This window comes from Streptomyces sp. NPDC054849 (genome assembly GCF_053610945.1).
On sequence record NZ_JBSGZI010000007.1, the window covers coordinates 79,619 to 122,956 of the forward strand.

A 43,338-nucleotide genomic window follows, 5' to 3' on the forward strand; every position below is an offset into this window, starting at 1 on the left:
CTTCACCCCCGGCCAGACGATCCCCAACCTGGTGGTCGTCCCGGTCGTGGACGGGAAGGTCAGCTTCTTCAACAACCAGGGCACCGTCGACCTGATAGCGGACATCACGGGCTACTTCTCCGACAGCGACGCGGGCGCCCTGCACGCGAACTTCGGTCCGCAGCGTCTGATGGACACCCGTGAGGGCCTCGGTGTCCGCAAGGGCCCGGTCACCGGGGGCGGCGTGGTCACGCTGCCCGTGGCGGGCGTCGGCGGCATCCCGGCGACCGGCGTCAAGGCCGTGGTGCTGAACGTGACGGCGACGAACCCGACCGAGGCGAGCTTCGTGTCGGTCTTCCCGAGCGGGACGACGCGCACGAGCGCGTCGAACCTGAACTTCACCGCCGGTCTCACGATCCCCAACCTGGTGGTCGTCCCGGTCGTGGACGGGAAGGTCAGCTTCTACAACAACTCGGGTTCCGTGGATCTCATCGCGGACATCACGGGGTACTTCAGCTAGTGGCGTGAACACGTCTTTCCGCAGGTGAGGGGCTCCGCACCAGAAGGTGCGGGGCCCCTCACGCATGTGGGGGCAGGGAACGGAAGACAGGGACATGGGGAAGAACGACGACGACAGACCGGGCGTCTCCGACGAGGAGTGGGCCCGGTTCCTGGAGCAGGCCGTCCAGGGGCCGGGGGACGCGCCGAAGGAGCCCTCCGCGCGGGCACGGATGGTGACCGAGCGGCTGCGTGCCACACAGGGCCAGGAGCCGCCGGGCTGGCGGACCGGCCCCGCCTGGCGGGAGCGCCGGCGCCCGGGGCGGCTCAAGGCCGTCCTGGCCGTCGTCCTCATCGCCGGGCTCGCGCTGATCGCCGTACGGCCCGAGCTGGTGATCGACCGGCTCACCGGCGAAACCGAGGCGCGGCAGGAGGCCGGGAAGGGTCCGCTGCCCGCAGAGTCCGAGCGCCCCACCACACCGCCGCCGTCGGCGCCGCCGGACCAGCCGACCCTGCAGGAACCCTTCCGCGGCTCCCCGGCCCTCCAGTGGGCCGACGGCGCCGCCGGTATCGAGCTGCCCGAGGCGACCGCGGTCAACGGGGTCAGCCGGGAGCTGGTCGCGCAGGGGCTTGAGCGGACGAAGCAGTTCCTGGTGCTGGCCAATCTGGACCCGGCGACGCTGCGCGGGGAGCGCCCCACCGCCGCACTGGAGATGATCGACCCCGGTCAGCGGCCGATGCTGGACCGGCTGGAGGGAGCCCTGGACCACCCGGGCCGCGAAGCGGACCCGCTGCAGGTGTTCACCCGTGCCAACCCCGCTCAGGTGCGCCTCGCGGGCGACGTGGTGAAGGTGCGCGGCCGGATGACGGTCGAGGCCGGCGAGAGCCCGGGTCAGGTCGACGTCCTGGTCGACTACACCTTCGTCTACCCGCTGGTCCAGGCGAAGAGCGGGGCCGAGGAGGTCAGCCGCACGATCGTGCGCAGGCAGATGGAGTTCACCTTCGCCGATCCCCGCAAATGGCGGGTCCAGGCGGGGATGATCCAGGTCGGGCCGTACCGGTACGACATCGCTAACTCGGAGTGCTTCGTCTACGACGGGTACGTGCACCCGGTGTTCCGGGACGCTCCGGCCGCCGACGGCCCTCCGCCGTCCGGGCCGCCCAGGGACCCGTACGACCGCAGCCAGGGCCTGGAACAGGCCGAGGAGGAGGGCTGCGGGACGGTCTCGCGGACCTGATGGGACGGGGGAGACGCCCCGCCGGGCGAAGTGCGTGCTCTGGTTTGACCACGGAGCGTGGCGGGGTATTCTCTTCGGCCCGATTAGCCAGGTACGTGCCTCGTATGGCAGACTACTCAAGTTGCTCGGCTGAGTGCCGATGCTGCGCGCCTCCCGCCGGGAGGACCGGAAGCGAGTCCCACAGTACTCGTCGTTCTTAATCTGCCTCTCGGGGCAGCAATGGGAACGGACGTACGGGAATCTTCTGGGAAGCGTCAGCACGGTGCCCACCAGGCACTCGGTGGGTGTTTCTCCCCCGAATCGCGGTCACAGGGACCGCACCCCCTTGGACGAGGGAATTTCCGTATGGGAATTTTCTGTAGAGGGAGTGCGACACGCCCGACCGCGTGGGTCGGAGGAGAGGCAGCGGGATCCGTTCCGCAGCCGACCGGGAGCCAGAGCGTTTCCACATACAGACAGGACTACGGAGTAGCCATGGCGGGACAGAAGATCCGCATCCGGCTCAAGGCCTACGACCACGAGGTCATCGATTCCTCGGCGAAGAAGATCGTCGAGACGGTGACGCGCACTGGTGCGTCGGTCGCGGGCCCGGTGCCGCTGCCCACTGAGAAGAACGTGTACTGCGTCATCAAGTCGCCGCACAAGTACAAGGACTCGCGCGAGCACTTCGAGATGCGCACGCACAAGCGCCTGATCGACATCCTCGACCCGACCCCCAAGACCGTTGACTCGCTGATGCGCCTGGACCTTCCGGCCGGCGTTGACATCGAGATCAAGCTCTGAGAGGCGTCGAGAAGATGGCAAAGCAGATCAAGGGCGTCCTGGGCGAGAAGCTCGGCATGACCCAGGTCTGGGACGAGAACAACCGTGTCGTCCCGGTGACCGTGGTCAAGGCCGGACCCTGCGTCGTTACCCAGGTCCGTACGAACGACATCGACGGCTACGAGTCGGTCCAGATCGCCTTCGGCGAGATCGACCCGCGCAAGGTGAACAAGCCCCTCAAGGGCCACTTCGCCAAGGCCGACGTGACCCCGCGCCGCCACCTGGTGGAGCTCCGCACCTCCGACGCCAGCGAGTACACGCTCGGCCAGGAGATCACTGCTGAGGTGTTCGAGTCCGGCGTCAAGGTCGACGTCACGGGCAACAGCAAGGGCAAGGGCTTCGCCGGTGTCATGAAGCGGCACAACTTCCGGGGCCTCGGCGCCGGTCACGGTGTGCAGCGCAAGCACCGCTCCCCCGGTTCGATCGGTGGCTGCGCCACCCCTGGGCGTGTCTTCAAGGGCATGCGCATGGCTGGTCGTATGGGCAACGAGCGTGTCACCACCCAGAACCTGACCATCCACGCGGTTGACGCGGAGAAGGGTCTGCTCCTCATCAAGGGTGCGGTCCCCGGTCCGAACGGCGGCCTCGTCCTGGTCCGTACCGCGGCCAAGGGGGCTTGAGGTAATGAGCACCATTGACATCCTTTCGCCGGCAGGCGACAAGGCCGGTACCGTCGAGCTCCCCGCGGAGATCTTCGACGCGAAGACCAGCGTTCCGCTGATCCACCAGGTCGTTGTCGCTCAGCTGGCTGCTGCCCGTCAGGGCACGCACAAGACCAAGCGTCGTGGCGAAGTCCGTGGTGGTGGCCGCAAGCCGTACCGCCAGAAGGGCACCGGCCGCGCGCGCCAGGGTTCGACCCGTGCGCCGCAGTTCGTCGGCGGTGGCGTTGTCCACGGCCCGCAGCCGCGTGACTACTCCCAGCGGACCCCCAAGAAGATGAAGGCCGCCGCCCTCCGCGGTGCCCTCTCGGACCGTGCGCGTCACTCCCGCATCCACGTCGTCACCGGCGTGGTCGAGGGTTCCGCCTCCACGAAGGCCGCCAAGACGCTGTTCGGCAAGATCTCGGAGCGCAAGAACCTGCTCCTGGTCGTCGAGCGCGCCGACGAGGCCGCGTGGCTGTCCGCCCGCAACCTGCCCCAGGTTCACATCCTGGAGCCGGGCCAGCTGAACACGTACGACGTGATCGTCTCTGACGACGTGGTCTTCACTCAGGCCGCTTTCGAGTCCTTCGTGTCTGGCCCCAAGGCCGATGAGACCGAAGGGAGCGACGCCTGATGTCTGAGGCGACCGTTACCAGCAAGACCTTCACTGACCCGCGCGACCTGCTGATCAAGCCGGTTGTCTCGGAGAAGAGCTACGCGCTGCTGGACGAGAACAAGTACACGTTCATCGTCGCGCCCGGCGCCAACAAGACCCAGATCAAGCAGGCCGTGGAAGCGGTCTTCTCGGTCAAGGTCACCGGGGTCAACACGATCAACCGTCAGGGTAAGCGCAAGCGCACCAAGACCGGTTTCGGCAAGCGTGCCAACACCAAGCGCGCCATCGTGACCCTTGCCGAGGGCAACCGTATCGACATCTTCGGCGGCCAGGCCTCCTAACGGAGGTCTAGTCGTCCGGAATCGGACGAGGACTGAGAAATGGGTATCCGCAAGTACAAGCCGACGACCCCGGGCCGTCGTGGCTCCAGCGTCGCCGACTTTGTCGAGATCACGCGGTCCACGCCGGAGAAGTCGCTGGTTCGCCCTCTGCACAGCAAGGGCGGCCGTAACAACACCGGCCGGATCACCGTTCGCCACCAGGGTGGTGGACACAAGCGCGCCTACCGTGTGATCGACTTCCGTCGTCACGACAAGGACGGCGTGCCGGCCAAGGTCGCGCACATCGAGTACGACCCCAACCGCACCGCGCGCATCGCGCTGCTGCACTACGCCGACGGCGAGAAGCGCTACATCATCGCGCCGAAGGCTCTCAAGCAGGGTGACCGGATTGAGAACGGCCCCACGGCCGACATCAAGCCCGGCAACAACCTCGCGCTCCGCAACATCCCGGTCGGTACCACGATCCACGCGATCGAGCTCCGTCCCGGTGGCGGCGCGAAGTTCGCCCGCTCCGCTGGTGCCTCCGTGCAGCTGCTGGCGAAGGAGGGCACGATGGCCCACCTTCGTATGCCGTCCGGTGAGATCCGTCTCGTCGACGCGCGCTGCCGCGCCACGGTCGGCGAGGTCGGCAACGCCGAGCAGTCGAACATCAACTGGGGCAAGGCCGGCCGCATGCGCTGGAAGGGCGTTCGCCCGTCCGTCCGCGGTGTCGCGATGAACCCGGTTGACCACCCGCACGGTGGTGGTGAGGGCAAGACCAGTGGTGGTCGCCACCCGGTCTCCCCGTGGGGTCAGAAGGAGGGTCGTACTCGCTCGCCGAAGAAGGCTTCGAGCAAGTACATCGTCCGCCGCCGCAAGACGAACAAGAAGCGCTAGGAGCGGGTTTAGATGCCGCGCAGTCTCAAGAAGGGGCCCTTCGTCGACGACCACCTCGTAAAGAAGGTGGACGTCCAGAACGAAGCCGGCACCAAGAACGTCATCAAGACCTGGTCCCGTCGCTCGATGATCATCCCCAGCATGCTGGGTCACACCATCGCGGTGCACAACGGCAAGACCCACGTCCCGGTGTTCGTCACCGAGTCGATGGTCGGCCACAAGCTCGGCGAGTTCTCGCCGACTCGCACCTTCCGCGGCCACGTCAAGGACGACCGGAAGTCGAAGCGCCGCTAAAGGCGGGGTGGTTACGACTATGACTTACACCGAAGGGACAACCATGGAAGCCAGGGCCCAGGCGCGGTACATCCGCGTCACGCCCATGAAGGCCCGCCGAGTGGTGGACCTTATCCGTGGCATGGATGCCACGGAGGCTCAGGCGGTCCTGCGTTTCGCCCCGCAGGCCGCGAGCGTGCCGGTTGGCAAGGTGCTTGACAGCGCCATCGCCAACGCCGCACACAACTACAACCACCCGGACGCCACTTCGCTGTTCATCAGCGAGGCGTTCGTGGACGAGGGCCCGACCCTGAAGCGGTTCCGTCCGCGTGCGCAGGGCCGTGCCTACCGGATCCGCAAGCGGACCAGCCACATCACCGTGGTCGTCAGCAGCAAGGAAGGTTCCCGGTAATGGGCCAGAAGGTAAACCCGCACGGGTTCCGGCTCGGCATCACCACCGACTTCAAGTCGCGTTGGTACGCCGACAAGCTGTACAAGGACTACGTCAAGGAAGACGTCGCCATCCGTCGGATGATGACGTCCGGCATGGAGCGCGCCGGCATCTCGAAGGTTGAGATCGAGCGCACCCGTGACCGCGTGCGTGTGGACATCCACACCGCACGTCCGGGCATCGTCATCGGCCGCCGTGGCGCCGAGGCCGACCGCATCCGCGGTGACCTCGAGAAGCTCACGGGCAAGCAGGTCCAGCTGAACATCCTCGAGGTCAAGAACCCCGAGCTTGACGCTCAGCTGGTTGCCCAGGCCGTTGCCGAGCAGCTCTCCTCCCGCGTCTCCTTCCGTCGCGCCATGCGTAAGAGCATGCAGGGCACGATGAAGGCCGGCGCCAAGGGCATCAAGATCCAGTGTGGCGGCCGTCTCGGCGGCGCCGAGATGTCCCGCTCCGAGTTCTACCGCGAGGGTCGTGTGCCGCTGCACACGCTGCGCGCGAACGTGGACTACGGCTTCTTCGAGGCCAAGACCACCTTCGGCCGTATCGGTGTGAAGGTCTGGATCTACAAGGGCGACGTCAAGAACATCGCCGAGGTTCGCGCCGAGAACGCTGCAGCCCGTGCGGGTAACCGCCCGGCCCGCGGCGCGCAGGGCGCTGGCGACCGTCCCGCCGGCCGTGGTGGCCGTGGTGGCGAGCGCGGCGGCCGTGGTGGCCGCAAGCCGCAGCAGGCTGCTGGTGCCGAGGCCCCCAAGGCCGACGCTCCCGCCGCCGCTCCGGCCGAGAGCACCGGAACGGAGGCCTGACCGACATGCTGATCCCTCGTAGGGTCAAGCACCGCAAGCAGCACCACCCCAAGCGCAGTGGTATGGCGAAGGGCGGTACTGAGGTCACGTTCGGCGAGTACGGCATCCAGGCGCTGACCCCGGCGTACGTGACGAACCGCCAGATCGAGGCGGCTCGTATTGCGATGACCCGCCACATCAAGCGTGGCGGCAAGGTCTGGATCAACATCTACCCGGACCGCCCGCTGACGAAGAAGCCTGCTGAGACCCGCATGGGTTCCGGTAAGGGTTCTCCCGAGTGGTGGATCGCCAACGTGCACCCGGGCCGGGTCATGTTCGAGCTGTCCTACCCGAACGAGAAGATTGCTCGTGAGGCGCTCACCCGCGCTGCTCACAAGCTTCCGATGAAGTGCCGGATTGTTCGGCGCGAGGCAGGTGAGTCGTGATGGCGACGGGAACCAAGGCGTCCGAGCTGCGTGAGCTCGGCAACGAGGAGCTCGTTGGCAAGCTGCGCGAGGCCAAGGAGGAGCTGTTCAAGCTCCGCTTCCAGGCGGCCACGGGTCAGCTGGAGAACAACGGCCGGCTCAAGTCCGTCCGTAAGGACATCGCTCGCATCTACACCCTGATGCACGAGCGTGAGCTCGGTATCGAGACGGTGGAGAGCGCCTGATGAGCGAGAACAACGTGACTGAGAAGACCGAGCGCGGTTTCCGCAAGACCCGTGAGGGTCTGGTCGTCAGCGACAAGATGGACAAGACCGTCGTCGTCGCCGTCGAGGACCGCGTGAAGCACGCCCTGTACGGCAAGGTCATCCGCCGTACGAACAAGCTCAAGGCGCACGACGAGCAGAACGCTGCCGGCGTCGGCGACCGCGTCCTCATCATGGAGACGCGTCCGCTGTCGGCGAGCAAGCGCTGGCGCATCGTCGAGATCCTCGAGAAGGCCAAGTAAGCACCTGAGGGGTTTCCCTCAGGTTCGTTCCGCCAGGCTCGGTGGGGGCTCCGCTCCAGTAGCGAAGCCCCCGCCGGGAACCGGCAGACAAACAGGAGATACACGTGATCCAGCAGGAGTCGCGACTGCGTATCGCCGACAACACTGGTGCAAAGGAGATCCTTTGCATCCGTGTTCTCGGTGGTTCCGGTCGCCGCTACGCGGGCATCGGTGACGTCATCGTCGCCACCGTCAAGGACGCGATCCCCGGTGGCAACGTGAAGAAGGGTGACGTCGTCAAGGCGGTCATCGTTCGCACCGTGAAGGAGCGCCGCCGCCAGGACGGCTCGTACATCCGCTTTGACGAGAACGCCGCCGTCATTCTGAAGAACGACGGCGACCCTCGCGGCACCCGTATCTTCGGCCCGGTGGGCCGTGAGCTGCGCGAGAAGAAGTTCATGAAGATCATCTCGCTCGCGCCGGAGGTGCTGTAAGCATGAAGATCAAGAAGGGCGACCTGGTTCAGGTCATCACCGGTAAGGACAAGGGCAAGCAGGGCAAGGTCATCGTCGCCTTCCCCGCTGAGAACCGCGTCCTCGTCGAGGGTGTCAACCGGGTCAAGAAGCACACCAAGGCCGGCCAGACCGCTGGTGGCTCGCAGACCGGTGGCATCGTGATCACCGAGGCGCCGATCCACGTCAGCAACGTTCAGCTGGTTGTGGAGAAGGACGGCCAGAAGGTCGTTACCCGCGTCGGTTTCCGCTTCGACGACGAGGGCAACAAGATCCGCGTTGCCAAGCGGACGGGTGAGGACATCTGATGGCTACCACTCCGCGTCTCAAGACGAAGTACCGCGAGGACATCGCGGGCAAGCTGCGTGAGGAGTTCTCCTACGAGAACGTCATGCAGATCCCCGGCCTCGTGAAGATCGTGGTCAACATGGGTGTGGGCGACGCCGCCCGCGACTCCAAGCTGATCGACGGCGCCATCAAGGACCTGACGACGATCACCGGTCAGAAGCCGGCCGTCACGAAGGCCCGGAAGTCCATCGCGCAGTTCAAGCTGCGCGAGGGTCAGCCGATCGGCTGCCACGTCACCCTCCGTGGTGACCGCATGTGGGAGTTCCTGGACCGTACGCTGTCGCTCGCGCTGCCGCGTATCCGTGACTTCCGTGGTCTGTCGCCGAAGCAGTTCGACGGCCGTGGCAACTACACCTTCGGTCTCACGGAGCAGGTCATGTTCCACGAGATCGACCAGGACAAGATCGACCGTACCCGGGGTATGGACATCACCGTGGTCACCACGGCGACCAACGACGACGAGGGCCGTGCCCTCCTTCGTCACCTCGGCTTCCCCTTCAAGGAGGCGTAAGCGAGATGGCGAAGAAGGCTCTCATCGCGAAGGCTGCCCGCAAGCCCAAGTTCGGTGTGCGTGCGTACACCCGCTGCCAGCGCTGCGGTCGCCCCCACTCCGTGTACCGCAAGTTCGGCCTGTGCCGCGTCTGCCTTCGTGAGATGGCTCACCGTGGCGAGCTGCCGGGCGTGACCAAGAGCTCCTGGTAATTCCCTTCCGTCCGTAAGGACTTGGGAAGTACCAGAGACTCTCGGTAAGCATCTGGACGGTGGGTGCCCGGCCGCACATGCCTTAGGCTTGTGTGGTTGGGCGTCCGCCGCCCATAACGACTTACTACGCCGTAGGTCCCCGCACCGCACCCGTCCCGCCACTGAGTGGGGAGAGGGATGGCGCATACAGGAAACCCCGGCGAGAGAGGCCGAAGGCCACTTCATGACCATGACTGACCCGATCGCAGACATGCTCACGCGTCTGCGTAACGCTAACTCGGCGTACCACGACACCGTCGTGATGCCGCACAGCAAGATCAAGTCGCACATCGCAGAGATCCTCAAGCAGGAGGGTTTCATCACCGGCTGGAAGGTCGAGGACGCCGAGGTCGGCAAGAACCTCGTCCTCGAGCTGAAGTTCGGGCCGAACCGTGAGCGCTCCATCGCGGGCATCAAGCGGATCTCGAAGCCCGGTCTGCGCGTGTACGCGAAGTCCACCAACCTGCCGAAGGTCCTCGGCGGCCTGGGCGTGGCGATCATCTCCACGTCCCACGGTCTCCTGACCGGTCAGCAGGCAGGCAAGAAGGGCGTAGGTGGGGAAGTCCTCGCCTACGTCTGGTAGTCGGGAACGGAGGAAAAGCAATGTCGCGAATCGGCAAGCTCCCCATCCAGGTTCCCGCCGGTGTGGACGTCACCATCGATGGCAGCACGGTCGCGGTGAAGGGCCCCAAGGGTTCCCTCTCGCACACCGTGAAGGCTCCCATCGCGGTCGTTAAGGGTGAGGACGGCGTTCTGAACGTCACCCGCCCCAACGACGAGCGTCAGAACAAGGCCCTGCACGGCCTGTCCCGCACGCTGGTGGCGAACATGATCACCGGTGTGACCACGGGATACGTCAAGGCTCTCGAGATCAGCGGTGTCGGTTACCGTGTCCTGGCGAAGGGCTCCGACCTGGAGTTCCAGCTGGGTTACAGCCACCCGATCCTGGTGGAGGCGCCCGAGGGCATCTCCTTCAAGGTCGAGTCGCCGACCAAGTTCACCGTCGAGGGCATCGACAAGCAGAAGGTCGGCGAGGTCGCCGCCAACATCCGCAAGCTGCGGAAGCCCGACCCGTACAAGGCCAAGGGTGTCAAGTACGCCGGCGAAGTCATCCGCCGCAAGGTCGGAAAGGCTGGTAAGTAGCCATGGCATACGGTGTGAAGATCGCCAAGGGCGACGCGTACAAGCGCGCTGCCAAGGCTCGCCGCCACATCCGCATCCGCAAGAACGTCTCGGGTACGGCGGAGCGTCCGCGCCTCGTCGTGACGCGTTCCAACCGCAACATCGTTGCTCAGGTCATCGACGACCTCCAGGGTCACACCCTGGCGTCGGCGTCGACCCTGGACGCTTCGATCCGCGGTGGCGAAGGCGACAAGAGCTCGCAGGCCCAGGCTGTCGGCGCGCTCGTCGCCGAGCGTGCCAAGGCTGCGGGTGTCGAGACCGTCGTGTTCGACCGCGGTGGCAACCGATACGCCGGGCGCATTGCCGCTCTGGCTGACGCCGCCCGCGAAGCCGGGCTGAAGTTCTAAGCCCCGGTTCCGGGACTCACGGACGTAACAGAGAGAGGTAATCCAATGGCTGGACCCCAGCGCCGCGGAAGCGGTGCCGGTGGCGGCGAGCGGCGGGACCGGAAGGGTCGCGACGGTGGCCCTGCCGCCGAGAAGACCGCTTACGTTGAGCGCGTTGTCGCGATCAACCGCGTCGCCAAGGTTGTCAAGGGTGGTCGCCGCTTCAGCTTCACCGCGCTGGTCGTGGTGGGCGACGGTGACGGCACTGTAGGTGTCGGTTACGGCAAGGCCAAGGAAGTTCCCGCGGCCATCGCCAAGGGTGTCGAGGAAGCGAAGAAGAACTTCTTCAAGGTTCCGCGCATCCAGGGCACCATCCCTCACCCGATCACGGGCGAGCGTGCCGCGGGCGTCGTGCTGCTGAAGCCGGCTTCCCCCGGTACCGGTGTTATCGCCGGTGGCCCGGTGCGCGCCGTTCTGGAGTGCGCCGGCGTTCACGACATCCTGTCGAAGTCGCTCGGTTCGTCGAACGCGATCAACATCGTGCACGCGACCGTGGCAGCGCTCAAGGGCCTGCAGCGTCCCGAGGAGATCGCGGCTCGCCGTGGTCTGCCCCTCGAGGACGTCGCCCCCGCGGCTCTGCTGCGTGCACGTGCCGGGGCGGGTGCTGCGTAATGGCTCGCCTCAAGATCACGCAGACGAAGTCGTACATCGGCAGCAAGCAGAACCACCGTGACACTCTGCGTTCGCTCGGGCTCAAGCGCCTGAACGACGTGGTCGTCAAGGAGGACCGCCCCGAGTTCCGCGGAATGGTGCAGACCGTCCGCCACCTCGTGACGGTTGAGGAGGTTGACTAACATGGCTGAGAACAGCCCGCTGAAGGCCCACAACCTCCGTCCCGCCCCCGGTGCCAAGACCGCGAAGACCCGTGTCGGTCGTGGTGAGGCGTCGAAGGGTAAGACGGCCGGTCGTGGTACGAAGGGCCAGAAGGCCCGTTACCAGATCCCGCAGCGCTTCGAGGGTGGGCAGATGCCCCTCCACATGCGTCTGCCGAAGCTCAAGGGCTTCAAGAACCCGTTCCGCACCGAGTTCCAGGTCGTGAACCTGGACAAGCTCGGCGCTCTCTACCCCGAGGGTGGAGAAGTCACGGTGGCCGACCTGGTCGCCAAGGGCGCGGTTCGCAAGAACAGCCTCGTCAAGGTCCTGGGCCAGGGCGAGCTCTCCGTGGCGCTGCAGGTTTCGGTTGACGCCGTCTCCGCCTCCGCCAAGGAGAAGATTGCCGCTGCCGGCGGCACTGTCACCGAGCTCGTCTAAGACGATTTCAGTGGCTGAATAGCTCGAAACCCGACCGGGGATGCCTCACATATGGGGCATCCCCGGTTGGTCGTTCCACGGAAGGCACACTCGCCGGTAAGGTGGCGTGCACCTTTGCTTTGTCGTATACGTCGATCCCTCAGACCGTCACCTCTGACGCAGTAGCGCGGGGGTCGCAGGAGGCACCGTGCTCACCGCGTTCGCCCGGGCGTTCAAGACGCCCGACCTGCGCAAGAAGCTGCTCTTCACGCTCGGCATCATCGTGCTGTTCCGGCTCGGGTCCCACATCCCGGTTCCCGGCGTGAGCTATAAGAACGTCCAGATCTGTGTTGAACAGGCAGGCAGCAGCAACGGGCTGTTCGGTCTCGTCAACATGTTCAGCGGCGGTGCGCTGCTGCAGATCACGATCTTTGCGCTCGGCATCATGCCGTACATCACGGCGAGCATCATTCTGCAGCTGCTGACCGTGGTCATCCCGAAGCTGGAGACCCTCAAAAAAGAGGGACAGTCCGGCACGGCGAAGATCACTCAGTACACGCGCTATCTGACGGTCGCGCTCGCGATCCTGCAGGGCACGGGCCTCGTCGCCACTGCCCGCACTGGTGCCCTGTTCCAGGGCTGCCAGGTCGCCAGCCAGATCGTCCCCGACCGGTCGATCTTCACCACGGTCGTCATGGTGATCACCATGACCGCCGGCACCTGCGTCGTCATGTGGCTCGGTGAGCTCATCACCGACCGCGGCATCGGCAACGGCATGTCGATCCTCATGTTCATCTCGATCGCCGCCGGCTTCATCGGCGCCCTCTGGGCCATCAAGGAGCAGGGCAAGATCGCGGACGGCTGGGTCGAGTTCGGCGTGGTCATGCTCGTCGGTCTCGCGATGGTCGGTCTGGTGGTCTTCGTCGAGCAGGCGCAGCGCCGGATCCCGGTCCAGTACGCGAAGCGCATGATCGGCCGCCGCGCCTACGGTGGTACCTCGACCTACATCCCGCTCAAGGTGAACCAGGCGGGCATCATCCCCGTCATCTTCGCCTCGTCGCTGCTCTACATCCCGGCGCTGGTCGTACAGTTCAGCGGTTCCACCGCGGGCTGGGCCACCTGGATCCAGAAGCACCTCGTCAAGGGCGACCACCCGTACTACATCGCGGTGTACTTCCTCCTGATCGTCTTCTTCGCGTTCTTCTACGTGGCGATCTCGTTCAACCCCGAGGAAGTTGCAGACAACATGAAGAAGTATGGTGGGTTCATCCCGGGTATCCGCGCCGGTCGACCCACCGCCGAGTACCTGAGCTACGTACTCAACCGGATCACCTGGCCGGGGTCGCTGTACCTGGGTCTCATCGCTCTTGTGCCGACGATGGCGTTGGCCGGCTTCGGAGCGAACCAGAACTTCCCGTTCGGCGGGACGAGCATCCTGATCATCGTGGGTGTGGGTCTGGAAACCGTGAAGCAGATCGAGAGCCAGCTCCAGCAGCGTAATTACGAAGGGTTCCTCCGCTGATGCGAATCGTCCTCGTCGGACCGCCCGGTGCGGGCAAGGGAACGCAGGCCGCGTTCCTTGCCAAGAACCTGTCGATCCCGCACATCTCCACGGGCGACCTGTTCCGGGCCAACATCAGCCAGGGCACCGAGCTGGGCAAGCAGGCGAAGGCGTACATGGACGCCGGCGACCTGGTCCCCGACGAGGTGACCATCGGCATGGCGAAGGACCGGATGGAGCAGCCCGACGCCGTGGGCGGCTTCCTGCTCGACGGGTTCCCGCGCAACGTCTCGCAGGCCGAGGCGCTCGACGTGATGCTCCAGGCCGAGGGCATGAAGCTCGACGCCGTCCTCGACCTGGAGGTCGAGGAGGACGAGGTCGTCAAGCGGATCGCCGGCCGCCGGATCTGCCGCAACGACTCCGCGCACGTCTTCCACGTGACGTACGCCCCGCCGAAGGCCCAGGGCGTGTGCGACACCTGCGGCGGCGAGCTGTACCAGCGCGGTGACGACTCCGAGGCCACGGTCCGCAACCGGCTGGAGGTCTACCACACTCAGACCGAGCCGATCATCGACTACTACAAGGCCCAGGGCCTGCTGGTGACCATCCCGGCCCTCGGTGAGGTCGCGGACGTCACCAAGCGTGCGATGGACGCCCTCAAGAAGTAGTCACCCCTTGGTGTGCAGGTACGGCCGCGGTGTCCCCTCGGGGCACCGCGGCCGTCTGTATGACGCGCCGCGGCACGACATCAGCCGATAATTGAGCAACCACAGCGGACAGCGACCACGTCCGCGAGAGCGGCGGCGGTTCAGCCGCAAAAAACGGAAGGCTGTTCCACATGGTCCAGATCAAGACCCCCGAGCAGATCGCGAAGATGCGCGAGGCGGGGCTGGTCGTCGCCGCGATCCATGCGGCGACCCGCGAGGCGGCCGTGCCGGGCGCCACGACGCGGGATCTGGACATGGTGGCCCGCAAGGTCATCGCGGACGCCGGGGCCAAGTCGAACTTCCTCGGCTACGGCGGCTTCCCCGCGACGATCTGCACCTCGGTGAACGAGGTCGTCGTCCACGGCATCCCGGACGACAAGACCGTCCTCAAGGACGGCGACATCATCTCGATCGACGCCGGCGCGATCGTGGACGGCTGGCACGGCGACGCCGCCTACACCGCCTTCGTGGGCACCGGCCACGCGCCTGAGCTCGTGGAGCTCTCCCGGGTGACCGAGGAGTCCATGTGGGCCGGCATCGCCGCCATGAAGCTCGGCAACCGTCTCGTGGACATCTCGAAGGCGATCGAGACGTACATCAAGCGCCAGCCCCGCCCCACCACCGGTGAGCACAGCCTCGGCAAGTTCGGGATCATCGAGGACTACGGCGGCCACGGCATCGGGTCCGAGATGCACATGGACCCCCACCTCCTGAACTACGTCTCGCGCAAGCGGGGCAAGGGCATCAAGCTGGTCCCGGGCGTCTGCCTGGCGATCGAGCCGATGGTCTCCCTGGGAACCGCCCAGACGGAGGTACTGGCGGACGACTGGACGGTCATCACGACGGACGGCACCTGGTCCTCGCACTGGGAGCACTCCATCGCACTGACCGAGGCCGGTCCGATCGTCCTGACCAGCCCGGACTGCGGTAAGGCGAAGCTGGCGGAGTACGGGGTCACCACGGCCCCGGACCCCCTCGGTTAATGATCTAGACTCATGGGCAAACTTTCCGGATTCGTCTTTCTGGGTGCCCTGACGTAGACTGACTCGTCGGCTCTCGTGCACTTCCATGCCTGCATGGCGCGCGAGGCCGATCAAGGTAGCCGATTCGAAAGGCGAAGCGTGGCCAAGAAGCAAGGTGCCATCGAAATCGAGGGCACCGTGATCGAGTCCCTCCCGAACGCGATGTTCAAGGTGGAACTCCAGAACGGTCACAAAGTCCTCGCGCACATCAGCGGCAAGATGCGCATGCACTACATCCGCATCCTCCCTGATGACCGGGTCGTCGTGGAGCTGTCTCCGTACGACCTGACGCGTGGCCGGATCGTCTACCGATACAAGTAGATCTTGTCTTCACTCCCGCCTGGGCGTCTTGTCCCGGCGCGGGTGGTGGCACTGACCCGGAGAACCTCACCAACATGAAGGTCAAGCCGAGCGTCAAGAAGATCTGCGACAAGTGCAAGGTGATCCGCCGTCACGGTCGGGTCATGGTCATCTGCGACAACCTGCGCCACAAGCAGCGCCAGGGCTGACGCACGCCGACCGACCTGCCTTCCGCAGTTCTTCGCGCGACGTAAGAAAACGTACATACGCAGAACCCGCCCAGCCCTGTACGGGGCCGGCGGTACCTCCGGCGGGGGCCGGGGACCCGGACGTACCATCACCCACTTCGGGGTGGTCGGCGGTCGGGGTCGGTTCTGCGGAAGACCCCCGAACACACAGGAGCCATTGAATGGCACGCGTTTCCGGTGTTGACATCCCGCGCGAAAAGCGTGTGGAGATCGCACTCACCTACGTCTTCGGTATCGGGCGCACCCGGTCCAAGGAGATCCTCGCCTCCACCGGCGTGAACCCGAACACCCGCGTTCGTGACCTGGCCGAAGAGGACCTGGTCAAGATCCGCGAGTACGTGGACGCCAACCTCCGTACCGAGGGTGACCTCCGCCGCGAGATCCAGGCCGACATCCGTCGCAAGGTCGAGATCCAGTGCTACCAGGGTATTCGCCACCGTCGTGGCCTCCCGGTGCACGGTCAGCGCACCAGCACGAACGCGCGTACCCGCAAGGGCCCGCGTCGCGCGATCGCCGGTAAGAAGAAGCCGGGCAAGAAGTAGTCCTGTTCAGCGGTCTTGCGCTGTAGGACCGACCACCTCCCGTAGGAGATTTAGATGCCCCCCAAGGGTCGTCAGGGCGCTGCCAAGAAGGTGCGCCGCAAGGAAAAGAAGAACGTCGCTCACGGGCACGCCCACATCAAGAGCACGTTCAACAACACCATCGTTTCGATCACCGACCCCTCGGGCAACGTGATCTCCTGGGCCTCCGCCGGTCACGTCGGCTTCAAGGGCTCGCGCAAGTCCACCCCCTTCGCCGCGCAGATGGCCGCCGAGTCGGCCGCCCGCCGCGCGCAGGAGCACGGCATGCGCAAGGTTGACGTCTTCGTGAAGGGTCCGGGCTCCGGCCGCGAGACCGCGATCCGCTCCCTGCAGGCCACCGGCCTCGAGGTCGGCTCGATCCAGGACGTCACCCCCACCCCGCACAACGGCTGCCGCCCGCCGAAGCGCCGCCGCGTCTGACGCAGCGGACGCACCCGTGCGTTCTTGAAGTGTCCGGGCGGTACGAACCCCTCGCGGGGGACGTGCCGCCCGTACCCTTGTAGTCCGCAGCTCCCCGCTGCACACCGTCGGGCGTCAAATAGTGGGCGTCCACGAATGAAGGAACACAGACATGCTTATCGCTCAGCGTCCTTCGCTGACCGAAGAGGTCGTCGACGAGTACCGCTCGCGGTTCGTGATCGAGCCGCTCGAGCCGGGCTTCGGTTACACCCTCGGCAACTCCCTGCGCCGTACGCTTCTCTCCTCGATCCCGGGTGCCGCTGTCACCAGCATCCGCGTCGACGGCGTCCTGCACGAGTTCACCACCGTGCCGGGCGTCAAGGAAGACGTCACGGACATCATCCTCAACATCAAGCAGCTGGTCGTCTCCTCGGAGCACGACGAGCCGGTCGTGATGTACCTGCGCAAGCAGGGTCCCGGCCTGGTCACCGCTGCCGACATCGCGCCCCCGGCCGGTGTCGAGGTGCACAACCCGGACCTGGTCCTCGCCACGCTCAACGGCAAGGGCAAGCTGGAGATGGAGCTGACCGTCGAGCGCGGTCGCGGCTACGTCTCCGCCGTCCAGAACAAGCAGCTGGGCCAGGAGATCGGTCGCATCCCGATCGACTCCATCTACAGCCCGGTCCTCAAGGTCACCTACAAGGTCGAGGCGACCCGTGTCGAGCAGCGCACCGACTTCGACAAGCTGATCGTCGACGTCGAGACCAAGCAGGCCATGCGCCCGCGCGACGCCATGGCGTCCGCCGGCAAGACCCTGGTCGAGCTGTTCGGTCTGGCGCGCGAGCTCAACATCGACGCCGAGGGCATCGACATGGGCCCGTCCCCGACGGACGCCGCCCTGGCCGCCGACCTGGCGCTGCCGATCGAGGAGCTCGAGCTCACCGTTCGGTCGTACAACTGCCTCAAGCGCGAGGGCATCCACTCCGTGGGTGAGCTCGTCGCCCGCTCCGAGGCGGACCTGCTCGACATCCGCAACTTCGGTGCGAAGTCGATCGACGAGGTCAAGGCGAAGCTGGCCGGCATGGGCCTGGCCCTCAAGGACAGCCCGCCCGGATTCGACCCGACCGCCGCCGCCGACGCCTTCGGCGCCGACGACGACGCGGACGCCGGTTTCGTCGAGACCGAGCAGTACTGATTCTCCCCGCCGCCGGCGGCTGAGGCCCTGGGCCGAGGTCGCCGGCCGGGTTTGATGTGCCAGGGCCCGGCAGGGCCCTGATGGAACTTTCCCGCGGCATCCGCCTCGGGGGAACTGACACCGGTACCTGACACGGCCGGTGCAGATATGAAGGAGTATCACCATGCCGCGTCCCGCAAAGGGTGCCCGTCTGGGCGGCAGCGCCGCGCACGAGAAGCACCTCCTCGCGAACCTCGCGAAGGCGCTCTTCGAGCACGGCCGCATCACCACCACCGAGGCCAAGGCCCGTCGCCTGCGTCCCTACGCCGAGCGTCTGGTCACCAAGGCCAAGAAGGGCGACATCCACAACCGTCGCCTGGTGCTGCAGACGATCACGGACAAGAGCATCGTGCACACGCTGTTCACCGAGATCGCCCCGCGCTACGAGAACCGCCCCGGTGGTTACACGCGCATCACCAAGATCGGCAACCGTCGTGGCGACAACGCCCCGATGGCCGTGATCGAGCTGGTCGAGGCCCTCACGGTCGCCCAGCAGGCCACTGGTGAGGCCGAGGCCGCCACCAAGCGCGCGGTGAAGGAGGCGGAGGCCAAGGCCGAGGCCACCGAGACCCCCGCCGAGGAGACCAAGGAGGCCTGATCCCCCGGGATCACGCTTGCTTGATCGGCTCTGAACGGGCCCGCCCCCTTCCCGGGGCGGGCCCGTTCTGCATTTCGGTGACTCTGAGAGGATCTGTCACGTGAGTGACGAGGTGGACCCCGGGCACGTCCGGGTGCGGCTGGACCTGAGCTACGACGGCAAGGACTTCTCCGGCTGGGCGAAGCAGCGCGTGCTGCGGACCGTGCAGGGCGAGCTGGAGTCGGCCCTGCAGACCGTGATGCGGCTGTCCGAGCCGGTGGAGCTGACCGTGGCGGGACGCACCGACGCGGGCGTACACGCCCGTGGGCAGGTCGCGCAGTTCGACCTCGCCGAGGAGGTGTGGGCCGAGCACCACGACAAGCTGCTGCGCCGTCTCGCGGGCCGGCTGCCGCACGATGTACGGGTGTGGAAGGTGGCCGAGGCCCCCGTGGGCTTCAACGCGCGCTTCTCGGCCATCTGGCGGCGCTACGCCTACCGCGTGGGCGACCACCAGGGCGGAGTCGACCCGCTGCGCCGCGGGCACGTGCTGTGGCACCAGTGGCCGCTCGACGTGGACGCCATGAACGAGGCCGCCGCCCCGCTGCTCGGCGAGCACGACTTCGCGGCGTACTGCAAGAAGCGCGAGGGCGCGACGACCATCCGTACGCTGCAGCAGCTCAGCTGGGAGCGCGCCGAGGACGGGATCGTCACCGCGACCGTCCGGGCCGACGCGTTCTGCCACAACATGGTCCGCTCGCTGGTGGGCGCCCTTCTGCACGTCGGGGACGGGCACCGGCCCGTCGACTGGCCGGGCAAGGTGCTCGCCGCCGGTGTGCGGGACTCCTCGGTGCACGTGGTCAAGCCGCACGGGCTGACCCTGGAGGAGGTCGGCTACCCGGCGGACGAGCTGCTGGCCGCCCGCAGCAGGGAAGCGCGGAACGTGCGGACCCTGCCGGGCGCCGGCTGCTGCTAGGCCGTCCCTTCCGGATCTTGCGGGTCAGGCGAGATCCGTAAGAGACGGCCTCATCCGTTTGGGCGGATCCGGGCCGGGCCTGGACAATGCGCGGCATGGGACATCTCGAAGCCAGCCACCTGGAGTACTACCTTCCCGACGGGCGGGTCCTGCTCCCCGACGTCTCCTTCCGGGTGGGGGAGGGGTCGGTGGTCGCCCTGGTGGGAGCGAACGGGGCCGGCAAGACCACCCTGCTCAAGCTGATCTCCGGCGACCTCCAGCCGCACGGCGGCGGGGTCGTCGTGAGCGGCGGGCTCGGGGTGATGTCACAGTTCGTGGGCTCCGTACGGGACGAGACGACCGTCCGGGACCTGCTGGTCTCGGTGGCGCAGCCGCGCATCCGGGAGGCCGCGAAGGCGGTGGACCGGGCCGAGGAGCTGATCCTCACCGTCGACGACGAGGCCGCTCAGATGGCGTACGCGCAGGCGCTCAGCGACTGGGCCGACGTGCAGGGCTACGAGGCGGAGACCCTCTGGGACGTCTGCACGACGGCGGCGCTGGCGATCCCGTACGACACGGCACAGTTCCGCGAGGTGCGCACGCTCTCCGGCGGTGAGCAGAAGCGGCTGGTGCTGGAGGCGCTGCTGCGCGGGCCGGACGAGGTGCTGCTCCTCGACGAGCCGGACAACTACCTCGACGTCCCCGGCAAGCGGTGGCTGGAGGAGCAGCTGAAGGCCACGCGCAAGACGGTGCTGTTCGTGAGCCACGACCGGGAGCTGCTCACCCAGGCAGCGGAGAAGATCATCAGCCTGGAGGCGAGCCCCCTGGGCTCGGACGTCTGGGTGCACGGCGCCGGTTTCGGCACCTACCACGAGGCCCGCAAGGAGCGCTTCGCGCGCTTCGAGGAGCTCAAGCGGCGCTGGGACGAGGAGCACGCCCGGCTGAGGGCCCTGGTGCTGCGGCTGCGCAACCAGGCCGCGAGCAGCCCCGACATGGCCTCGCGCTACCGGGCGATGCAGACCCGATTCCAGAAGTTCGAGGAGGCCGGCCCGCCGCCGGAGCCGCCGCGCGAGCAGGACATCCGGATGCGGCTCAAGGGCGGGCGCACCGGCGTGCGTGCGCTGACCGTGGAGAACCTGGAGCTGACCGGGCTGATGAAGCCCTTCTCCCTGGAGGTCTTCTACGGGGAACGGGTCGCGGTGCTCGGTTCCAACGGCTCCGGGAAGTCGCACTTCCTGCGCCTGCTGGCGGGCGAGGACGTCAAGCACACCGGCACGTGGAAGCTGGGCGCGCGGGTGGTTCCCGGCCATTTCGCGCAGACCCACGCGCACCCGGAGCTGTTCGGCCGTACCCTCGTCGACATCTTGTGGACGGAGGCGGCCAAGCCACTCGGTGCGGCGATGGGCGCCCTGCGCCGCTACGAGCTGGAGCGGCAGGGTGACCAGCCCTTCGAGAAGCTCTCGGGCGGCCAGCAGGCGCGTTTCCAGATCCTGCTGCTGGAGCTGGCGGGTACGACGGCGCTGCTGCTGGACGAGCCGACCGACAACCTGGACCTGGAGTCGGCGGAGGCCCTCCAGGACGGCCTGGAGGCCTACGACGGCACTGTGCTGTGCGTCACGCACGACCGCTGGTTCGCGCGGACATTTGACCGTTACCTGGTCTTCGGTTCGGACGGTGTTGTGCGGGAGACTCAGGAACCCGTCTGGGACGAACGTAGAGTCGAACGCAAGCGCTAGGGGGAGAACCGTCACCCCCTCGGTCGAGTGAGGGGCAGGCGTCGTGGGGCTGCGGCCTAGCATCTGGCTGATGAAGTGGGAGAACCCGAGCACGGGGGACGAGAGCGCCGGGGGCGGGACCTCCGGAAACCAGGCCGTGGGGAGCGGGGCCGCAGGGGGCCGACGTCCCGGAGGCCCGGCTTCCGGCAGCCGGCTCGTCGACTGGCTGCTGCGGCCCGCGTCCCGCTCCTGGCAGGTCGTCTCCCTCGCGGTGCTCCTCGGGATCGCCGTCTCCACGAGCCTGCGGGCGAACTGGGGCTCGGACAACGCCTTCGTCGTCAAGGCCGCCGAGACGCTGCTGGCGGGCGGGTCCCCTTACGAGGACAAGCGCTTCCTCTACCTCCCGAGCGCCGTGCTCATGGCGATTCCCGAGGCGCTGCTGCCGCGGGAGGTCCTGCGGTGGGTCCTGCCCGTCGGGATGTCGGGACTGCTGGGCGCCGGCTGGCTGGCGGCGCTGCGGATGTTCTCGGTGCCGCTGCGCTCGCGATTCGCGGTCGGCGGTTTCGCGGTGTTCGCCCTCGCCTACAAGCCGTACGTGAACCTCGTGCTGATCGGCAACTGGACCGCCATCTCGGCGGCCGCGCTGCCGCTGGCGCTGCTGCTCGCGCACCGGCGGTCGTGGGGGTCGGCCGGGCTGGTGGTCGGGCTGGCGATCGCGTGCAAGCCGATGCTGGTGCCGATCGGGCTGCTCTTCCTGATCGCCCGGCGCTGGCGGGGGCTGGCCGCGGCCGTGTTGGTGCCGCTGGGGCTCTCACTGGCCGGCGCGCTGGCGATGCCGAGCCCGACGCTGTTCTTCACCAAGACCCTGCCGTTCCTGCTCCAGGGGCAGGATGCGTACGCCCTGCCGTGGGACGCCTCGCCGATCGCGGTGCTGCCGCGGCTGGGGGTGCCGGAGCCGCTGGCGGTGCTGGTCGCCTTCGCGGGGGCCGGGGCCGGTCTGTGGGCGGCCTGGGTGCGGTGGCGGCGTACGGACGATGCCGACGGGGGCGAGCTGCGGCTGGTGGAGACCGCCTGCATGGTGATGCTCGCCGCATTCCTGGTGTCGCGGCCGTCCTTCGACCACTACCTGCTGGTGGTGCTGCCCCTGCTGCTGGCCTCGGCGGTGCGCCCGGGCTCGATGCCCCGCTCGCCCTGGTTCTGGGCGGCCCTGGGGCCCCAGGTGGCGGGCATTCCGTGGCCCTCCGAGCTGGAGGCCAAGCGGCGGGCCTTCAAGGACTGCGCCACGCTGTGCGGGCTCGCGATCCTGCTGGGGCGTCGTGCACTGCGCTCCGGTCGGGTTACTCTGGAGCCCGTAACAACTGCGGGGTCCCCACCCAGGACCGAACCGGAGTGCGCCGCGACGCCAGCAGAATCGGCATCGCGGACCGCGTTTTGACCCATACGGGTCTGCTTGGGTACTCTGCTGGTTTGTTATGCGTATTGGCTTGCTCATTCTCACGTGAAAGGGCCTTACGCCGGTCCACCGGGCCGATGACCAGCGGTTCACACGGGTTGCGTCCCCGATGTGGACGAGGGCTGTCGTGATCGTCCGTGGTGACCCTGTCAGGACCTTCCCGTGGGGCTTGCGCCCCTGGGATACCACCACTGAAGAAGCGAAGGCATACGCGTGCGTACGTTCAGCCCCAAGCCCGGCGACATCTCGCGCCAGTGGCTCGTCATCGACGCCCAGGACGTAGTCCTCGGCCGTCTGGCGACCCAGGCCGCTGCCCTCCTGCGGGGCAAGCACAAGCCGACTTACGCCCCCCACATGGACATGGGCGACTTCGTCATCATCGTCAACGCCGACAAGGTTCACCTGTCCGGCAACAAGGCGTCGCAGAAGATGGCGTACCGCCACTCCGGCTACCCGGGCGGTCTCCGTTCGGTGCGCTACGACGACCTCCTGGCGAACAACCCGGAGAAGGCCGTCGAGAAGGCCGTCAAGGGCATGCTCCCCAAGAACACCCTGGGCCGTCAGATGCTCTCGAAGCTGAAGGTCTACTCGGGCGACCAGCACCCCCACGCTGCGCAGCAGCCGGTGCCGTTCGAGATCACCCAGGTCGCGCAGTAGTTCCGGCCACCCCCTAAGACGTAGAAAATTCTGAGGAGCATCGTGGCCGAGACCACCGCCGAGACGACCCCCGTCGACGAGTTCGAGGGCAACGTCGAGGAGTACACCAGCGAGTCCGAGGCCGTAGTCGAGGGCGACTACACCTCCGAGTCCCTTGCCGGTCGCTTCGGCGACCCCCAGCCGGCCGCCGGCCTGGGCCGTCGCAAGAACGCCATCGCCCGCGTCCGGATCGTTCCGGGCACCGGCAAGTGGAAGATCAACGGTCGCACCCTTGAGGACTACTTCCCCAACAAGGTGCACCAGCAGGAAGTCAACGAGCCGTTCAAGCTCCTCGAGCTGGACAACCGCTACGACGTCATCGCCCGCATCGCGGGTGGCGGCGTCTCCGGCCAGGCCGGCGCCCTGCGCCTCGGTGTGGCCCGTGCGCTGAACGAGGCGGACGTGGACAACAACCGCCCGGCGCTGAAGAAGGCCGGCTTCCTCTCCCGCGACGACCGTGCGGTCGAGCGCAAGAAGGCCGGTCTCAAGAAGGCCCGTAAGGCTCCGCAGTACAGCAAGCGTTAATCTGCGCCTGCTGTTCTGCAACGAAACCGCCCCGGCAGCACTCTCTGTGCTGCCGGGGCGGTTCGTTTACCGCCACAAGCGGCAAATACCTGTCACAAGCGGTCAAACGCGAAGTGCAAACTCGGGAGGACAACAGTGGGACGACTCTTCGGGACGGACGGTGTACGCGGCGTCGCCAACGCGGATCTGACGGCGGAGCTCGCGCTCGGCCTCTCCGTGGCGGCTGCCCACGTACTGGCCGAGGCGGGCACCTTCGCCGGTCACCGGGCAACCGCCGTGGTCGGCCGGGATCCCCGGGCCTCCGGTGAATTCCTCGAGGCCGCGGTCGTGGCCGGCCTCGCGAGCGCGGGCGTGGACGTCCTGCGCGTCGGTGTGCTGCCCACCCCGGCGGTGGCGTATCTCACCGGTGCGCTGGGTGCCGACCTCGGCGTGATGCTCTCCGCCAGCCACAACGCCATGCCCGACAACGGCATCAAGTTCTTCGCGCGCGGCGGCCACAAGCTCGCCGACGAGCTGGAGGACCGCATCGAGTCCGTCTACGAGGAGCACCGCACCGGCGCTCCCTGGGACCGGCCCACCGGTTCCGGCGTCGGCCGCGTCTCCGACTACAACGAGGGCTTCGAGAAGTACGTCGCCCACCTCATCGGGGTCCTTCCCAACCGCCTCGACGGCCTGAAGGTCGTCCTGGACGAGGCGCACGGCGCTGCCGCCTTCGTCTCGCCCGAGGCGTTCGCCCGGGCCGGCGCGGAGATCGTCACGATCGGCGCCGAGCCGGACGGCCTCAACATCAACGACGGCTGCGGCTCCACCCACCTCGGCCTGCTCAAGGCGGCCGTGGTCGAGCACGGCGCCGACTTCGGCATTGCGCACGACGGTGACGCCGACCGATGCCTGGCCGTGGACGGCACCGGCGCGGAGGTCGACGGCGACCAGATCCTCGCGGTGCTGGCGCTGGCCATGCGCGAGGCCGGCCAGCTGCGCGGGAACACGGTCGTCGGCACCGTGATGTCCAACCTCGGCTTCAAGCTGGCCATGGAGGGCGAGGGCATCCAGGTCGTGCAGACCGGGGTCGGCGACCGGTACGTGCTGGAGTCGATGAAGGAGCACGGTTACGCGCTCGGCGGCGAGCAGTCCGGCCACGTGATCATCCTCGACCATGCGACGACCGGCGACGGCACGCTGACCGGCCTGCTGCTGGCGGCGCGGGTCGCGGCGACCGGCAAGTCCCTCGCCGAGCTGGCGGGCGTCATGCAGCGGCTGCCGCAGGTACTGATCAACGTTCCCGACGTGGACAAGTCCCGCGTCACCACGTCGGCCGAGCTGGCCGCGGCGGTGACCGACGCCGAGCGCGAGCTGGGCACCACCGGGCGGGTGCTGCTCCGCTCGTCGGGTACGGAGCCGCTCGTGCGGGTGATGGTCGAGGCCGCCGACATCGAGCACGCCCGCGCGGTCGCCGGCCGGCTCGCGGACGTCGTGAAGTCGGCGCTGGGCTAGGTCATGTCGCCCCCGGTCCGCTAAAGCGGCCCGCCCGGCCTGCGTGGCGCACCCGGCATCCGGATCATCCGGCTCTGCTGTGTGCGCCACAGCAGTTTCGAGCAGATGAGGGTGAGCGTCCCGGCGAGGATGATGCCGCCGAGGTTCAGCGCCAGCTGCACGGCCGAGCCCCACATCTGGGCGAAGTCCCCGTAACCGAGGGCCACAGCGGCATTGGCGCCCGCCGGGACGGTGGTGACGGAGATCGCCACGCCGACCAGCGCACCGGCCTTCGCGGACGTCAGCGACAGCATGCCGGCCACGCCGGCGAGCAGCGCCACGACGAACGAGAACGGGTCGGGCTGCCAGATGAAGCTGGTGTTCGGACGGGGGTCGTCGAGCATGTCCTCGTGGAACAGGCCGAGCGCGTCCATCACCAGACTGAAGACCGTCGTCGCGATGATCGCCGCCGCGAAGCCGATCACCAGGGCGGAGAGCGAGCGCCCGGCGAGCCTGTAGCGGCGCTGCACCAGGCCCGTGCAGACACCGGCGAGCGGGCCGAACTCGGGGCCGACCGCCATGGCGCCCACGATCAGGACCGCGTTGTCCAGGACCACACCGCAGGCCGCGATCATCGTCGCCACGATTATGAAGACGGCGTAGGTGACCGTGAGGGTGGAGTCCTCGTGCGTCGACTCGGTGAGCTGTTCCCAGACCACCGCGTCGGCGGCCTCGCCCGGCGCCTCCTGCTCCGCTTCGTCGGCGCGCCGGGAGATCGACAGGTCGATGTTCTCGACGGCGATCGACCCGGTCCTGTCGACGCCGAGGGCGCGCATCTCCTGCAGCAGCTCGTCGGCCGACTCACGGGCGACGTCGCAGAGCACGAGGTCGCCCTCGGGGTCGCGGGCGGCGCCGGCCAGAACGACCAGGTGGGCGGTTCCGACCGTCCGGTCGATCAGTGTCACCACCTGCTCGGTGAGGTGGTGCGGGGTGATCATCCGTAGATGCAGCATCTCCGCACCCTAGCCAGAGGGCCCTCTAGAGCTTGCGGAGGCTCAGCTTCGCCACCTTGTGGTCAGGGCCCTTGCGCACGACCAGGGTGGCCCGGCCGCGGGTGGGCGCCACGTTCTCCAGCAGGTTGGGCTTGTTGATCGTCCGCCACATGGTCTGCGCGTACTCCATGGCCTCCGCCTCGGAGACCTGGGTGTACTTGCGGAAGTACGAGAAGGGATTCTGGAAGGCGGTCTCGCGCAGCTTCCGGAAGCGGCCCAGGTACCAGCGCTCGATGTCCTCGGGGCGCGCGTCCACGTACACGCTGAAGTCGAAGTAGTCGGCGAGGGCGACACGGGTGCGGCCGTCCGTGCCGGGGAGCGCCGGCTGGAGCACGTTGAGACCCTCGACGATCAGGATGTCCGGGCGGCGCACGACGAGCTCCTCGCCCGGCACGATGTCGTAGATCAGGTGCGAGTAGACCGGGGCCCTGACCTCGTCCTTGCCGGCCTTGATGTCGGCGACGAAGCGGGTGAGCGCGCGGCGGTCGTAGGACTCCGGGAAGCCCTTGCGGGAGGTGAGCCCGCGGCGCTGCAGCTCCTTCATCGGGTACAGGAACCCGTCGGTGGTGACCAGCTCCACGCGCGGGTGCTCCGGCCAGCGGGCGAGCAGCGCCTGGAGCAGGCGCGCCACGGTGGACTTGCCGACGGCGACCGAACCGGCGACGCCTATGACGAAGGGGGTGCCCTGCTGGGCGCCGTGGCCGTTGCCCGCGTCGCCCAGGAAGGTGTTGAGGGTGCCGCGGAGGTTGCTGGTGGCGCCGACGTAGAGGTTGAGGAGGCGGGAGAGCGGCAGGTAGACGTCGCGGACCTCGTCCAGGTCGATGACGTCGCCGAGGCCGCGCAGCCGCTCCACCTCGTCGGCGGTCAGCGGCAGGGGGGTCCGCTCGCGCAGGGCGCTCCACTCGGCACGGGTGAGGTCGACGTAGGGCGAGGCCTCGGGACTCCTGCGGTGGGCGGGGCGCGTGGGGTGCCCCTCCCGGCCGGCGCGCACCGTTGCGTCGTCCGGCGTGTTGCTTCGTGGCGGCGAAGTGATCACACCGCCATTGTCGGGGCTCCGGGGCGCTTGTGGGTGGTGTGGTCGGTCACGTGTGCGGCGGTCCGGGTGGGGGGCACGGCCGGTCCGGGACGGTTGCAGGGGCGACGGTTTCGATTGGAAGTGCATGGGGTCTCGCCCTGGTCACGGATCGGCGCCGGGCGGGGAAATCCCCGGTCGGAACATCGATCAGCCCGTACATTGTCGATCATCGCAGCTCCGAGGAACTCTTCGCGCTGCCCTGAATCCGTCGTGTTCCCTGGGGGAGATCCTTCGTGCGTACCGCTCTTGTCCGTCGTACCGTCCTGACCGCCTCCGCGGTGTCCCTGGCCCTCCTGGCCACCGCCTGCGGTGGCGAGAAGGCCGACAAGGCGGCCGACAAGCCGTCCACCGGCGCCCCGGCGACCTCGGCCGCGCCCGCCGCGAAGGCGAAGACGGACGCCGAGCTGGGCGGCGTGATCCTGGTCCAGGCGGACCTGCCCGACCACGTGGTCAAGGCGGCCACTCCGGCCGAGATCGCGGCGGCCGGCGCCGCCTCCAGCGACAAGCCCGAATGCCTGCCGCTGGTCAAGGCCCAGTCCATGACTCCGGTCGGCACCGCCGGCGGCACCGCCCGCACCAAGGCCGTCGCCAAGGGCAAGGCCGGCGCGGACGGCAGCCCCGAGGCCGCCCTGGGTGCCGCCCTGGGCGCCACCGCCACCGCCGTCACCCTGGCCTCGTACGAGGGCAAGGGCGCCGAGGAGGCCTTCACCACCCTCAAGGGCGCGGGTACGGCCTGCGCCGGCGGTTACACGGGCAGCCAGGCGGGCGACTCGCTCAAGATCACCAAGGTGGTTCCGGGCGCCTCCGTCACCGCCGGCGACGAGGCCCTCGCCTACACCGTCGTGGGCGACGCGGACGGCCAGCAGCTCAGCATGGAGCTCGTGATCGTGCGCAAGGGGAACACCCTGGCCACCTTCTCCGCCCTGAGCCTGGCCGGCACCGCCGAGCAGCCGAAGGCCGTCATCGACGCGCAGGTCAAGAAGCTCGGCTGAGCCGGCGCGAAATCGAACGGCAACCCCGTTCCGGCGTATTCGCCGGGGCGGGGTTTTCGTCTTGTTCAGGTGCGGGGCAGACGGCCAACTACGGCGTACGCTGCGGCCTATGTGCGGAATTGTGGGTTACGTGGGAGCGCAGTCGGCGCTCGATGTGGTCATCGCCGGACTCAAGCGCCTGGAGTACCGCGGATACGACTCGGCCGGGGTCGCGGTACTCGCCGACGGGAGCCTGGCCTCCGTCAAGAAGGCCGGGAAGCTGGTCAACCTGGAGAAGGAGCTGGTCGGGCACCCGCTCCCGTCCGGTTCCACAGGACTCGGGCACACCCGGTGGGCGACCCACGGCGGGCCCACCGACGTCAACGCCCACCCCCACCTCGACAATTCGGGGCGGGTCGCGGTCGTGCACAACGGCATCATCGAGAACTTCGCCGCGCTCCGCACCGAACTGGCCGAGCGCGGACACCGGCTGGAGTCCGAGACGGACACCGAGGTCGTGGCCCACCTGCTGGCGGAGCAGTTCTCGGCCACCGGCGACCTCGCGGAGTCCATGCGGCAGGTGTGCCGGCGCCTGCAGGGGGCGTTCACGCTGGTCGCGGTGCACGCCGACGAACCGGACGTGGTGGTCGGCGCCCGCCGGAACTCGCCCCTGGTGGTGGGCGTCGGAGAGGGCGAGAACTTCCTCGCCTCGGACGTGGCCGCCTTCATCGCCCACACCCGGTCCGCGATCGAGCTGGGGCAGGACCAGGTCGTCGAACTCCGGCGCGAGGGCGTCTCGGTGACCAACTTCGACGGCTCGGACGCGACCGTGCGGGCCTACCGCGTCGACTGGGACGCCTCGGCGGCCGAGAAGGGGGGGTACGACTACTTCATGCTCAAGGAGATCGCCGAACAGCCGAAGGCCGTCGCCGACACCCTCCTGGGCCGGATCGACGCGAACGGCTCGCTGACCCTGGACGAGGTGCGCATCCCCGTCTCGGTGCTCCGGGAAGTCGACAAGGTCGTCATCGTGGCGTGCGGTACGGCCTACCACGCGGGCATGATCGCCAAGCTGGCCATCGAGCACTGGACCCGCATCCCGTGCGAGACGGAGCTGGCGAGCGAGTTCCGCTACCGCGACCCGATCCTGGACCAGCGGACGCTGGTGGTCGCGATCTCGCAGTCCGGCGAGACCATGGACACCCTGATGGCCCTGCGGCACGCGCGCGAGCAGGGCGCCAGGGTGCTGGCCGTCTGCAACACCAACGGGTCGACGATCCCGCGCGAATCGGACGCCGTGCTCTACACGCACGCCGGTCCGGAGGTGGCCGTCGCCTCCACCAAGGCGTTCCTGACGCAGCTGGTCGCCTGCTACCTCGTCGCGCTGTACCTCGGGCAGGTGCGCGGTACGAAGTGGGGCGACGAGATCGAGGCCGTGATCCGCGAGCTGTCCGACATCGCCGCGGCGGTCGACACCGTCCTGGAGACGATGGAGCCCGTACGGGAACTCGCACGGTCCCTCGCCGACAAGAACACCGTGCTGTTCCTGGGACGGCACGTCGGGTACCCGGTGGCTCTGGAGGGCGCGCTCAAGCTCAAGGAGCTGGCGTACATGCACGCCGAGGGCTTCGCGGCGGGCGAACTCAAGCACGGGCCCATCGCGCTGATCGAGAAGGACCTGCCGGTGGTGGTCGTCGTCCCGTCACCCCGAGGCCGGTCGGTGCTCCACGACAAGATCGTGTCGAACATCCAGGAGATCCGGGCCCGCGGGGCGCGGACCATCGTGATCGCGGAGGAGGGCGACGAGGCGGTCGTCCCGTACGCCGACCACCTGATCCGGATCCCGGCGACGCCGACGCTGCTCCAGCCGCTGGTGGCGACGGTGCCGCTGCAGGTGTTCGCGTGCGAACTGGCGACCGCGCGGGGGAACGAGGTGGACCAGCCGCGTAACCTCGCCAAGTCGGTCACCGTGGAGTGAGCGGAGCGAGCGGGCAGGTCATGGGGGTGTCGTTGTGATTATCGGCGTCGGAATCGACGTAGCGGAGATCGAGCGGTTCGACGCGGCGCTGGAGCGCACGCCGGGCATGGCCCAACGGCTCTTCGTCGCGACCGAGTTGACGCTGCCCAGCGGTGAGCGGCGCGGGATCGCCTCGCTCGCCGCACGGTTCGCCGCGAAGGAGGCGCTGGCCAAGGCCCTCGGCGCGCCCGGCGGTCTGCTGTGGACCGACGCCGAGGTGTACGTGGAGGACAGCGGGCAGCCGCGGCTGCGGGTGTCCGGCACGGTGGAGGCGCGGGCGCTGGAGCTGGGCGTGAAGTCCTGGCACATCTCGCTGAGCCACGACGCCGGCGTCGCCTCCGCCGTGGTGATCGCCGAGGGTTAGGCCGTCTCTTCGGTCAGGCCGGGCTCCGGCCTGACCGACGGCACCCTGTAGGTGTGTTGTTCGGGCAGGCTGGTGCCATGCGTACTGCTTACAGCGTGGAGACCGTACGGGCCGCCGAGCGGGAGCTGATGGCCCGCCTGCCCGAAGGCGCCCTGATGCAGCGGGCGGCGGCCGGGCTGGCCGCCGTGTGTGCGAGGTTGCTGGCGCGGCGCCGGCGGGTCTACGGCTCCCGGGTGGTGCTGCTCGTCGGCCCGGGGGACAACGGTGGCGACGCGCTGTACGCGGGCGCGCGGCTGGCACGGCGCGGGGCGGCGGTGACGGCGGTGCCGATGGACCCCGAGCGGATGCACCCGGGGGGCCTGGCCGCCCTGCGAGCCGCCGGGGGCCGGCTGTCGGGGGCCGTCCCCGAGCGGGCGGACCTCGTCCTGGACGGCCTCCTCGGGATCGGGGGGCGAGGCGGGCTGCGGCCCGCGGCGGCCGCGCTCGTGGAGCGGATCCCGCCGGGCGTCCCGGTCGTCGCCGTGGACCTCCCGAGCGGGGTGGACGCAGACACCGGGGAGGTGGCGGGACCGGCGGTCACGGCCGAGGTCACGGTGACCTTCGGCGCGTACAAGCCCGGTCTGCTGATCGACCCCGGGGCCTCCCGGGCGGGCGCGGTGCACCTCGTGGACATCGGGCTGCGGCTGCCGGCGCCGGAGGCGGAGGCGCTGCAGCACGCCGACGTGGCGGGGCTGCTGCCGGAGCCGACGGCGGCGAGCGACAAGTACCGGCGGGGCGTGGTCGGTATCGTCGCCGGGTCCGCGCAGTACCCGGGGGCGGCGGTGCTGGCCGTGGCGGGAGCCCTGCGGGGCGGAGCGGGCGCGGTGCGGTACGTGGGGCCCGCGGCGGAGGCCGTGCTCGCGCGCTACCCCGAGACGCTGATCGGGCGCGGCCGGGTACAGGCGTGGGTGGTCGGCCCCGGGCTGGGCGAGGGGCGCGGCGGGGAGGTCGCGGACCTGCTGGCGCAGGACGCGGCGGTACTGATCGACGCGGACGGGCTGCGCGGACTGGACCCGGACGTGCTGCGGGCCCGGACGGCCCCGACCCTGCTGACCCCGCACGCGGGGGAGGCGGCGGCGCTGCTGGGGGTGTCGCGGGAAGCGGTGGAGGCGGGGCGGCTGGGCGCCGTGCGGCGGCTGGCGCAGCGGTACGGGGCGGCGGTGCTGCTGAAGGGCTCGACGACGCTGGTCGCCTCCGGCGCTGGCGCCGTTCGGGTGAATCCGACGGGCACCGCGTGGCTGGCCACCGCGGGGAGCGGGGACGTGCTGTCCGGGCTGGCCGGGTCCCTGCTCGCGGGTGGGCTGTCAGGAGCGGATGCGGGGGCGGTGGGGGCCTACCTCCACGGCCTGGCGGCCAGGCGCACCGGGGGCCCGCTGCTGGCCCACCAACTGGCGGAGGCACTCCCGGCCGCATGGCAGGACGTCCGCCACCCCTGACCCGGCGGGGCCGAGAGAGCGGGGCTTCGCCCCGGACCGCGCGCCTCGAACGCCGACGGGGCCGAAGTGCCCGGCGGGGAGGAGGCGCCCGGCGGGGAGGAGGCTCCGCGCAGTGGCGACCCGCGCCCCTCGGGGGACCCCCGGCCCTGTCCCCGTAGGGCCGGGCCGGGATTCTGAGAGACTGGGGGCGATGAACGAGACACCGACGCGCGTGTACGCCGAGATCGATCTTGACGCCGTACGCGAGAACGTGCGCGCACTGCGCGAGCGGGCACCCCGGGCCGAGTTGATGGCCGTGGTCAAGGCGGATGCCTACGGGCACGGAGCCCTGGCCTGCGCCAAGGCCGCCCAGGAGGCCGGCGCCACCTGGCTCGGCACCGCCACGCCCGACGAGGCCCTCGCCCTGCGCGCCGCCGGGCTCGAAGGCCGGATCCTGTGCTGGCTCTGGACGCCCGGCGGGCCCTGGCGGGAGGCCGTCGAGGCCGATGTGGACGTCTCCGTCAGCGGACTGTGGGCCCTCGACGAGGTCCGCAAGGCCGCCCGCGAGGCCGGGCGGACCGCCCGCGTCCAGCTCAAGGCGGACACCGGCCTCGGCCGCAACGGCTGCCAGCCCGCCGACTGGGAGGCCCTGGTCGGCGCGGCCGTCGCGGCCCAGGCCGAGGGGACCGTCCAGGTCACCGGCGTCTGGTCGCACTTCGCCTGCGCCGACGAGCCCGGGCACCCGTCCATCCAGCTCCAGCTCACCGCCTTCCGCGAGATGCTCGCGTACGCGGAGAAGGAGGGCGTCGAGCCCGAGGTCCGGCACATGGCCAACTCGCCGGCCACCCTCACCCTCCCCGAGTCCCACTTCGACCTGGTGCGCCCCGGGCTGGCCCTCTACGGTGTCTCACCGGCGCCCGAACTGGGGACCCCGGCCGAGCTGGGCCTGCGGCCCGCCATGACTCTGAAGGCCTCCCTCGCGCTGGTCAAGACCGTTCCCGCCGGGCACGGGGTGAGCTACGGCCACCACTACGTCACCGACGCCGAGACGACCCTCGCGCTGATTCCGGCCGGCTACGCCGACGGCATCCCGCGGCATGCGTCCGGGCGCGGGCCGGTGCTCGTCGGCGGCAGGGTCCGCCACGTCGCCGGGCGCGTCGCCATGGACCAGTTCGTGGTCGACTTGGACGCAGACCACGCCCGCGTCGGCGACGAAGCCGTCATCTTCGGGGACGCGGAACGCGGTGAACCCACCGCCGAGGACTGGGCCCGAGCGGCGGACACGATCGCGTATGAGATCGTCACCCGTATCGGTGCACGTGTACCCCGGGTGTACCTCGGCGGCTGAACGGAGTGAGGGCGGCGGCGTGAGCGAGAACTGGCGCAAGGCCGGCTGGGCGGGCGCCGCCATCGGCGTGATAGCCGCGGGCGCGGCGGCCGGTGTCGCGGTCGAACGGATCACCGTCGGGCGCGGCATGCGGCGAAAGGCCCGCCTGGCCCTCGACGCGACCGGGGACTACGGGTCCCTGCGCGGGACCGAGGGGACCTGCCGGGCCGAGGACGCCACCGAGCTCTACTACGAGGTCGACGAGCTGCCCGAGGACGGCAAGCGGCGGCGGCTGCGGCGCAAGGCCGAGGCCCCGGCGACCGTCGTCTTCTGCCACGGCTACTGCCTCGGCCAGGACTCCTGGCACTTTCAGCGCGCCGCGCTGCGCGGAGTGGTCCGCGCGGTCTACTGGGACCACCGCAGCCACGGCCGCAGCGCGCGCGGACTCGCCCACGCGGACGGGGAGGCGCTGAGCATCGAGCAGCTCGGCCGCGACCTGAAGACCGTCGTCGACGCCACCGCGCCCGAGGGCCCGCTGATCCTGGTGGGTCACTCGATGGGCGGTATGACCATCATGGCGTTCGCCGAGCAGTTCCCCGACCTCGTGCGCGACCGCGTGGTCGGCGTGGCCCTGGTCGGTACCTCCAGCGGCCGCCTCGACGAGGTGACGTACGGACTGCCCTCCGTCGGCGTGGGCGCCGTGCGGCGCATCCTGCCCGGCGTGCTGAAGGCGCTCGGTTCCCAGGTGGAGCTGGTGGAGAAGGGCCGCCGCGCCACCGCGGACCTGTTCGCCGGCATGATCAAGATGTACTCGTTCGGCTCCCGGGACGTGGATCCGGCCGTCGCGCGCTTCGCGGAGCGGCTCATCGAGGCCACCCCGATCGACGTGGTCGCCGAGTTCTACCCGGCCTTCCAGATCCACGACAAGACCTCCGCGCTCCAGCTGTTCGCGGACATCCCGGTCACCGTCATCGCCGGGGACAGGGACATGATCACCCCGCCCGCGCACAGTGTGGCCATCAAGGAGGCGCTGCCCGGCGCCGACCTCGTCGTCCTGGAGTCCACCGGACACCTGATGATGCTGGAGCGCCCAGAGGCCGTGACCGGACTGCTCACCGAGCTGCTGGCACGCACCGGCGCGGTGCCGGTCCCCGCAGCGACTAACGTTGGCGTGCATGGAAGAAGTACCGCTGGAAGCACAGCGCAGCCAGGCACCGGCACCTGAGGCCGAAGCCGGCGCGGAGACCCGGATCACCATCGATTCCCCGCACGCGATGCAGGAGTTGGGACGCAGGATCGCGGGTCTGCTGCGCCCCGGCGACCTCGTCCTGCTGACCGGCGAGCTGGGTGCGGGTAAGACCACCCTGACGCGCGGCCTGGGCGAGGGCCTGGGCGTGCGCGGGGCCGTGACCTCGCCGACCTTCGTGATCGCCCGTGTCCACCCCTCGCTGACCGGCGGGCCGGCGCTGGTGCACGTGGACGCGTACCGGCTGGGCGGCGGGCTGGACGAGATGGAGGACCTGGACCTCGACGTCTCGCTGCCCGAGTCCGTGGTCGTCGTGGAGTGGGGCGACGGCAAGGTGGAGGAGCTCTCCGACGACCGGCTGCACGTGGTGATCGCGCGGGCGGTCGGCCACGAGGAGGTCCTGGACGACGTCCGTGAGGTGTCCGTGCGCGGAGTCGGTGCGCGCTGGTCCGCCGGGGCCGGGCTGGACGCCCTCGCCGGCGCGCTCTCGGAGTAAACGTCCCGACAACTCGTCGGCAAGATATTGCGCTGGTGGCGGCGCTCGTGGTGACATGGTACCGAGAGTTTCTTAGGTATGCCTAAGTTCGGTGTCCCGGGGTCCAGGAGGCAGCCATGTCGGCACCAGCAGGAGCACAGCGCGAGCCCCGCCCGTCCGTCGTCTCCATGCGGACGCTGCTCGCCGCGGGTGCGGCCGCCACCGCCGTCTCGACGCCGCCCGCGCGGGAGCACGCAGCGGGCACGGACGAGCCCCAGGACGACGGGAACGGCCGGCGCGGCGGACGGGACGGGCGGGACGGACGCGACGGACGAGAAGAGGCCGCTCCGGAATCCGAAGCGGCCTAGCGTTCTCTGTCTCTCCGTCTGTCTGTCTCTCGGTCTGTCCGTCCATCCGTCCGTGCGTGGCGTCGGCCCGGGCCGACGGGACGGCCGCCGGTCGCACGTTCGGGTGAAGGACGGGCGCTTTCGTCAGGGAACGACGACGACCTTCGCGCTGATCGTCGCGAAGGCCCACATCGCGTCGCCGTCGGCGCGCGACATGCGGATGCCGCCGGTCTTCTTGTTCGGGTCGGGCTCCGGGGTGGCGCCGTCCAGCCGGGCGCTGAAGCCGACGACCACACCCTCCGCGCTGGCGAACCGTACGACATGCTCGACCGGCACCCCGTCCGAGCCGGTGACCGATCCCGAGCGCGAGGTGACCGAGTAGCTTCCCGGCTTCGGGTGCACCGTGCTCGGCATGACCGGGAACGACTTCGGCGCCTGCGCACCGTCGCCGACCAGCCAGACCCGCTTCTGGCCCACCGAGTACACGACGCGCACGCCCGTGCCGGAACCCTCGGGCACGGGCACCGGCTTCGCCGGGTCGTGCTGGGCCGCGCTCGGGGCGGGGGCCGGGTCCTGCGCGACCGCCTTCGGGGGAAGAGCGGGCGCCGTGGCGGAGGCCTGGTAGCCGAGGAAGCCGATGGCGACGAGTGCCGCGGCGGTGAGCCCGGCCACGATTCCCGAGCTGCTGCGTGCCACCTTGCTCCACCTCTCCCCGCTGACTGGATACCTCGGTCGAAAGGTAGCAGCCACCCCGCTCCGCGACCGGCCGCAAGGGGCGCGGCCGCCGGAGTCGTAGGCTGTTCGCGTGCTCTTGCTCGCTGTAGATACCGCCACGCCCGCCGTCACCGTCGCCCTGCACGACGGCGAGTCCGTCGTCGCCGAGTCGAACCAGGTCGACGCCCGCCGCCACGGGGAGCTCCTGCTGCCCTCCGTGGACCAGGTCCTCGCCGAGGCCGGGCTGAAGCTCGAAGCCGTCACCGGCATCGTCGTAGGGGTCGGCCCCGGCCCCTACACCGGGCTGCGCGTCGGGCTCGTCACCGCCTCCGCCTTCGCCGCCGTGCTGGGCGTGCCCGTGCACGGCCTGTGCACCCTCGACGGCCTCGCGTACGCCGCGGGGGCCGCCGGGATCGAGGGCCCGTTCACCGTCGCCACCGACGCCCGGCGCAAGGAGGTCTACTGGGCGCGCTACGAGGACCCGCGCACGCGCGTCGGCGAGCCCGCCGTGGACCGCCCCGCCGACATCGCCGAGCAGGTCGCGGGGCTGCCCGCGGTGGGCCAGGGCGCGCTCCTGTACCCCGAGGTGTTCCGGGACGCCCGGGGCCCCGAGCACCAGTCCGCCGCCGCGCTGGCCTCGCTGGCCGTGGAACGACTGGCGGCGGGCCTGGCGTTTGAAAACAGTGGGGGCCTGCCTCCGACCCCGCTCTACCTGCGCCGGCCCGACGCGCAGGTACCCAAGAACTACAAGGTGGTCACTCCGCAGTGACACCCCACACGCTGCGCGAGATGCGCTGGTGGGACATCGAGCCCGTGCTGGAACTGGAGCACGAGCTGTTCCCCGAGGACGCCTGGTCCGCCGGGATGTTCTGGTCCGAACTCGCCCACGCCCGCGGTCCGCAGGCCACGCGCCGCTACATCGTGGCCGAGGACGCGTCGGGCCGGCTGGTGGGCTACGCCGGGCTGGCCGCCGCCGGCGACCTGGCCGACGTACAGACCATCGCGGCCGCCCGCGACCAGTGGGGGACCGGGCTCGGGGCCCGGCTCCTGACCGACCTGCTGCGCGCCGCCACCGCGTTCGAATGCGCCGAGGTGCTGCTGGAGGTGCGGGTGGACAACGCCCGCGCCCAGAAGCTCTACGAGCGCTTCGGCTTCGAGCCCATCGGCTTCCGCCGCGGCTACTACCAGCCCGGCAACGTCGACGCGGTCGTGATGCGACTGACCGACCCCGCACAAGCACGAACTGAGAGCAGTGAGAGCAATGGCTGACGAACCGCTCGTCCTCGGAATCGAGACCTCCTGCGACGAGACCGGCGTCGGAGTCGTCCGCGGCACCACCCTCCTCGCGGACGCCATCGCGTCGAGCGTCGACGAGCACGCCCGCTTCGGCGGCGTCGTGCCCGAGGTGGCCTCGCGGGCCCACCTGGAGGCGATGGTCCCCACCATCGACCGCGCCCTGAAGGAGGCCGGGGTCAGCGCCCGCGACCTCGACGGCATCGCGGTCACGGCCGGACCCGGCCTCGCGGGGGCGCTGCTGGTCGGCGTCTCGGCGGCCAAGGCGTACGCGTACGCGCTGGGCAAGCCGCTGTACGGCGTGAACCACCTCGCGTCGCACATCTGCGTGGACCAGCTGGAGCACGGGCCGCTGCCGGAGCCGACGATGGCACTGCTGGTCTCCGGGGGGCACTCCTCGCTGCTCCTGGCCCCGGACATCACCTCCGACGTACGGCCGCTCGGCGCGACCATCGACGACGCGGCGGGCGAGGCCTTCGACAAGATCGCGCGCGTGCTCCAGCTGGGCTTCCCCGGCGGACCGGTCATCGACCGGCTCGCGCGTGAGGGCGACCCGAAGGCGATCCACTTCCCGCGCGGGCTGACGGGGCCGCGCGACGCCGCGTACGACTTCTCCTTCTCCGGGCTGAAGACGGCCGTCGCCCGCTGGATCGAGGCGAAGCGGAACGCCGGCGAGGACGTGCCGGTGCGCGATGTGGCGGCGTCCTTCCAGGAGGCCGTGGTGGACGTGCTGACCCGCAAGGCGATCCGGGCGTGCAAGGACGAGGGCGTCGACCACCTGATGATCGGCGGCGGTGTGGCCGCCAATTCACGGCTGCGCTCGCTGGCGCAGGAGCGGTGTGACGACGCGGGGATCATCCTGCGGGTGCCGCGGCCGAAGCTGTGCACCGACAACGGCGCGATGGTGGCGGCGCTGGGCGCCGAGATGGTCAAGCGGAACCGGCCGGCCTCGGACTGGGACCTGTCGGCGGACTCCTCGCTGCCGGTGACGGACCCGCACGTGCCGGGCGTCCAGGGTCACGGCCACGGGGATGGCCACGGCCACGGGGACGGACACGGGCACGGGGACGGCCGCGGGCACGCCCACGACCATGATCACGTGCACGAGCTGAGCAAGGACAACCTGTACTCATGAGCACCGTCGCGCTGATGTGGGAGGCCCGGGCCGCCGACGGCCGGGGCAACGAACTGCTGGAGTGGGCCCGTTCCCAGGTCCTCGCCCGGGAGCCGGTGCGCCGTGAGGTGTTCCGGGCTCCGCAGGACCGGGTGCTCGTCATCACCTGGTGGGAGGCGGCCGAGGGGGTGGCGGCGGACCTTCCCGAACTGCCCGAGCCCGCGGCCGACTTGATCACCCGGGCGGTACACCGCTGGCGGTTCGAGTCGGTGGAGGTCGACGGCGGCTGACGGGTTCGCGCCCGGGGCCGGGACGTTCCGAGCTGCGGCTATGGTCATGTGCATGCCTCGCCCTGACCTGCCGCCCCCACCACCGCCCGCGCACCTGCGCGCCTGGCTGGACGAGAGCGCCGTACGGGCCGACCGCGCGCGCTTCCTGCGGGACCTGGGCCGACGCAGCCTGGGCATCGGGAGGTTGCTGCTGCTCTGGGCCGTCTCGGCGGTCTTCGCCCTCGGCTGGTCCTTCGTCGGCATGGCCCTGGTGGCCTTCGAGGCGGCCGACCCGGTCTCGTTCGTCCTCGGCGGCGTCTTCCTCGTCCTGGGCGCCGGTGTGCTGGTCCCGGCCGGGTTCTGGTTCGCCTGGGGCGCCCGGCGGGACCGCGAGGTGCGGAGGCTGCTGCACGCGTGGGCCGACGCAGGCCGGGACCCGGCCGCCGACGCCCGGGTGCGCGCTCCCGGACGGAGCCTGACCTGGCTGCTGTCCTCCTTCGCGCTGGGCGCGGCCGGACTGGGTGTGACCTTCGGCGTCGCGCTGACGGCCCGCCCGGGTGAGGAGACGTACGCCGAGGTCGCGTACTACATGGGCCTGGGCATGATCCTGTGGATCACCGCGCTCCTGGGCGCCGCCAAGGCGGCGGCCCACTACCGCTGGGCGGTACGCGCCTTCCGCGCGCGGCCCGCGGCGTAGCCCGCGGACGAGGCGCGCCGGCTCGGCGCCGCCCGGCGTAGCCGCGGGCGGGTCGCCGGGTCGCGCCGAGGGTTCACTGGCCGGGCTTCGGCGCAGGCGGTACCGCCGGGGCGCCGATCAGCATCGACGGCGCCCCCGCCACCCGGGTCAGGAAGACGGTCGCCGCGTTCGGCCCCTGCGGCTTCACCTTCTTGCGCAGTTCCTCCGGCTCGACGGCCGAGCCGCGCTTCTTCACGGTCAGGATGCCGACCCCGCGCTCGCGCAGCAGCGCCTTCAGCTTCTTCAAGCCGAAGGGCAGCACGTCGGTGATCTCGTACGCGGTCGCGTACGGCGTCGCGCGCAGCTCGTCGGCGGTGATGTAGGCGATGGTCGGGTCGATGAGCCTGCCGTCGAGCTGCTCGGCGACCTCGGCGACCAGGTGGGCGCGGATGACCGCACCGTCGGGCTCGTAGAGCCAGCGGCCGACCGGCCCGGCCTCCGGATCCGGCAGCGGATCGGCGGTGTGCAGCGCGCGCGGGCCGGGGAGCAGGGTGGCGCGCACGGTCCCGGGGGCGGTGCCGAACCAGAGCACGGCCTCCTTGACGTCACCCTGGTCGGAGATCCATTCGGCCTCGGCCTCCTCGGGCACGGCTTCGTGCGGGATCCCGGGGGCGATCTTGATGGCGGCGTACTTCGCCGTACGGGCCGTCTCCACCGCCCACGACAGCGGCGGCGAGTAGGACTCGGGGTCGAAGATGCGGCCGCGCCCGCCGCGGCGGGCCGGGTCGATGAAGACGGCGTCGTAGCCGGAGGTGTCCACGTCCGTCACGTCCGCCTCCCGGACCTCGATCAGGTCCGCCAGCCCCAGCGCCTCGGCGTTGGCCCGCGCGACGGCGACCGTCAGCGGGTCGTGGTCCACCGCGAGCACCCGGATGCCGAGCCGGGCCAGGGCGAGGGCGTCGCCGCCGATGCCGCAGCACAGGTCGGCGAGGCTCCGTACGCCGAGGGCCGCGAGTCGCTCGGCCCGGTACGAGGCCACGGACGCGCGGGTGGCCATCTCGCCGCCGCCGGGCGTGAAGAACATCCGGAAGGCGTCCTGCGCGCCGAACTTCGCCACCGCGCGCTGCCGCAGCCGGGCCTGCCCGAGCGCGGCGGAGACCAGCCCGGCGGGGTGCTCGCGGCGCAGCCGGGTGGCGACGGCCAGCTCCTGGGCGGGGTCGTAGTCGTGGAGCGAGTCGAGGAGGGCGCGCCCCTCGGGGGTGAGGAGGGCGGCGAAGTCTTCGGGGGTCACGGATCCATTGTCGGCGACGGGGCGGCCGCGGGCGGGCGGGGAGGGGAGACGCTCGCGAAGAGAGGCGGCGGGGAGGGGGCCGCGGGGAGGGGCGCACGGGAAGGGGGCACGGGAAGGGGGCACGGGAAGGGGGCGGGGGAAGGACGGGCTGACGCGAAGGCGTGCGGGCGCTCGCGTCAAGCGGTGTGGGCCAGTCGAAGGAAGGTGGGACCGCGTTCGCGGTGTCTTCCGGGGGGCCCGTGTGTCGGATGCCAGGATGCGCAGCTATGCAGCTAGTAAGACAAAAGCAACATCACTCGCAACATGGTCACCGGTACGCGGCGGGTCCGCGCGGCCGGTTCGGCGTGACCGTGGCAGCCCTGCTCGTCGCGTCCCTCGCCACGGCATGCGGCTCCGGGGAGTCCGGAGGACCGGACAAGGCCGAGAAGACGAAGGCGGCCAAGGCCGCGGAGTCCGGCGCGGCGGGTGCGCTCAGCGCTGCGGAGAAGGCCAAGGCGGCCCAGCAGGCGCGCATCGCAGCGGCGAAGCGGTGGCGGCTGGCCAAGCCGCCGCTCGCCGCCCCGGCGGCGCCGAAGGAGAAGCCCGAGATCGAGACGCGCGACGGCTTCGAGGTGGAGGACCACGAGGAGGACGAACTGCCTCCGGTCTTCACCACCATCCCGACCGAGGACAAGGTCGTCTTCCTGACGGTCGACGACGGCTCGGAGAAGGACCCCGAGTTCCTGAGGATGATGCAGGAGCTGAAGATCCCGTACACGGCCTTCCTCAGCGACTACCTCGTGCGGGACAACTACCCGTACTTCAAGAAGATGCAGGCCGCCGGCGTCTCCCTCAACAACCACACCCTCAACCACCGCTACATGCCGGGCCTGTCGTACGAGAAGCAGCGTCAGGAGATCTGCGGTCAGCAGGACACGATCCAGAAGCAGTTCGGCAAGCGGCCGACCCTCTTCCGGCCGCCGTACGGCAACTACAACCAGGACACGCTGCGCGCGGCGAAGTCCTGCGGCATCAAGGCGGTTCCGCTGTGGAACGCCGAGGCGTTCACGAACCGCATGGACTACCGGGAGTGGGACCGCGACCTGCACCCCGGTGACATCATCCTCACGCACTTCCGTGGCAAGGAGGACTGGAAGGGCACGATGCCTGACATGATCCGTCATGTCATGAAGACCGTCACGGACAAGGGATATGCCGTGGCTCGCCTGGAGGACTATCTGTGAAGCACGCGCGCCGGTTGGTAGCCGGAACGCTGGCGGCCGGCGCGCTCGCGCTGTCCCTGACGGGGTGCGGGGACAGCGTGGAGCCCATCGAACGACTGGGCCGCAAGACGGCTCAGGAGACGCAGGGGACACCGGGCTCGGAGGCGTCGAAGGAACCGAAGAGCGCCGGTCCCGCCACGCCGACGGGGGCCGCGTCGGCGCCGGGGAGCCCGTCCGACGAGGCGTACAAGAAGTGGGGCCTGACGGCCCCCGTCGCCTACGCGCCGAAGCCCGCCCAGAAGCCGCAGATCCCGAAGGCGGGCCCGGGCAAGGTCCCGGTGATAGACCGAATACCCGTCCCGGCCGGGGAGAAAGTGGTCTTCCTGACCTTCGACGACGGCGCCGAGAAGGACCCCGAGTTCCTGAAGATGGCGGCCGACCTCAAGCTGCCGATCAGCATGTTCCTCACGGACAGCGTGGCCTCGTCGGACTACGGGCACTTCGAGAAGCTCCGCGACAACGGCTCGGCGAGCACGATAAACAACCACACGCTGACGCACCCGAACCTCCGGACCCTGTCCTACGAAGGGCAGAAGAAGGAGATATGCGGCCAGCAGGACCGCCTGGAGAAGCGCTTCGGCCAACGCCCGCCGCTTTTTCGCCCGCCCTTCGGCAACTACAACGACGACACCCTCCGGGCGGCCTCGGAGTGCGGCGTCTCGTCCCTGCTGCTGTGGCGGGTGTCGATGCAGATCAACAACTTCCAGTACGCGGAGGGCTCCGCGCTGCGCCCGGGCGACATCATCCTGGCCCACTTCCGCGGCCCGGGCGAGCTCAAGGGCGCCACGGAAACCCAGATGACGACGCGCATGCTCCAGCGAATCCAGGAACAGGGCTACCGCATCGGCCGCGTGGAGGACTACCTGTAGCGGGGGGTCGGGGCGCGGAACCGGGCGGGCGGGCGGGTCGGGACGTGCGGCGGGGGCTGCAGGGGGCGGGGGCCGGGCGGGCGGGGTCGGGACCTGCGGCGGGGGCTGGGCGTGCGGGGTCGGGACGTGCGGCGGGGGCTGCGGGTGGCGGGAGCCGGGCGGGCGGGGTCGGATCGCACGACGGGGGCTTCGGTGGGCGGGGGCCGGCTGGGCGGTATCAGAGTGGGTTTGGGGGGTTCCCGTCAGTCTCATCGTCTCTCCGTGTCGGGCCGGTCCCTCAAGGGCGCACCGTA

General features: G+C 69.6%; 56 protein-coding genes and 1 pseudogene. 53 read left to right on the plus strand and 4 right to left on the minus strand.

Annotated elements, in window-relative coordinates; all coding sequences use genetic code 11:
* The 38 genes and pseudogenes from ACWGIF_RS05390 to glmM form a co-directional block, all read left to right on the plus strand.
* Positions 1–499 (plus strand): annotated as a pseudogene (locus ACWGIF_RS05390) (hypothetical protein); the annotation flags it as partial.
* 94 nt (positions 500–593) lie between these two features.
* Entirely contained in the window at positions 594–1,715 is a 1,122-nt protein-coding gene (locus ACWGIF_RS05395; protein WP_453491385.1) for a hypothetical protein, read from the plus strand.
* A gap of 474 nt (positions 1,716–2,189) precedes the next feature.
* The gene (gene rpsJ, locus ACWGIF_RS05400) at positions 2,190–2,498 is read left to right on the plus strand and encodes a 30S ribosomal protein S10 (RefSeq protein WP_003948644.1); all 309 of its coding nucleotides are present in this window, start codon (positions 2,190–2,192) and stop codon (positions 2,496–2,498) included.
* 14 nt (positions 2,499–2,512) lie between these two features.
* Entirely contained in the window at positions 2,513–3,157 is a 645-nt protein-coding gene (gene rplC / locus ACWGIF_RS05405) for a 50S ribosomal protein L3 (RefSeq protein ID WP_007265899.1), read from the plus strand.
* A gap of 4 nt (positions 3,158–3,161) precedes the next feature.
* Positions 3,162–3,812 carry a 50S ribosomal protein L4 gene (rplD, locus tag ACWGIF_RS05410; RefSeq protein ID WP_030710344.1) on the plus strand — a complete coding sequence of 217 codons (651 nt, stop codon included), beginning with the start codon at positions 3,162–3,164 and terminating at the stop codon, positions 3,810–3,812.
* On the plus strand, positions 3,812–4,135 hold the full coding sequence (rplW, locus tag ACWGIF_RS05415) for a 50S ribosomal protein L23 (RefSeq protein WP_007265901.1): 324 nt from the start codon (positions 3,812–3,814) through the stop codon (positions 4,133–4,135). The genes rplD and rplW overlap by 1 nt, the downstream gene beginning before the upstream one ends.
* Positions 4,136–4,174: 39 nt before the next feature.
* A complete protein-coding gene (gene rplB, locus ACWGIF_RS05420) occupies positions 4,175–5,011 on the plus strand; it encodes a 50S ribosomal protein L2 (protein WP_008739715.1) in 837 nt (278 codons plus the stop codon).
* A 12-nt stretch (positions 5,012–5,023) separates the two neighbouring features.
* Positions 5,024–5,305 (plus strand): 30S ribosomal protein S19, encoded by a 282-nt coding sequence (gene rpsS / locus ACWGIF_RS05425; RefSeq protein ID WP_008739713.1) that lies wholly within the window; start codon positions 5,024–5,026, stop codon positions 5,303–5,305.
* 43 nt (positions 5,306–5,348) lie between these two features.
* Complete coding sequence (rplV, locus tag ACWGIF_RS05430) at positions 5,349–5,696, plus strand: 50S ribosomal protein L22 (protein WP_266938741.1); 348 nt, start codon at positions 5,349–5,351, stop codon at positions 5,694–5,696.
* The gene (rpsC, locus tag ACWGIF_RS05435; protein WP_008739710.1) at positions 5,696–6,538 is read left to right on the plus strand and encodes a 30S ribosomal protein S3; all 843 of its coding nucleotides are present in this window, start codon (positions 5,696–5,698) and stop codon (positions 6,536–6,538) included. The genes rplV and rpsC overlap by 1 nt, the downstream gene beginning before the upstream one ends.
* A gap of 5 nt (positions 6,539–6,543) precedes the next feature.
* The gene (rplP, locus tag ACWGIF_RS05440; protein ID WP_008739704.1) at positions 6,544–6,963 is read left to right on the plus strand and encodes a 50S ribosomal protein L16; all 420 of its coding nucleotides are present in this window, start codon (positions 6,544–6,546) and stop codon (positions 6,961–6,963) included.
* The gene (gene rpmC, locus ACWGIF_RS05445) at positions 6,963–7,187 is read left to right on the plus strand and encodes a 50S ribosomal protein L29 (protein ID WP_008739703.1); all 225 of its coding nucleotides are present in this window, start codon (positions 6,963–6,965) and stop codon (positions 7,185–7,187) included. Before rplP ends, rpmC begins: the two co-directional genes overlap by 1 nt.
* Positions 7,187–7,468, plus strand: a complete 282-nt coding sequence (gene rpsQ / locus ACWGIF_RS05450; protein ID WP_030008467.1) for a 30S ribosomal protein S17 — start codon at positions 7,187–7,189, stop codon at positions 7,466–7,468. The genes rpmC and rpsQ overlap by 1 nt, the downstream gene beginning before the upstream one ends.
* 104 nt (positions 7,469–7,572) lie before the next feature.
* Positions 7,573–7,941 (plus strand): 50S ribosomal protein L14, encoded by a 369-nt coding sequence (gene rplN, locus ACWGIF_RS05455; RefSeq protein WP_008739701.1) that lies wholly within the window; start codon positions 7,573–7,575, stop codon positions 7,939–7,941.
* A 2-nt stretch (positions 7,942–7,943) separates the two neighbouring features.
* On the plus strand, positions 7,944–8,267 hold the full coding sequence (rplX, locus tag ACWGIF_RS05460; RefSeq protein WP_073912889.1) for a 50S ribosomal protein L24: 324 nt from the start codon (positions 7,944–7,946) through the stop codon (positions 8,265–8,267).
* Positions 8,267–8,818: a 50S ribosomal protein L5 gene (rplE, locus tag ACWGIF_RS05465; protein WP_030388859.1), complete on the plus strand. Its 552-nt coding sequence runs from the start codon at positions 8,267–8,269 to the stop codon at positions 8,816–8,818. The genes rplX and rplE overlap by 1 nt, the downstream gene beginning before the upstream one ends.
* A gap of 5 nt (positions 8,819–8,823) precedes the next feature.
* The gene (locus tag ACWGIF_RS05470) at positions 8,824–9,009 is read left to right on the plus strand and encodes a type Z 30S ribosomal protein S14 (protein WP_003956452.1); all 186 of its coding nucleotides are present in this window, start codon (positions 8,824–8,826) and stop codon (positions 9,007–9,009) included.
* A 223-nt stretch (positions 9,010–9,232) separates the two neighbouring features.
* Entirely contained in the window at positions 9,233–9,631 is a 399-nt protein-coding gene (rpsH, locus tag ACWGIF_RS05475; RefSeq protein ID WP_007265911.1) for a 30S ribosomal protein S8, read from the plus strand.
* 20 nt (positions 9,632–9,651) lie between these two features.
* Entirely contained in the window at positions 9,652–10,191 is a 540-nt protein-coding gene (rplF, locus tag ACWGIF_RS05480) for a 50S ribosomal protein L6 (protein WP_189733357.1), read from the plus strand.
* Between the two features lie 2 nt (positions 10,192–10,193).
* Complete coding sequence (gene rplR, locus ACWGIF_RS05485) at positions 10,194–10,577, plus strand: 50S ribosomal protein L18 (protein WP_030008471.1); 384 nt, start codon at positions 10,194–10,196, stop codon at positions 10,575–10,577.
* 45 nt (positions 10,578–10,622) lie between these two features.
* Complete coding sequence (rpsE, locus tag ACWGIF_RS05490; RefSeq protein WP_030298218.1) at positions 10,623–11,228, plus strand: 30S ribosomal protein S5; 606 nt, start codon at positions 10,623–10,625, stop codon at positions 11,226–11,228.
* Complete coding sequence (gene rpmD, locus ACWGIF_RS05495) at positions 11,228–11,410, plus strand: 50S ribosomal protein L30 (protein WP_053682614.1); 183 nt, start codon at positions 11,228–11,230, stop codon at positions 11,408–11,410. Before rpsE ends, rpmD begins: the two co-directional genes overlap by 1 nt.
* 1 nt (position 11,411) lies before the next feature.
* Positions 11,412–11,867, plus strand: coding sequence for a 50S ribosomal protein L15 (gene rplO / locus ACWGIF_RS05500; protein WP_008739693.1), 456 nt, complete (start codon positions 11,412–11,414; stop codon positions 11,865–11,867).
* Between the two features lie 187 nt (positions 11,868–12,054).
* Positions 12,055–13,368: a preprotein translocase subunit SecY gene (gene secY / locus ACWGIF_RS05505; RefSeq protein WP_453491389.1), complete on the plus strand. Its 1,314-nt coding sequence runs from the start codon at positions 12,055–12,057 to the stop codon at positions 13,366–13,368.
* Positions 13,368–14,015, plus strand: coding sequence for an adenylate kinase (locus ACWGIF_RS05510; protein WP_453491392.1), 648 nt, complete (start codon positions 13,368–13,370; stop codon positions 14,013–14,015). Before secY ends, ACWGIF_RS05510 begins: the two co-directional genes overlap by 1 nt.
* A gap of 170 nt (positions 14,016–14,185) precedes the next feature.
* Entirely contained in the window at positions 14,186–15,037 is an 852-nt protein-coding gene (gene map / locus ACWGIF_RS05515) for a type I methionyl aminopeptidase (RefSeq protein ID WP_326588504.1), read from the plus strand.
* A 138-nt stretch (positions 15,038–15,175) separates the two neighbouring features.
* Complete coding sequence (gene infA / locus ACWGIF_RS05520; protein ID WP_003956442.1) at positions 15,176–15,397, plus strand: translation initiation factor IF-1; 222 nt, start codon at positions 15,176–15,178, stop codon at positions 15,395–15,397.
* A 74-nt stretch (positions 15,398–15,471) separates the two neighbouring features.
* Positions 15,472–15,585 (plus strand): 50S ribosomal protein L36, encoded by a 114-nt coding sequence (gene rpmJ, locus ACWGIF_RS05525; RefSeq protein ID WP_003956441.1) that lies wholly within the window; start codon positions 15,472–15,474, stop codon positions 15,583–15,585.
* 200 nt (positions 15,586–15,785) lie between these two features.
* Complete coding sequence (gene rpsM, locus ACWGIF_RS05530) at positions 15,786–16,166, plus strand: 30S ribosomal protein S13 (RefSeq protein WP_030710357.1); 381 nt, start codon at positions 15,786–15,788, stop codon at positions 16,164–16,166.
* A gap of 54 nt (positions 16,167–16,220) precedes the next feature.
* A complete protein-coding gene (gene rpsK / locus ACWGIF_RS05535; protein ID WP_003956432.1) occupies positions 16,221–16,625 on the plus strand; it encodes a 30S ribosomal protein S11 in 405 nt (134 codons plus the stop codon).
* A 151-nt stretch (positions 16,626–16,776) separates the two neighbouring features.
* On the plus strand, positions 16,777–17,799 hold the full coding sequence (locus tag ACWGIF_RS05540) for a DNA-directed RNA polymerase subunit alpha (protein WP_008739666.1): 1,023 nt from the start codon (positions 16,777–16,779) through the stop codon (positions 17,797–17,799).
* A 163-nt stretch (positions 17,800–17,962) separates the two neighbouring features.
* Positions 17,963–18,436 carry a 50S ribosomal protein L17 gene (gene rplQ / locus ACWGIF_RS05545; RefSeq protein ID WP_319733898.1) on the plus strand — a complete coding sequence of 158 codons (474 nt, stop codon included), beginning with the start codon at positions 17,963–17,965 and terminating at the stop codon, positions 18,434–18,436.
* 100 nt (positions 18,437–18,536) lie between these two features.
* On the plus strand, positions 18,537–19,388 hold the full coding sequence (gene truA, locus ACWGIF_RS05550) for a tRNA pseudouridine(38-40) synthase TruA (RefSeq protein ID WP_453491397.1): 852 nt from the start codon (positions 18,537–18,539) through the stop codon (positions 19,386–19,388).
* Positions 19,389–19,483: 95 nt separating this feature from the next.
* Positions 19,484–21,103: an ATP-binding cassette domain-containing protein gene (locus ACWGIF_RS05555; protein WP_453491400.1), complete on the plus strand. Its 1,620-nt coding sequence runs from the start codon at positions 19,484–19,486 to the stop codon at positions 21,101–21,103.
* Between the two features lie 70 nt (positions 21,104–21,173).
* Complete coding sequence (locus ACWGIF_RS05560) at positions 21,174–22,517, plus strand: glycosyltransferase family 87 protein (RefSeq protein ID WP_453491403.1); 1,344 nt, start codon at positions 21,174–21,176, stop codon at positions 22,515–22,517.
* A gap of 231 nt (positions 22,518–22,748) precedes the next feature.
* Positions 22,749–23,192 carry a 50S ribosomal protein L13 gene (gene rplM / locus ACWGIF_RS05565; protein WP_393746931.1) on the plus strand — a complete coding sequence of 148 codons (444 nt, stop codon included), beginning with the start codon at positions 22,749–22,751 and terminating at the stop codon, positions 23,190–23,192.
* Positions 23,193–23,234: 42 nt separating this feature from the next.
* A complete protein-coding gene (gene rpsI, locus ACWGIF_RS05570; protein WP_453491406.1) occupies positions 23,235–23,756 on the plus strand; it encodes a 30S ribosomal protein S9 in 522 nt (173 codons plus the stop codon).
* 135 nt (positions 23,757–23,891) lie between these two features.
* Positions 23,892–25,250, plus strand: a complete 1,359-nt coding sequence (gene glmM / locus ACWGIF_RS05575; protein WP_453491409.1) for a phosphoglucosamine mutase — start codon at positions 23,892–23,894, stop codon at positions 25,248–25,250.
* 20 nt (positions 25,251–25,270) lie between these two features.
* Here the strand turns inward: glmM and ACWGIF_RS05580 are convergent, their stop codons facing one another.
* On the minus strand, positions 25,271–26,242 hold the full coding sequence (locus tag ACWGIF_RS05580) for a DUF389 domain-containing protein (protein ID WP_453491412.1): 972 nt from the start codon (positions 26,240–26,242) through the stop codon (positions 25,271–25,273).
* Between the two features lie 25 nt (positions 26,243–26,267).
* Positions 26,268–27,272: a type I pantothenate kinase gene (gene coaA, locus ACWGIF_RS05585; protein WP_453491469.1), complete on the minus strand. Its 1,005-nt coding sequence runs from the start codon at positions 27,270–27,272 to the stop codon at positions 26,268–26,270.
* Positions 27,273–27,589: 317 nt separating this feature from the next.
* Between coaA and ACWGIF_RS05590 the strand changes: the two genes are divergently transcribed.
* The 8 genes from ACWGIF_RS05590 (at position 27,590) to ACWGIF_RS05625 (ending at position 35,578) form a co-directional block, all read left to right on the plus strand.
* Positions 27,590–28,348 carry a hypothetical protein gene (locus tag ACWGIF_RS05590; protein ID WP_453491415.1) on the plus strand — a complete coding sequence of 253 codons (759 nt, stop codon included), beginning with the start codon at positions 27,590–27,592 and terminating at the stop codon, positions 28,346–28,348.
* A 109-nt stretch (positions 28,349–28,457) separates the two neighbouring features.
* Positions 28,458–30,305: a glutamine--fructose-6-phosphate transaminase (isomerizing) gene (glmS, locus tag ACWGIF_RS05595; RefSeq protein WP_453491417.1), complete on the plus strand. Its 1,848-nt coding sequence runs from the start codon at positions 28,458–28,460 to the stop codon at positions 30,303–30,305.
* A gap of 34 nt (positions 30,306–30,339) precedes the next feature.
* Positions 30,340–30,708: a holo-ACP synthase gene (locus tag ACWGIF_RS05600; protein ID WP_453491420.1), complete on the plus strand. Its 369-nt coding sequence runs from the start codon at positions 30,340–30,342 to the stop codon at positions 30,706–30,708.
* Between the two features lie 77 nt (positions 30,709–30,785).
* Positions 30,786–32,183, plus strand: coding sequence for an NAD(P)H-hydrate dehydratase (locus ACWGIF_RS05605; RefSeq protein WP_453491423.1), 1,398 nt, complete (start codon positions 30,786–30,788; stop codon positions 32,181–32,183).
* A 190-nt stretch (positions 32,184–32,373) separates the two neighbouring features.
* Entirely contained in the window at positions 32,374–33,510 is a 1,137-nt protein-coding gene (gene alr, locus ACWGIF_RS05610; protein WP_453491426.1) for an alanine racemase, read from the plus strand.
* Complete coding sequence (locus ACWGIF_RS05615; RefSeq protein ID WP_453491429.1) at positions 33,455–34,714, plus strand: alpha/beta fold hydrolase; 1,260 nt, start codon at positions 33,455–33,457, stop codon at positions 34,712–34,714. The genes alr and ACWGIF_RS05615 overlap by 56 nt, the downstream gene beginning before the upstream one ends.
* A complete protein-coding gene (gene tsaE / locus ACWGIF_RS05620) occupies positions 34,665–35,231 on the plus strand; it encodes a tRNA (adenosine(37)-N6)-threonylcarbamoyltransferase complex ATPase subunit type 1 TsaE (protein WP_453491432.1) in 567 nt (188 codons plus the stop codon). The genes ACWGIF_RS05615 and tsaE overlap by 50 nt, the downstream gene beginning before the upstream one ends.
* Positions 35,232–35,347: 116 nt before the next feature.
* Positions 35,348–35,578 (plus strand): hypothetical protein, encoded by a 231-nt coding sequence (locus ACWGIF_RS05625; RefSeq protein ID WP_453491435.1) that lies wholly within the window; start codon positions 35,348–35,350, stop codon positions 35,576–35,578.
* 123 nt (positions 35,579–35,701) lie between these two features.
* Here ACWGIF_RS05625 and ACWGIF_RS05630 read toward each other — a convergent pair whose 3' ends face one another.
* On the minus strand, positions 35,702–36,253 hold the full coding sequence (locus tag ACWGIF_RS05630; RefSeq protein ID WP_453491438.1) for a hypothetical protein: 552 nt from the start codon (positions 36,251–36,253) through the stop codon (positions 35,702–35,704).
* Between the two features lie 109 nt (positions 36,254–36,362).
* Between ACWGIF_RS05630 and tsaB the strand changes: the two genes are divergently transcribed.
* The 5 genes from tsaB to ACWGIF_RS05655 are packed head-to-tail and all read left to right on the plus strand — an operon-like array spanning position 36,363 to position 39,644.
* Positions 36,363–37,040, plus strand: a complete 678-nt coding sequence (gene tsaB, locus ACWGIF_RS05635; protein ID WP_453491441.1) for a tRNA (adenosine(37)-N6)-threonylcarbamoyltransferase complex dimerization subunit type 1 TsaB — start codon at positions 36,363–36,365, stop codon at positions 37,038–37,040.
* 20 nt (positions 37,041–37,060) lie between these two features.
* Positions 37,061–37,540: a ribosomal protein S18-alanine N-acetyltransferase gene (gene rimI, locus ACWGIF_RS05640; protein ID WP_453491472.1), complete on the plus strand. Its 480-nt coding sequence runs from the start codon at positions 37,061–37,063 to the stop codon at positions 37,538–37,540.
* Positions 37,533–38,699 carry a tRNA (adenosine(37)-N6)-threonylcarbamoyltransferase complex transferase subunit TsaD gene (gene tsaD / locus ACWGIF_RS05645; protein WP_453491444.1) on the plus strand — a complete coding sequence of 389 codons (1,167 nt, stop codon included), beginning with the start codon at positions 37,533–37,535 and terminating at the stop codon, positions 38,697–38,699. Before rimI ends, tsaD begins: the two co-directional genes overlap by 8 nt.
* A complete protein-coding gene (locus ACWGIF_RS05650; RefSeq protein WP_326588485.1) occupies positions 38,696–38,968 on the plus strand; it encodes a hypothetical protein in 273 nt (90 codons plus the stop codon). The genes tsaD and ACWGIF_RS05650 overlap by 4 nt, the downstream gene beginning before the upstream one ends.
* Positions 38,969–39,020: 52 nt before the next feature.
* Positions 39,021–39,644, plus strand: coding sequence for a hypothetical protein (locus ACWGIF_RS05655; protein WP_453491447.1), 624 nt, complete (start codon positions 39,021–39,023; stop codon positions 39,642–39,644).
* 73 nt (positions 39,645–39,717) lie between these two features.
* Here the strand turns inward: ACWGIF_RS05655 and ACWGIF_RS05660 are convergent, their stop codons facing one another.
* On the minus strand, positions 39,718–40,914 hold the full coding sequence (locus ACWGIF_RS05660; protein WP_453491450.1) for a class I SAM-dependent methyltransferase: 1,197 nt from the start codon (positions 40,912–40,914) through the stop codon (positions 39,718–39,720).
* 266 nt (positions 40,915–41,180) lie between these two features.
* Here ACWGIF_RS05660 and ACWGIF_RS05665 point away from each other — a divergent pair, with 266 nt between their 5' ends.
* Both ACWGIF_RS05665 and ACWGIF_RS05670 read left to right on the plus strand, forming a co-directional pair.
* Complete coding sequence (locus ACWGIF_RS05665; RefSeq protein WP_453491452.1) at positions 41,181–42,137, plus strand: polysaccharide deacetylase family protein; 957 nt, start codon at positions 41,181–41,183, stop codon at positions 42,135–42,137.
* Positions 42,134–43,045 carry a polysaccharide deacetylase family protein gene (locus ACWGIF_RS05670; protein WP_453491455.1) on the plus strand — a complete coding sequence of 304 codons (912 nt, stop codon included), beginning with the start codon at positions 42,134–42,136 and terminating at the stop codon, positions 43,043–43,045. The genes ACWGIF_RS05665 and ACWGIF_RS05670 overlap by 4 nt, the downstream gene beginning before the upstream one ends.
* Positions 43,046–43,338 lie beyond the last annotated feature (293 nt).

Bases quoted from the DNA above. Each gene is read 5' to 3' on its own strand.
- ACWGIF_RS05395 (WP_453491385.1), top strand. From the start codon at position 594: ATGGGGAAGAACGACGACGACAGACCGGGCGTCTCCGACGAGGAGTGG.
- rpsJ (WP_003948644.1), top strand. From the start codon at position 2,190: ATGGCGGGACAGAAGATCCGCATCCGGCTCAAGGCCTACGACCACGAG.
- rplC (WP_007265899.1), top strand. From the start codon at position 2,513: ATGGCAAAGCAGATCAAGGGCGTCCTGGGCGAGAAGCTCGGCATGACC.
- rplD (WP_030710344.1), top strand. From the start codon at position 3,162: ATGAGCACCATTGACATCCTTTCGCCGGCAGGCGACAAGGCCGGTACC.
- rplW (WP_007265901.1), top strand. From the start codon at position 3,812: ATGTCTGAGGCGACCGTTACCAGCAAGACCTTCACTGACCCGCGCGAC.
- rplB (WP_008739715.1), top strand. From the start codon at position 4,175: ATGGGTATCCGCAAGTACAAGCCGACGACCCCGGGCCGTCGTGGCTCC.
- rpsS (WP_008739713.1), top strand. From the start codon at position 5,024: ATGCCGCGCAGTCTCAAGAAGGGGCCCTTCGTCGACGACCACCTCGTA.
- rplV (WP_266938741.1), top strand. From the start codon at position 5,349: ATGGAAGCCAGGGCCCAGGCGCGGTACATCCGCGTCACGCCCATGAAG.
- rpsC (WP_008739710.1), top strand. From the start codon at position 5,696: ATGGGCCAGAAGGTAAACCCGCACGGGTTCCGGCTCGGCATCACCACC.
- rplP (WP_008739704.1), top strand. From the start codon at position 6,544: ATGCTGATCCCTCGTAGGGTCAAGCACCGCAAGCAGCACCACCCCAAG.
- rpmC (WP_008739703.1), top strand. From the start codon at position 6,963: ATGGCGACGGGAACCAAGGCGTCCGAGCTGCGTGAGCTCGGCAACGAG.
- rpsQ (WP_030008467.1), top strand. From the start codon at position 7,187: ATGAGCGAGAACAACGTGACTGAGAAGACCGAGCGCGGTTTCCGCAAG.
- rplX (WP_073912889.1), top strand. From the start codon at position 7,944: ATGAAGATCAAGAAGGGCGACCTGGTTCAGGTCATCACCGGTAAGGAC.
- rplE (WP_030388859.1), top strand. From the start codon at position 8,267: ATGGCTACCACTCCGCGTCTCAAGACGAAGTACCGCGAGGACATCGCG.
- ACWGIF_RS05470 (WP_003956452.1), top strand. From the start codon at position 8,824: ATGGCGAAGAAGGCTCTCATCGCGAAGGCTGCCCGCAAGCCCAAGTTC.
- rpsH (WP_007265911.1), top strand. From the start codon at position 9,233: ATGACCATGACTGACCCGATCGCAGACATGCTCACGCGTCTGCGTAAC.
- rplF (WP_189733357.1), top strand. From the start codon at position 9,652: ATGTCGCGAATCGGCAAGCTCCCCATCCAGGTTCCCGCCGGTGTGGAC.
- rplR (WP_030008471.1), top strand. From the start codon at position 10,194: ATGGCATACGGTGTGAAGATCGCCAAGGGCGACGCGTACAAGCGCGCT.
- rpsE (WP_030298218.1), top strand. From the start codon at position 10,623: ATGGCTGGACCCCAGCGCCGCGGAAGCGGTGCCGGTGGCGGCGAGCGG.
- rpmD (WP_053682614.1), top strand. From the start codon at position 11,228: ATGGCTCGCCTCAAGATCACGCAGACGAAGTCGTACATCGGCAGCAAG.
- rplO (WP_008739693.1), top strand. From the start codon at position 11,412: ATGGCTGAGAACAGCCCGCTGAAGGCCCACAACCTCCGTCCCGCCCCC.
- ACWGIF_RS05510 (WP_453491392.1), top strand. From the start codon at position 13,368: ATGCGAATCGTCCTCGTCGGACCGCCCGGTGCGGGCAAGGGAACGCAG.
- map (WP_326588504.1), top strand. From the start codon at position 14,186: ATGGTCCAGATCAAGACCCCCGAGCAGATCGCGAAGATGCGCGAGGCG.
- rpmJ (WP_003956441.1), top strand. From the start codon at position 15,472: ATGAAGGTCAAGCCGAGCGTCAAGAAGATCTGCGACAAGTGCAAGGTG.
- rpsM (WP_030710357.1), top strand. From the start codon at position 15,786: ATGGCACGCGTTTCCGGTGTTGACATCCCGCGCGAAAAGCGTGTGGAG.
- rpsK (WP_003956432.1), top strand. From the start codon at position 16,221: ATGCCCCCCAAGGGTCGTCAGGGCGCTGCCAAGAAGGTGCGCCGCAAG.
- ACWGIF_RS05540 (WP_008739666.1), top strand. From the start codon at position 16,777: ATGCTTATCGCTCAGCGTCCTTCGCTGACCGAAGAGGTCGTCGACGAG.
- rplQ (WP_319733898.1), top strand. From the start codon at position 17,963: ATGCCGCGTCCCGCAAAGGGTGCCCGTCTGGGCGGCAGCGCCGCGCAC.
- ACWGIF_RS05555 (WP_453491400.1), top strand. From the start codon at position 19,484: ATGGGACATCTCGAAGCCAGCCACCTGGAGTACTACCTTCCCGACGGG.
- ACWGIF_RS05560 (WP_453491403.1), top strand. From the start codon at position 21,174: ATGAAGTGGGAGAACCCGAGCACGGGGGACGAGAGCGCCGGGGGCGGG.
- ACWGIF_RS05580 (WP_453491412.1), bottom strand. From the start codon at position 26,242: ATGCTGCATCTACGGATGATCACCCCGCACCACCTCACCGAGCAGGTG.
- glmS (WP_453491417.1), top strand. From the start codon at position 28,458: ATGTGCGGAATTGTGGGTTACGTGGGAGCGCAGTCGGCGCTCGATGTG.
- ACWGIF_RS05605 (WP_453491423.1), top strand. From the start codon at position 30,786: ATGCGTACTGCTTACAGCGTGGAGACCGTACGGGCCGCCGAGCGGGAG.
- alr (WP_453491426.1), top strand. From the start codon at position 32,374: ATGAACGAGACACCGACGCGCGTGTACGCCGAGATCGATCTTGACGCC.
- ACWGIF_RS05615 (WP_453491429.1), top strand. From the start codon at position 33,455: ATGAGATCGTCACCCGTATCGGTGCACGTGTACCCCGGGTGTACCTCG.
- tsaE (WP_453491432.1), top strand. From the start codon at position 34,665: ATGGAAGAAGTACCGCTGGAAGCACAGCGCAGCCAGGCACCGGCACCT.
- ACWGIF_RS05625 (WP_453491435.1), top strand. From the start codon at position 35,348: ATGTCGGCACCAGCAGGAGCACAGCGCGAGCCCCGCCCGTCCGTCGTC.
- rimI (WP_453491472.1), top strand. From the start codon at position 37,061: ATGCGCTGGTGGGACATCGAGCCCGTGCTGGAACTGGAGCACGAGCTG.
- tsaD (WP_453491444.1), top strand. From the start codon at position 37,533: ATGGCTGACGAACCGCTCGTCCTCGGAATCGAGACCTCCTGCGACGAG.
- ACWGIF_RS05650 (WP_326588485.1), top strand. From the start codon at position 38,696: ATGAGCACCGTCGCGCTGATGTGGGAGGCCCGGGCCGCCGACGGCCGG.
- ACWGIF_RS05655 (WP_453491447.1), top strand. From the start codon at position 39,021: ATGCCTCGCCCTGACCTGCCGCCCCCACCACCGCCCGCGCACCTGCGC.
- ACWGIF_RS05665 (WP_453491452.1), top strand. From the start codon at position 41,181: ATGCAGCTAGTAAGACAAAAGCAACATCACTCGCAACATGGTCACCGG.